Raw genomic sequence first — 57,147 nt, forward strand, 5'->3', positions numbered from 1 at the left:
ACCGCGCCAATGCGATCGAACTGGGCAGCGACACCTTCGTGCCTGGCTTCCAGCGCGACAAGGTGGCGCAGGACGGCCTGAACAAGCAGCACCTGTTCACCTGGGGCAGCAACCTGCACCTGAACTGGAACCTGGGCGACACCAGCTTCGTGTCGATCACCGGCCTGGAACACGCCACCACCTACAGCCGGGGCGACGTCGACGGCGGCTATGGCGCGGTGTTCCATCCGCCGATGGGACCAGGCTTCATCCCGTTCCCGTCGGAGACCGCCGACGCGATGCCGCGCGACCGCCAGCTCACCCAGGAATTCCGCCTGGCCAGCAACGGCCAGGACCGTCTCAACTGGCAGGTCGGCACCTATTATTTCGACGAAGACATCGCGATCAGCAACTTCGACTACGCGACCTTCAACGACCACGCGCTAGACGGCTACGCCAACCAGACCCAGCGCACCAAGGCCTGGGCGGTGTTCGGCTCGGCCAGCTACCAGCTCGCCGACGACTTCGAGCTGCGTGCCGGCGCGCGGTATTCGCACGACAAGCGCCACTTCCGCGTCGACCGGCTGCAGTCGCCGTTCGGTGCGCCGCCGCTGACCCTCACCGCCGATCCGAACGACTCGCGCTGGAGCGGTGACGTCACCGGCACCTGGACGGTCAACCCCAACCTCAACGTTTATGCCCGCGTGGCCAACGGCTTCCGCGCGCCGAGCGTGCAGGGCCGCGTGCTGTTCTCCGACTTCATCTCGCAGGCCAAGCCGGAGACCATCACCTCCTACGAGCTGGGCATCAAGTCCACCGGCATGGACAACCGCCTGCGCCTGAACGCGGACGTGTACAGCTACGTCATGCACGATCAGCAGCTCACCGCGGTGGGCGGCGACATCAACATCACCCGCCTGATCAACGCCAGGAAGACCGAGGGCTACGGCGCCGAGTTCGACCTCGAAGCGGTGGTGACCCCCGACCTGCTGCTCACCGCCGGCGGCAGCTACAACCACACCGCCCTGAAGGACCCGAACCTGGCGGTTGCGATCTGCGGCTCCGGCTGCACCGTGCTGGACCCGCTCAACGCCGACGGCAATGCGTTGATCGACGGCAACGCGTTGCCCAACGCGCCGAAGTGGATCGGCACGTTCACCGCCCGATACGGCATCCCCTACGGCGACGACGGCGAGTTCTTCGTCTACACCGACTGGAACTACCGCAGCGAGGTGAACTTCTTCCTCTACGATTCGGCCGAATACCGCGGCAAGCCGCTGCTCGAGGGCGGCCTGCGCGCAGGCTACAACTGGGATATGGGCCGGCGCGAAGTGGCGCTCTATGCGCGCAACCTGACCAACAAGCGCGCGCTGATCGGGGCGATCGACTTCAACAACCGCACCGGCTTCGTCAACGATCCGCGCGTGATCGGCGTCGAGTTCCGCGCGGACCTCTGAGCACGCTCCACCCTAGCCTCTTGCGAGGGACTCGCATCAGGCAAACAAAAGGCCGGCGCATTGCGCCGGCCTTTTCCTCTTGTCGCGCCGCGCCAAGGCTGCGTATGACGAGCGCGGCGTTGGAGATGCCCTCCCCCGGCCTCGACACGGTCTGGGCGTGAGCCCTTTGCACGGCTGACCGCGATGTCTCGGCGGTCCGTGATCGTGCGTAGCAGGCGCATATCTGAAGCCTTGACTGGCTCGCCCTCCATCATTATATTACCACGCGGTTATTTAAAGGCAAAGTTATGCAAGCCTCGGAACGCCTCGACCTGACCTTCTCCGCGCTGGCCGACCCCACCCGCCGCGCCATCCTGGCACGGCTGGCGACAGGAGAGGCCACGGTGACGGAGCTCGCCGAGCCGTTCGAGATGAGCCAGCCGGCCATTTCCAAACATCTGAAAGTGCTCGAGCGCGCCGGTCTCATCTCGGTCGACGTCGATGCGCAACGGCGCCCACGCAAGCTGGAGCCGGGGCGATTGGGCGAGGCCGTGGATTGGATCGAACGTTACCGGCAGATCTTCGAACAGAACTACCAGCGCCTCGATGCGTTGCTCGAGGAACTCCAGGCCAGACCGTCCAGGCGCAAGCGAGCGAAAAAATAGCGCGGACACGTCGGCGCGCTGTTTGCTCTCGCTGCCCCGCGGCGGCGCGCCATCACGCAGACACACCAAGGAGAAGACCATGCCCAAGCCCGCAGAAGTGACCTTGCCGAGCGACCGCGAAGTCCGCGTCACGCGCACGTTCCATGCGCCCCGCCAACGGGTGTGGGATGCCCACACCAAGCCCGAACTGGTGAAGCAATGGCAGGGCTACGGAGGCTGGGACATGCCCGTGTGCGACATGGACGTGCGCGTCGGCGGCCACTACAAGTGGCGATGGAGAAACCGCGAGGACGGCAGCGCGTTCGGCTTCTTCGGCACGTTCACCGAAGTCGACAGCCCGTCCAGGATCGTCCATGAACAATACTTCGACCCGGGCGACATGGACTTTGCCATGCCCGTGGGCGATCCCTGCATCGTGTCGCTCGAACTCGATGAGCAGGACGGCGTCACGACGCTCGTCTGCAACCTGGCGTTCGCGTCGAAGGAAGCGCGCGACGGCGCGGTCTCCACCGGCATGACCGACGGCATGGAGCACAGCTACGGCCGCCTCGACGAACTGGTCATGGCGGCAGCGTGAAAGGCTGACCGGGCCGGGTTCACTCCTCGTCGTGCGGCAGGCGAACCTGGCCCGTTTCAGCCGCTTCGCTCATGGGAGGACGGCGCTGGCAGGTCGTTCCGCAACCCGTTGAGAAGCTGGCCGTTACCGCGGCTTGCGCCCGCGGACCGAGATCATCGGTGGCTGCGAGAGATCCAGCACCCCTGCCCGCACGTTCTCCAGGTGCCGCTCGATCTCCTCCCCGGTGACGATGCCGTGGTCGAGCAGGTCACCGCGGATCATGGCGATCGTGGCGATTTCCAGCGGCGCGCACTCCGGTCGCGCAATCGGAAAATACGCCTCGGCGGCGATCTCCGTCATGCCGTGGTCGCGGAACATCCGTGGCAGCTTCCGGCCGAAGGACAGGTCCGCCCCGCGGCCCGACAGGAGCGTCCGCAATCCCTGCCGGACCCGGTTGGCCAGCTCCTGTTCGGGGCCGTAGGGGTCGATGCAGCTCAGGGGCTGCAACGCCGGATCGGCGTCCTCGATCACCAGCCAGCCGCCCGGCTTGAGCGCGGAAACCATGTGGCGGAATGCGCGTTCGCGCTCGGGAACGTGGACCAGCACCAGCCGCGCGTGCACCAGGTCGAATCCTTCGCCGGGCGGGGCATCGAGCGCGACGTCGTGCTGGCGCACTTCCACGTTCGAAGCCCCCGCCTCCCGCGTCCAGGACGCGTCGATATCGGTCGCCAGCACATGGCCCGCGCCTCCGACCCGGGCCGCGATCACCCGCACCAACGCCGATCCCCCGGAACCAACCTCCCAGCAACGCCATCCGGCCGCCATGCCGCACGCGTCCAATTGCCGGAGCGTACCCGGGTCGAACAACGCCGACAGCGCCGCGAAACGCTGCGCGGCCTCGGCCTTGCGGTTTTCCAACAGGTAATCAGTGGCGGACATCGGTTTCTCCTGACAAGCGCTCGCGCCTGCGCAGATACTGACGGAAAGCGCCGGCCAGCGCTGCCCCGCGCCACCGGTGAACCGGAATCGCGCTCCCAACGCACCTTGTTGACCCAGGACCCTTCGTGGGTTAACTGTGGCCGCGTCAAGGGCGAGGGGAAAGCGTGACGCGACTGGCCACCTTCGTAGCGTGCCTCCTGGCGCTCTGCCTGCCGCTCGCCCCTGCTGAGGCGACCAAGACGCTACGGGTCGTCGGCGACAACAATTACCCGCCCTACCTGTTCATCGGCCCGGACGGCAAGCCCCAAGGCTACGTCGTCGACGCGTGGAAGCTCTGGGAGAGCAAGACCGGCGTCAAGGTCGAGCTGACCGCGACCCACTGGGCCGACGCCCAGCGGCGCATGCGCGCCGGCCAGGCCGACGTCATCGACATGATCTTCCGCACGCCCGAGCGCTCGGCCACGCTCGATTTCACGCAGGCCTTCGCCACGGTGGAGACAGGCATCTATGCCGATCGCCACCTGACCGGCATCGCCGACGTCTCCGGCCTGCGTGGCTTCGTGGTCGGCGTGCAGCGCGGGGACGCCTGCGTGGACCGGCTCTACCGGGCGGGCGTGTCGAACCTGCGGCAATACACCAACTACACCGACATCATCGACGCGGCGCGCCGCGGGGACATCCGCATCTTCTGCATGGATCGCTCCCCGGCCGAGTACTACCTCTACCGGCTGCATGCGCAGAACGACTTCGTCAAGGCGTTCGACTTCTACAGCGACCGCTTCCGCCGCGGCGTCCACAAGGGCGACGCCGCGACCCTCGCGCTGGTCGAGCAGGGCATGGCACGGATCACCCCGCAGGAGCGGGCGCAACTGCACGACAAATGGATGGGCCAGCACGTCGACCTGACCGGCTACGCGGACGTATTCAAAGCGGTCGCGTCGGCGCTCGCGCTGGTCGGTGTAGTGCTGCTGGTATGGATCTACACGCTGCGGCGGGCGGTCAGGAAACGTACGCGCGACCTCCGGTTCCTGGCCCACTACGACCCACTCACGAGCCTGCCCAATCGGCACCTGCTGCTGGACCGGATCGCCCACACCCTCGACCAGCCAGGTGCCGCGCTGTCGGTGCTGCTCATCGACCTGGACAACTTCAAGCGCATCAACGACCGCTTCGGCCACCCGGCCGCGGACGCACTCCTCAGGCAGGTGGCCGATCGGCTCAAGGCCCTGGCCGGCCCCGTCGATACCGTGGCCCGCCTCGGCGGCGACGACTTCGTGGTGACCGTGCGCTCGGCCGAGCTCAGCCAGGTCACCGCGCTGGCCGAACAGGCACGCCAGGCGGTCGCGCGCGGCCTGGCCATCGATGGCGAGGAGGTGTTCCTAAGTGCAAGCGCGGGCGTGAGCCTGTACCCGCACGACGGGGAAAACGGGGTCGCCCTGCTCAAGAACGCGGACACCGCGATGTCGCGCGCCAAGCAGAACGGGCGCAACGCGATCAGCTTCTACCGCGCCAGCCAGAGTGCGCAGGCCAGCCACTTCGTGACCATGGGCGCCGCCCTCCGCCACGCACTGCAGCGCGGCGAGTTCGAACTGCACTACCAGCCACAGCATTGCCTGCGCTCGGGCACGATCACGGGCGTCGAAGCCCTGCTGCGCTGGCGCCGCGGTGACGCGCTGGTGCCCCCGGGCGAGTTCATCGCGCTCGCCGAAGAACTGGGGCTCATCGAGCCGCTGGGCGAGTGGGTCATGACCACCGCCTGCCGGCAACTGGCCCTGTGGCGGGCCGCGGGCGCGACGACGCTGCGCATGGCCGTCAACCTTTCCGCCCGGCAACTGGCCAGCCCGGGCATCGTTGCGGTAGTGGAATCGGCACTTGCTCACGCATCCCTGCCCGCCGACCGGCTCGAACTGGAAATCACCGAGAGTGCGCTGGTGGGTACCGAGGCCGAGACGGTCGCGACGCTCAACGCCATCCGCGCCCTGGGCGTGCATATCGCCATCGACGACTTCGGCACCGGCTATTCCTCGCTCGCCTACCTGCGCCGCCTCCCGGTCACCGTGGTCAAGATCGACAAGAGCTTCCTGGAGGGTGTGCCCGACGACCCGGCCGCCGTCGAGGTCATCAGCGCCATCGTCGCCATGAGCCACGCCCTGAATCTCGCGGTGGTGGCCGAGGGCGTGGAAACCGAGCGCCAGGCCGCCCTGCTCGCAACGATCGGCTGCGACCTCGCGCAGGGGTGGTTCTACGGCGCTGCCATGGCGCCTGAGCAGATCACCGCTGCCCTGATGCCGAGCCCACCGGAAAGCGGGCGGCCCGGACCGCGCGATGGAGCGGCGGGGACCTGATCGGCGCATCGCCGCCTGAGTTCGGAAAGGGCCTGGTCCGGGATGTCCGGCCGGGCTCCTCGTTGAAGGACCTGGCGCCCCGTTCCTTGCGTTCCGTTTGCCCGCCTCAGGCCGATGGCGGCCCGGCGTACCTCAGGTAGTCGGTGGGGGTGACGCCGAGCACGCGACGGAACATGTCGATGAAGGCGCTGCTGCTCGCGTAGCCGGCGTCGCGCGCGACGGTCTTGATCGACCGCCCCAGGCTCATCTGGCTGACCGCCCGGGCCAGCCGGACGTGCTGGCGCCAGCGTACGAACGACATGTGCAGCTCGCGCTCGAACAGCCGGGCCAGGGTGCGGCTGCTGGCGCCGGCCCGGGCGGCCAGTTGCTCGAGCGTCTCCCCCTGCACGTTGCCTGCGAGCAGCCGCTGGCAGACCTTCCTCAGGCGCGGATCGGAGGGCACCGGGATGTGCAGCGCCATCTCGTCCGCCGCCTGCAGTTCGTGCAGCAGGAGCGGCGCGAGCATCGCCATGCGCTCGCCCTGCTTGTCCTCATGCGCACTCACGGCGGCCAGGATCAGCTCGCGCAGCAGGGAGGCGACCGACAGCACCCGGCAATGCGGCCCGAACGGCGCGCTGGTCGGCGCATCGAGGTAGAGCATGCGCACCGCCACCTGCCCTTCCATGTGGATCTCGTGCAGCATCCCCACGGGAATCCACAACGCACGCTGCGGCGGCACGATCCAGATGCCTTCGCGCGTGGTCACCTGCATCACGCCCGTCTTGGCATAGATCAGCTGCCCGCGGCGATGGCGGTGCCGGGCGACGTGCCACCCGCGCGGGTACACCTTGGCGAGCGCCGTGATCGGCCACGCGCGGCCGCTCGAAGTCTGTCTGATTCGCGACATAAGTTGGCTCCCTTTCGGAAGACGGACGAGCCTAGGCTAAGTCTCACCCCGCCCCGCGGGCAACGCATCCATTGCTGGAGCTCCCCATGACTCCGTCTGCGATCACCCGCCGCACCTTGCTCAAGGCGGGCGCGGCCCTGGCCGGCACCATGGCGGTCGGCGGGCGCGACCTCTTTGCCAAAGGGTTTCCCGCCGAACGGCCCACGCTGGTCGTGTTCTGGCTGAATGGCGGGCCCGCCGGCCTGTTCAACAGCGCGGATGCCTTCCTCGCCAGCGGCGCGTTCGGCGTCACCCCGGACAACGTGCGTGCGCTCGGCAACGGGCTGCACGTGGATGCCGGCTCGCTGGGCGCCTTGCCGGCAGCAGCCCTGGCCCACATGGCCTCGGTGCATTTTCGGCATGGGCTGTACACGCACAACGACGCACGCGCCGCCGTGCTGCAGGCGGGGGCGCGCAGCCAACTGCTGCGCATGGCCGCGGCGATGCCGGCCGGACCGGTCGCCTGCGCCATCGTCAACAACCTCGGACTGCCGGTCGGTGTCGATGCCAGTCCCGCCAGCGAACACGCGCTCGGCTTCGAACACGTCACGCGGTGGGACCACGCGCGCCGCACCCTCCCGCCGGCACAGTTCCATGCCATCCGCGCGGCTTACGGAGTCGCCGGCAAGGGCGCGGCCATCGAGGACCAGCGCTCGACCTTCGCGGCCGTGGAAACACTGGTCCGCGAGGGCGCCGGCGTCGTCTTCGCACAACCGGCCTACACCGGACGGCACGACCGGCAGTTCGACACCCATCACGACGACACCGGGAAAACGGCGCGCGAGATCATGGCGCCGATCACGCCATCGCTCGCCACCTTCCTGCACCGCACGATGGCGATGCCCGGGCGCAACGTGGTGACGATGCTGGTCGGCGAGTTCAGCCGCACGCTGCCCGGCGCCGACCACGCAAAGGGCGGCACCGCCACGGTCATCGGCAAATACGTCCGGACCGGCGCGGCCGGGCGCCAGCGTCCCGACGGCTCGCCGCCGGAAGGCGCACCGCCGCCGGAAGCGCTGTGGGCCTACGTCGCCGCGGCGCTTCGCCTCGGCACGGCGGCGCCATTCGGGCCCAACCCACATCCGGGCTTGCTGGTGTAGGCCCTCGCGCGCGCCTTCAACCGTAAGCCTGGAGACGAGGGGAGCCTGTCAGGGCACGGGTTCAACCAGCTACGCCTTCCTTTCCGCCCCCGGCCAATCGGGCGCCGAAGTTTCCTCCGAACGCCGTTGCAGGAAACGTCGTACCGCCGGGTCGCGTTCCAGGCCGATCGCGCGCTGGTACGCGGCGGGCGCTTCGGCGCGCCGTGCCGACCGCGCCAGCAGCTCCGCACGCGCGGCCCAGTACGGCTGGTATCCGGCCAGCCGGTCATCGCCCAGCAGCGCGTCGATCTCGACCAGCGCCGCATCGACGCCGTGCGTCTGGGCGAGCGCGACCGCGTGGTTCACCGCGACCACCGGCGAGGCCGTGAGCGCGGCGAGCGCCGCATACAACTGCTCGATCGCATGCCAGTCCAACGCCTCGCCGCGCCGCCGCACACTGTGCGCCGACTGCACCGCCGCCTCGAGCTGGAAGCGTCCCGGTCGGCCGGCCCGGCCCGCCTGCTGCAGCAGCGCCTCGGCCTCGTCGATCTGCGCCGCATCCCAGCACCGCGGGTCCTGCTCGGCCAGCGGCACGTAGTCCTGCCCGGCATCGCGCCGACGAGCGAGACGCCGCGCACCGGTGTAGAGCATCAGTGCGAGCAGTCCCAGCGCCTCGGGCTCGCCGGGCAGCAGTGCGGCGACCAGGCGACCGAGCCAGAGGGCTTCCTCCGCCAGGTTGCGGCGGCGCTCGTCGGTGCCGTCCGCATTCAGCCAGCCCTCGGCGTAGGCCGCGTAGATCGCATCGAGCACCGCGTCCAGCCGGCCCTGCAGTTCGTCGATCGCCGGCACGTGCAGCGCGATGCCCGCTTCGCGGATGCGCCGCTTCGCACGCACCAGGCGCTGCCCCATCGTCGCGGGAGCGACCAGGAACGCCGACGCGATGGTGGCCGCATCGAAGCCGAGCACGGCCTGCAGCATCAGCGGCGCGCGCACCGCGGCGTCGATCGCCGGATGCGCGCACGCGAACAACAAGCCCAGGCGCACGTCGGGCAGTTCGTACCGCGCGGGATCCACCGCCTCGTCCGAGAGCAACAGCAACTGGGCGGTGGTGCGCTCTTCCTGCACGCGCCGCCGCGTCACGTCGATCAACCGGCGGCGCGCCACCGTCAGAAGCCAGGCCTCGGGATTGGCCGGCACGCCCCCGCGCGGCCAATCGGCCAGCGCGGTGGCGAACGCCTCGGCCAGCGCATCCTCGGCGCCGGCGATGTCGCGCGTGCGCGAGGCGAGCAGCGCCACCAGCTTGCCGTAGCTGCGCCGTGCGGCCGACTCGGCCGCACGCGCCGCGGCCTGGTGCTCAGGACTCACAGACAGACCACACGGGCCGCACCTCCACCGCCCCATGGCTGGCCCCCGGACAGCGCGCCGCCCAGGCCAGCGCCGCATCCAGGTCGGGAACGTCGATCAGGTAATAGCCGCCGAGCTGCTCGCGCGTTTCGGCATACGGGCCATCGAGCAGCTCGGTCTTGCCATCACGCACCCGCACCGTGGTCGCCATGTCGGCCGTACGCAGCCGGTTGCCCCCGCGCAGCACGCCGGCCTGCTGCAGGGCTTCGGTGTAGGCCGTGTAGGCCGAGAGCGCGGTGGATCGCTCCGCGTCGCGCAGACGCTGCAGCCCGGCCGGGTCGGCGTGGATCATCAACAGGTATTCCATGGGGGATCCTCGAGGTTCACGACGGCAGAGGTGCCGCCATGACGATGTCGCCCGGAGTGCGGGCTTTTCGACAGCGTCCCGAGGAAGAGCGTAACGGTGCCTGGGCGCGCGCGGGGCCGACCGAAGCGGCCATCTTCCACTGTCGCGACTGCCCGCTCCATTGGACCGCCGAGGACGGGCCGCGCGCCTCAGGAGGAGAAAGTTGCGTGCCCGGCCATCGCGGAGTGACTAGTGCGGCGACGGGTAATGCCGCGCTGTTCCACCGGAAAAGCGAGAGCGGATCAACTACCTCCTTCCCCTTTGTTGCGCGAGACGATGTTCAACCACTCGCCTCGCGCACGTAGGCCGACAGCGAAACCACCAGTGCCCCGATGCCGAACACCGATCCCAGAGCGCAGGTCAGGCCCCAGCCCCCGATGGCCCAAGCGCAACTGGCAAGCGCGGAGGCGATGGCGCCACCCACGAAGAACGTGCCGGTGAAGAGCCCATTCAATCGGCCCCGCGCCTCCGGTCGAACGAGATTGATCGCACGCCGCCCCAGCGTCTGGTCGCCCACGGTGCCGACGTCCAGCAGGAGCGAGGCCGCCACCATCAGTGCCAGGCCCGCGAAAGAAGCCTGGTGACCGGCACTCCAGGCGAGCGCCAGCGCACCCACGATCAGCAGGTGCATCGCCACGTTGGAAGGGCGCGTCAGCCCGCGGTCGCCCAGCCGACCGGCGATCGGCGCGATCACCGAGCCGCCGACGCCCGCCATCGCGAACGCCGCGATGCCCTTCGCTCCCAGCCCGAACGGCGCCTGCGCCAGGCGCAATGCCACGATCGTCCAGAACACGTTGAAGGCGCCAAAGGCCAGGGTCGCGCTCAGCGCATGCCGCTGCAGCACGCGCTCGCCGCGCACCAACGGCCACAGCGAGCGCACCAGCGTGCCGTAGCGCAGGCGATGCACCGGTTGCAGCGTCGGCAGTGCGCGCCACAGCGGCAGGGCCACGGCGGCGATCGCGACCGCGAAGGCGATGAACACCCCCCGCCAGCCGAAGGCCCGGGCGATCAGCGTAGCGAGCGGGCGCGAAAGGAGAATGCCGATCATCACGCCGCTCATGACGTTGCCCACCACACGCCCGCGTTCCGCCTCCGGCGCGAGTGATGCCACCAGCGGCACCAGCATCTGTATCGAACTGGTGGCCGCGCCCACGGCGAACGCCGCGGCGAGATAGACCACCGCATTGGGCGCCCAGGCCGAAGCGAACAGCGCGACGATGTCGAGCGCGAGCATCCGCATCACCAGCCGGCGGTTCTCGGCCAGATCGGTAAGCGGCACCAGGAACACCATGCCGGCGCCATAACCGAGCAGGGTGGCCGTGGTGACCAGGCCGGCAGCCGCCAGGCCCAGGCCCAGCGCATGGGCGATCATCCCGACCAGCGGCTGCGCCGCCGCCAGGTTGAGCGCGATCACCCCGCAGGCAAGCGTAAGCAGAGGCGTGAGCTGGCGGGCGGTAGCGCCGTTGGCGAGGCGGTCTGGACAAGGGAGGGTGACGCGATCGATGGCGCTCATGGCGTTATGCATATCTGGCAAGTAAGCTCGCCAATCTATGCATGTATTGGATACGCGTCCAATCACGATTGCGCATCGACTTTATGAGGGCTACGCATGAACACCCGCGACCTGGAGGCTTTCGTGGCGGTGGTCGACCATGGTTCGATCCTCGCCGCAGCGGCCCAGCTACATCTGACCCAACCCGGCGTCACGCGCCGCGTCCAGAGCCTCGAGAACACGCTGGGCGTCGAGTTGCTCGACCGCCAGTCCAAGCCGCTGCGCCCCACCGCCGCGGGTCGGGACGCCTACCAGCTCGGCCGGCGCGTGCTCGCCTCGCTGGATGACCTGCGCGCGGGCGTGGCGAGCGGCGGGGAGGTACGCGGCGAGTTCCGGTTCGGCATCACGCCGTTCCTCGCCGACATCGCCCTCGAGGAACCGCTGTGCTCCTTGAGCGAGACGTTTCCCTCGCTGCACACACGCGTCAACAGCCGCTGGTCGGCCGAGCTGCTGGCCGATCTCGATGCCAACCGAATCGACGCGGCCCTGGTCTACCTGCCGGGCGACAACGAGCCACCCGCCGGCCTGGCGCGGGAGCGGCTGTGCCGCATCGCGGTGAAGGTGATTGTGCCAAAGACCCTGAAGCTTCCCCGCAAGGTCACGCTGCACGACCTTTCGGACCAGCGCTGGGTGCTCAACCAGGACGGCTGCGGTTTCCGCCGCGTGCTGCGGCGTGCGCTCGAGGCGGCGCAACTCCCCTTCCACGTGGCGGTCGAGGCCTTCGATCCGGTCCTGCGTCACTCGCTCATTGCGCGCGGACTCGGTATCGGCCTCACCGCCGGCGAGATGCTCAAGCACAGTCCCTATCGAAAGGCGCTGCGTGTGATCGACGTCCCGGAGTTCAAGGCCGAGGTGCGCGCCTGGCTGGTCCACCGACCGATCGACGGCCGCCTGGCCGCGCCACTGGAGCATCTGCGCGACGCGTTGCGCGAAGCGCTCGGCGCCTTTCCGGAGTGATCCTTCCTAATGGGAGCGAACCACCGCCATGGCGGCCAGCCGCGGGCGGGCGGCGGATCAATTCCCGACTTAACTACCTCCATCCCCTTTTTTGGGTTTCTGAGCGCCGCGGTGAAGAGGCTAGACCGGACTCAGCTCCCTCCGCCCCGTTGCTCGAACTTAATTACCTCCGTCCCCTTTATTGACGGCCGCCTGGCCGCGCCACTGGAGCATCTGCGCGACACGTTGCGCGAAGCGCTCGGCGCATTTCCGGAGTGATCTTTCCCCGTGGCCAGCGAACCACCGCCTTGACGGCCAGCCGCCGGCGGGCGGTGAATCGATTCCCGGCTTAACTACCTCCGTCCCCTTTGTTTATTAGGGGCTATTTCATTACTTTCTTCATCAACCGAAAAAAGCTATTCACTTCTTTATACAAAGACCTTAACTTCTTTTCTTCAGTAAATAGATCATCGAAATACGTTGCATAGGCCACATAAGTCATATCCACATCGTCGTTTACTGTCTTATCAACATCTAGTGGCACATTTCCTCCATTGGCTATTGTCCTTACTAGATTGAGGTAGTGGCAGGCGGCAATTCGGAACACGAAGTAGTTATACAGCTTGCCTTTTATGCATGGTCTAGCGCCCATCCGAAGTTGAGCCATTGCCGCAAGCTCAAAAATACCTTTTACAATTTTCTTGGCGACAGATTCCGAGTAGGGATGTCCTTGCCTGATTTGAGCACGCTCATCTTTGGTGAAGCTCATCATTATCGCTCTAACGATGCCCGAATGATTTTGACGGTCTAGCCGCATTTTTTCGAAGTGCTCTTGCGATGCGCGCTGGTGTTCTAGCACTTGTTTTCGTACATATTCGTTTGTTTCAAGCTGTTCAAGGGAACGGCAAAATCCGGGGAAGTTTCGCGTACTCTCTCGGTTGATTAGCCTATTCCTTAAGCCCGCCTCAGCGCCATGTAGCAACAATACTTGAGGCGTGTTCTTGAGAACAATAACCTTGTCTGCATATTTGCTTAATAATTTGTGAGCCCAGACGATGCTTCTGAGTTCGTCCGATTTATAAGTTTCCATGGCGCTAAAATCCGTCACCGCAACGAAGCAGGCAGGAGCTCTGAGCCACTCTTCCAGTTCCGGTTTATGGCGATAGTTTTGGTCCAAAACAGCTATTTTCTTTTCCATAACTCGGCCAATTTCTTCTAGAAATCTGTAGCTGCAATTCAGTATATACAGCAGCCCCATACCCCCTCCCTCCCCCCACCTGGCAGGACAGGCTACGCGCCGAGAATAGCGGAGCCACTCCCTTTTCAAATTCCTAATATGGGTTGGCTGCTCTGAGCGTCTCTGAGTTGTCGCGGCTCTTGGGCGGTTAGCTCAGCGGTAGACGCTGGAGCGAAGCGACAGGACACACTGGCGTGTGTCCCTACCTTCACTAGGTAGGGCCATTCCTAAGGGAGACAGTAGGTTAGCTATGGATGTGCACACATAGCCCTGTGCACAGAGAACCGTGCACATTGACCCCTGTGAACGAGGGGCTTATTTTGTGAATGTTCTCTAGGGAGAAATGAAAAAGGGAACCCTCTCGGATTCCCCTTTTCCACCTGCTAGATCAACAGGTTAGTTCTTGGTGGGCGGTACAAGGATCGAACTTGTGACCCCTACCATGTCAAGGTAGTGCTCTACCGCTGAGCTAACCGCCCAAGAGCCGCGAAGTTTAGCAAGGGCGGGGGGCTGTGCCAAGCCTCTGAGGACCCATGGTGGTTCAGCGCGAGGGTGGCCTCTCACCCCGGCCCTCTCCCCGGAGGGAGAGGGAGCAGAGCTAGCTCTGCATCACCTGCTCGCGCAGCTTGTGGATCTGGTCGCGCAGGCGCGCGGCTTCCTCAAACTCCAGGTTCTGCGCATGCTTGTACATCTGCCCCTCGAGCTTGCGGATGGCGGCGGCGGCCTGGGTGGCACTCAGGTTGGCGTACTCCCCTGCCCCTTCGGCCACGGCCTTGCCGCGCACGCCCTTGGCGGCCTTGCCTCTTCCGCGCGCAGCGGGCTCGGCGCGGGCGCCTTCCATGATGTCGGCGATGCGGCGCACCACGGTCTGCGGGGTGATGCCGTTGGCTTCGTTCCAGGCGATCTGCTTTTCGCGGCGGCGGGCGGTTTCGTCCATCGCCGCCTGCATCGAGCGAGTGACCTGATCGGCGTAGAGGATGGCCTTGCCGCGCACGTTGCGGGCGGCGCGGCCGATGGTCTGGATCAAGCTGCCGGTGGAGCGCAGGAAGCCTTCCTTGTCGGCGTCCAGGATCGCCACCAGCGAGACCTCGGGCATGTCCAGGCCCTCGCGTAGCAGGTTGATGCCGACCAACACGTCGAACTCGCCCAGGCGCAGGTCGCGGATGATCTCGGTGCGCTCGACCGTCTCGATATCCGAGTGCAGGTAGCGCACCTTCACGTCGTGCTCGGTGAGATATTCGGTGAGGTTCTCGGCCATGCGCTTGGTGAGCGTGGTGACCAGCACGCGGTCGCCCATGGCGATGCGCTTCTTGGCCTCGCCGAGCAGGTCGTCGACCTGGGTGCGCACCGGGCGCACTTCCACCTCCGGGTCGACCAGGCCGGTGGGACGCACCACCAGCTCGACCACGGCGTCGCCGGATTTCTCCAGTTCGTAGCCGCGCGGGGTGGCCGAAACGTAGATGGTGCGCGGCGCACGCTGCTCCCATTCCTCGAAGCGCAGCGGGCGGTTGTCCATTGCCGAGGGCAGGCGGAAGCCGAACTCGACCAGCGTCTCCTTGCGCGAGCGGTCGCCCTTGTACATGGCGCCGAGCTGCGGCACGGTGACGTGCGATTCGTCGACCACCAGCAGTGCATCCGGAGGCAGATAATCGAACAGCGTCGGCGGTGGTTCGCCCGGGCCACGGCGGGTCATGTGGCGCGAGTAGTTCTCGATACCCTGGCAGAAGCCCACCTCGGCCATCATCTCGATGTCGAAGCGGGTGCGCTGGTCCAGCCGCTGCGCCTCGACCAGCTTGTTGTCGCGGTAGAGCTGCTCCAGTCGTTCCTTGAGCTCGACCTTGATCGTCTCGATGGCGTTGAGCACGCTCTCGCGGGTACTGGCGTAGTGGGTGCGCGGGTAGACGGTGTAGCGCTGGACCTTGCGGATGGTCTCGCCGGTGAGCGGGTCGAACAGCGAGAGGCTTTCCACGTCGCCGTCGAACAGCTCGATGCGCAGCGCCTCGGTTTCCGATTCGGCCGGAAAGACGTCGATGTTCTCGCCGCGCACGCGGTACGTGCCGCGGCGCAGTTCCATCTCGTTGCGGGTGTACTGCAGCTCGGTAAGCTGGTGGATCAGCTTGCGCTGGTCGATGCGCTCGCCGGTGGAGAGGATCAGGCGCAGCGAGAGGTAGTCCTCCGGATCGCCCAGGCCGTAGATGGCCGAGACGGTGGCGACAATGATCGCGTCGCGCCGCGACAGCAGCGCCTTGGTGGCGGCCAGGCGCATCTGCTCGATGTGGTCGTTGATCGAGGAATCCTTCTCGATGAAGGTGTCCGAGGCCACCACGTAGGCTTCGGGCTGGTAGTAGTCGTAGTAGCTGACGAAGTACTCCACCGCGTTGTTGGGGAAGAACTCCCTGAACTCGCCATAGAGCTGCGCGGCCAGCGTCTTGTTCGGCGCCAGCACGATGGTCGGGCGCTGCACCTTTTCGATCACGTTGGCGATGGTGTAGGTCTTGCCCGAGCCGGTGACGCCCAGCAGCGTCTGCGCGGCCAGGCCGGCCTCGAAGCCCTCGCTGAGTTTCGCGATGGCTTGCGGCTGGTCGCCGGAGGGCTTGTACGGGGAGACGAGTTCGAAGCGATCAGTCATGGCTTACGGATATGCGGGCGGATGGGCCGATCTTAAAGCCGCCCTGCTGACAGGGGCTGTCAGCACAGGCGCACGGGATGGCAGCCTTGGCGCCGCTTACGGCGGCCGGGTCGGCGACGGACGATGTCGGCTCCTCGCACGGAGCTGTGGCATGGCAGGGATGCGGCAATGCGGGCGCGGCGGTTCGCGCGGCGTCACGTTGATCGAGCTGATGACGGCGGTGGCGATCCTGGCGGTGCTGGTGGGCATCGCCAGCCCGTCGCTGGCCGGCCTGATGCGCCACGAGCGGGTGCAGTCGGCGCAGGTGGATTTCCTGGCAGCGCTCGGTTATGCGCGCGGCGAAGCCGTGTTGCGGCGGACGCGCGTGCTGTTCTGCCCGAGCCTGGACCGCATCCATTGCAGCGAGGCCAACCGCTGGGACGGCGGCTGGCTGGTCGGCGTCGACCGCGATCGCGACAACCAGCCCGACGAGGCGCCCTTGCGGGTCGGCGAGGCCCATGCGCAGTTGCTGATCCTGAGCGCCGCGTCGCGCCGGCACGTGACGTTCCTGCCGGACGGCAGTGCCAGCGGGAGCAACCTCACTCTGCTTTTCTGCAACCGAGACCACCCGGGGGATGCGCTGGGGGTGGTGGTGTCCAACGCCGGGCGGGCACGGGGAAGCCGGCCTACCGGCAAACAGGCGGCAGGCTGCGGCTAGGGTGATGCAGCCGAGGGTCCGTCGCTGCATCTCCACCGCGAAAAGGGTGTGCTCCGGGCAGGACGCGCTATACCAGCAGTTCACGGCACCGGTGCCACAACCCAGGGGACGCCAAGATCGGAGGTCTGCCATGGCCTACGGGGATCCTTCCCACCGCCGCCCGAAACCGCCGAAGCCACCGCCGGATGCCGGTCCGTTGCTGGCCGCGGCGCAGCGGCACCTCGAAAGCGCGGGCGTTTCGGCGTGCCTCGTACGCAGTCCCGAAGGCGACCTGCTGGTCGCCGTCGGCTCGCCCTCCGACAAGCTGTTCGCCATGCTGGCCAGGCAGTGGTCTCCGCCAGGCGACGGCGGGGATTGAGGGCTACGGAGGGCCGCGGTTATGGACGTAAGGCGGAAGCTGGCACCACGGATAGCCGGCGGAATTTCCGTCTGTCCATGCGTGCGGGTTAGCGGGGGTCGATTGGCGTTTTGGATCGCGTGCCCGACGGGAATGGCGATCAGGATTCGGCCCACGGCCGCCGCTTCGATGGACCACTTGCTGTCCGCCGCCAAAGGAAGGGCGCCCGGTGTGGCGCCGGGCGCCCAGGTGCCCGATGGTCGGAGTGAGGTTGGGAAAACTCCACCGGGCGGAGGTTGATATACGCCGCAGCAGCAACCGTTTTTGTGACCTGCCGCACTGACCGCGACCTGCACCGCCATACGCGATGGCGGCGACCCGCACGGCTCACGAAGGCTTCACGAGCGTTCGCAGGCGCGCTTGGTTTGTTCATTGCTCACGGGCGACAGCGAGCCATGCGGCATCGGGCGCGCCGTTGGCGTTGCGGGCAAAGCCGAGGGATGTGCACTGCCCCGATATCCATGGCATGAGAGGCAACGACGCGGATGGCGGAAGTCACGCCCGGACGCCGCTGGGCTGCTCCGATTCCAAGATGACCACGAAAGCCTTAGGGTTGCGACGCCCGCGCGGGTCGTAAAGGGCCGCGCGCATCGTGGACAAAAAAGAAAGGCCTCGCATCGCTGCAAGGCCTTTCCGAATATGGCGCCCGAAGTTGGACTCGAACCAACGACCCCCTGATTAACAGTCAAGTGCTCTAACCAGCTGAGCTATTCGGGCGGGGCGAGCTGCGTAGTTTGAATAGCGCTGCGTGGGCTGTCAAGCGGCGGGCGCGGTCTCCTTGCCCTCCGCCCGCACGCGGTAGCAGGGCACGTAGGCCGAGCCGCCGGGAAGCTTCATGCGATGCTGGCTGACGAAGGCCTGCAGCAGCGCGTCGAGCGCCCGCATGATGTCGGCCTCGCCGTCGATGTCGAACGGGCCGTTCTGTTCGATCGCGCGCACGCCCTCCTCTTTCACGTTGCCGGCGACGATGCCGGAGAACGCGCGACGCAGGTCCGCCGCCAGCTCGTGCCGCGGACGGCCGCGGTGCAGGGCCAGGGCGCGCATCGCCTCGTGCGTCGGCCGGAACGGCAACTGGAAGGCGAACGGGATGTCCAGCGCCCAGTTGAAGAAGAACGCATCCTTGGTGTCCAGGCGGTGGTTGCGCACCTTGTCGATGCCCTTGACCATCGCACGCGCCACCGCGGCCGGATCGTCGACGACGATCTGGTAGTGCTGCGCCACTTCCTCGCCGAGCGCCAGCTTGAGAAAACGGTCGATCTGCTCGAAGTAGGCGGCGGACTGCTTGGGACCGGTGAAGATCAGCGGGAACGGGACGCCGGCGTTGTCCGGGTGCAGCAGGATGCCAAGCAGGTAGAGGATTTCCTCCGCCGTGCCGACGCCGCCCGGGAACACCACGATGCCATGTGCCATGCGGACGAACGCCTCCAGGCGCTTCTCGATGTCCGGCATGATCACCAACTGGTTGACGATCGGATTGGGCGACTCGGCCGCGATGATGCCCGGCTCGGTGATGCCGATGTAGCGATTGTTGCGCCGGCGCTGCTTGGCGTGCGCGATGGTGGCGCCCTTCATCGGGCCCTTCATGGCGCCCGGGCCGCAGCCGGTGCAGATGTCCATGCCGCGCAGACCGAACTGGTAGCCGACCGACTTGGTGTATTCGTACTCGTCGCGCGAGATCGAATGCCCACCCCAGCACACCACCAGGTTGGGATCGATGTGCGGCTTGAGGATGCGCGCGTTGCGCAGGATCTCGAACACCGCGTGGGTGAGTCCGACGGTGTCGTCCAGGTCGAAACCACCCTGTTCCAACTGGGTCGACACGTAGACGATGTCGCGCACCACCGCGACCAGCAGTTCGTTGATGCCGCGGATGATCTGGCCGTCGACAAAGGCCTGCGCCGGCGCGTGCGAAAGCTCGATCTTGATGCCGCGATCCTGCTGCAGCACCTGGATGTCGAAGTCGGGGTACTGCTCGAACATCGTGCGCGGATCGTCGCTGATGTTGCCGGAGGTGAGCACGGCCAGGGCGCAGCGGCGCAGCAGGGCGTGCAGGCCCGAGCCGCTGGCGTCGCGCAGTCGGGCGACCTCGTTGCGCGAGAGGATGTCCAGTCCGCCTGCCGGCGAGATGCGCGCGCTGACGGTGGCGGGCTTGCCGGCGTGGCCGGCGTGGGTGTGGTTCATGCGTTGCCTTCTCCTGCCGCTGACGGCGTCCGGCCTGATGCCGGCACCGTGGCGGACCGCGTAGCTTCCCGCGCGAGCGGGACCTGGGTCAAGCCGAGCGGACTCTTCCACCAATCGGCAATGGGCACTCAAAAAAAACCGGCGCCCTTGCGGGCGCCGGCTCGAGGTAGTGCGACTTCAGATGGATCAGAAGGTGTAACGCACCGTCAGCATCGCCGACCAACGCGAAACCACGTTGGTCTTGGTGTTGCGGCCGGCGTCGTAGATGATCTCCTTTTCCGGCTGGTAGTTGCCGCTCTTGTCGGTCGGCAGGGTGTAGATGTAGCGGCCCTGGCTGTCCACGCCTGCATAGGTCGCCAGGTCGCGGGTATAGGGGAAGCCGACGTAGCTCTGCTGGCCCCAGTCGCTGTTGAGCAGATTCAGGAAGTTGTAGACGTCCAGACGCAGCTCGCCCTTGTTGCCCTTGAAGATGCCCGGGATTTCCTGGCGGAAGCTCAGGTCCACCTCGTTCACCCAGGCGGCGCGGGTACCGTTGCGCTGGGCGATCTCGCCCTGGTGCTTGCTCAGGTAGCCGTCGTTGCTGATGAAGTCGTAGAACTGCTGGATCACCTGGTCGCTGGTGCCCGGCGCGAACGTGACCTTCGAGTCGCCACCCACCTTCGGGATGTAGACCAGGTCCGAAGCGCTGTAGGAGTCGCCGTTGGCGTCGTTGCTGAACACCCAGCTATACGGCTGGCCGTTGTGGCCGTCGTAGAAGGCGCTGACGCTGGTGGCGTAGTTGCCAAAGAAGTTGTGCTGCCAGGTCAGGGCGGCGGTCACGCGGCGACCGACGTTGTAGTTGGAGGTCGAGGCAACGTCTTCGTTCGGGTTCACCCAGGCGCTGTTGCTGTAGTTGGAGCTGGCCTGGCTGGAGGTACCCGGATTCACTTCGGTGGAGTGGCCCAGGGTCAGGCCCACGCTGCCGAACCACGACTCGGAGAACGGCTTCTTCAGCGACAGGGTCAGGCTGTCGGCCGAACCCTTGTGGGTGTTGGTCAGCAGGGTCGAACTGCCGGAGAACTTACGGTTCTGGTTGCCGCGGGCATCACCCGATACCGACGCTTCGCCAGGGGTCTTCCAGTACTGGTTGCGACCGTCCGGCAGCAGCTGTGCGTCCGGCGCGCCGATGTTGATGTTCTGGTAGAGGATGCCGTTGCGCACGTCGATATGCTGGTATTCGGCCGAACCGATGACGCCCCAGAACGGCAGCTCGCGGTCGAACGCCAGGCTGAACTTCCACACCGACGGCAGCTTGAAGTTCGGGGCCACGGTGTCGACGTTCATCTGCGAGCTGGTCGGCGCCGGCAGGTGCTGGTTGAACGGGTCGGCGCTGAACACCGGCAACGTGTTGCCAACGCCCGGCTGCAGGCCGAAGTCGTTGAACACCTGGTAGGTGGCCGTGGTCATGCCGTTGTTCTGGTACGGATTGGTCGCCCAGACCGTCGGCGGGTTCGACTGGAACAGGCCCACGCCGCCGCGCAGCTGGGTCATGCGCTCGGTATTGAAGGTGTAGTTGAACGACAGGCGCGGCTCGACGACGCGCATGCCGTCGATGGTGTTGTCGTTGCGGTAACCGAACGCCTGCTCGAAGGCCGGGTTGTAGACCGGCTTGTCACCCGTCTTGGCCAGGTTCATGCGCACGCCGTACTGCAGCGACAGGTTGTCGTTCGCCTGCCAGGTGTCCTGCAGGAAGAACGAATACTGGCGGAGCTTCCACTGCGCGGCCACGTCGTCCAGCGTGTAGCCTGGGGCCGGCTGGTAGATGTTGTACGAGCCGTAGATGCCCTTCTCGAAGTTGTCGATGCCGTAGAAGGTGTACGCGCCGAACTGGGTGCGGCCGAACAGGTTGTAGATATCGTTCTGCTGGAAGTCGACACCACCCTTGAGGGTGTGGTCGCCCAGGTAGTAGGTACCGGCCAGGTAGCCACGCAGGGTCTTCACGTCCAGCACGTTGTAGTCGCTGTACTGGTCTTCGCCCAGGTCGACGAACGGCGTGCCGCCGGTCTGCTTGCCGTTCTTGATGGTGCGCGTGACGTCGACGAACACCTGCGGCTGCTGGTCCTGCACCGAACGCGCCTGCTGGAAGCGCTGGTAGCCGATCTTGGCCTCGGTGGAGAAGTTGTCGCTCCAGTCGTCGAAGAACTGCAGCACCGTGTTCTTGGTGTCGCTGTTCTTGGTGTACCAGTAGCTGGTCAGGCCGATCGCGGTGGAGCTGTTGCCCTGCACGATGGGCTGGGTTTCCTTGGTGCGCTGGTAGGTGAAGCTCACGCGGTGGTTGTTGCTGATGTTCCAGTCCAGCTTGGCCAGGTAGCGGCGGTCACCCAGGTCGACGTTGCCGCCGCTGAAGTTGCCCGGCTTCAGGCCCAGCGCGTTGGCGGCGTTGATGATGCGCTGCAGGTCGCCCGGCGACACCTTATTCGAGGTCGAGGGCCCGTTGCCCAGGCTCGTGTCGAGGCCGTTGGCCGAGTCGGCGCCCAGACCGATGGTGTTTTCCTTCTCGTAGTTGACGAAGAAGAACAGCTTGTCCTTGACGATCGGGCCGCCCAGCGTGGCGCCCGCGGTCCAGTCGCGCTTGTAGCCGTTGTATGGCTCGTCGTTCAGGTCGCCGACCAGCTTGTTGGCATTGCGGTAGGCGTAATAGACCGAACCGTGGAAGTCGTTCGTACCGGACTTGGTCACCGCGTCGATGCTGGCGCCCACGGCGTCGGAGGCGACGTCGTAGTTGGCGGTGGAGATGTTGTACTCGTCAATGGTGTCGACCGAGATCGGCGAGCCGACGTACGGCAGGCCGTTGGAGTTCAGGCCGAAGGGATCGCCCTGGCCCACGCCATCGACGCTGATCGAGTTGTAGCGGCTGTTCATACCCATCATCGAGATCGAGCTGTCGCCCGGATCGGTGATGGAGACACGCGGGTCGAGGCGCGCGATATCGGTGATCGATCGGCTCGGCGACGGCGTGGCAATCAGCTCACGATGCGAGACGCTGGTGCCCATGCCCTTGTTGTCGGCCGTGAAAGTGTTCGCCAGCGCGGAGGCGTTGACGGTCACAGCGCCGAGGTTCTGCGCCTCGACGGAGGCCATCTTCAGGTTGACCGCGGAGGTCTGGCCCAGCTGCAGGTAGACATTGTCCTGCTCGCTCTGGGTCAAGCCGGACTTGCTGGCGGTGATGTCGAACGGACCGCCCACGCGCAGGCCCTGTGCGGTGTAGCGACCGCTGGCGTCGGTGGTCACCACCTTGGTGGTGCCCGAGGGCTGATGGACGATCGTCACGGTGGCGTTGGCCACTGGCTGCCCGGAGGCATCGACCACCTGGCCAGCGACCGCCGAAGAGGTCACGTTCTGCGCGATGGCGGGCGCCGTACCGACCGCCAGCAGCGCGGCGATGGCAAACGGCAGGGCCTTGGCACGAATTGGATTGTTCATCGTTTGTATAGACCTGTATTGGTTTGCAACGGAAACTCGATGTCGGGACAAAAAAACACACCGATGCCGGGCCACGGGCCAGGCATACGAGTCACGTGTGTTTGTCCCCTAACTTTTTTGGCGCAGCTATCGTCCAGCAGCGATGGGGCCACCCCATCTACCGACCAGTTGTTAAGCAAACTTAACGATAGTTTATGACAAGACGGCGACCGAATCACCCCTTGTGGTGATCGGATTCACACGCCGTTCTTGCCGAGATAACGCGCGCGCTTGGCCGGCTTGAGGTTGGCGAGGTCGAGCATCACCAGGCCGTCGACGCAGCCGGAGAAGCCCGGGTCCTCGCCGAAATCCAGGAACTGCACGCCCTCCGGCTCGACCAGGTCGACGTACTGGCGATAGAGCACCGGCAGGCTCACGCCCAGCGCGTCCAGATGATGCTTGAGCTTGCCCAGGCCGGCCTGTGCGTCGAGTCCTTCCAAGGCCCGGCGCACCAGCCCGATCACGCCGGGCGACACCACGAACGGCTGCCGCGCGGAGGCCAGCCCCGGCGCGCCGAAGTAATGCTGGTGCGCGGCGGCGATCCATTCGCGCGCCTCGCGCGGCAGGCTGACCGACATGCTCACCGGACCGAACAGGTAGCGCAGTTCCGGATGGCGCTGCAGGTACAGGCCGATGCCCTGCCACAGCTGGTCCAGCGCGCGCGAGCGCCAGTAAGCCGGAGCGATGAAGCTGCGGCCGAGCTCCAGGCCCTGCGCCAGGCGCGATTCGAGCGCCGGCGAATAGTTGAACAGGCTGGCGGTGTAGAGCCCCGACAAGCCGCGCTCGGCGATTAGCCTTCCGCCATGGCCGAAGCGGTAGGAACCGACGATGCGCAGGGCCGCCGGGTCCCACAGCAGCAGGTGTTCGTAGTGCGGGTCGAAGGCGTCCAGGTCGCGCCGCGCGTTGGTGCCTTCGCCGACCTTGCGGAAGGTCAGTTCGCGCAGGCGGCCGATCTCACGCAGCACCACGCTGTCGGCGGCACCCTTGAACAGCCAGGCCTGCTTGCCGTCGCTGAGGTCGGCGAGCTTTTCGCCCTGCTCGAGCAACTCGGCGGCAACGCGCTCGGCCGGTTCGGGATGCGCCAATGGCGCCTGGCCCCCGAATACCAGCCCGCGTCGGCGACCGACACGGTAGACGTGGCGGCGCATCAGCTTTGCTGCCTGTCCGGGCGAGCCGCCGCTGCGCTGGAGGAGTTCTTCGGCGCTGACCAGCGCGCCGATGCTGAAGCCGACCCGGCGGCGGATCGGCGCCACCGCCTCGCGCGGCAGCATCGCCGTGCTGAGCGGCTTGGCCAGCATCGAAAGGCCGTAGAACATCGCCGAGTTGCGCGCCGCCACGTGCACCGGCAGCACCGGCGCGCCGCTGCGCTTGGCCAGGCGTGCAAACCCGTCGGACCACTGTCCGTCGCGCACGCCACCCGGCCCCATGCGCGAGACCTCGCCTGCGGGAAATACGACCAGCGCCTCGCCCTGATCCAGCGCGCGGTAGATGTCGCGCATCTTCGAGGCCGCGCCCTTGCCGAACACGTCCACCGGCAGCAGCAGGCGCCGCAGCGGCTCGATGGACGCCAGCCAGTCATTGCCGAGAATGCGCACGTCGCCGCGTACCGAGCCGATCATGTGCAACAGCGCGAGCGCGTCGACCATGCCCAGCGGATGATTGGCGACCACGAGCAATGGGCCATCGACGGGAACGTGCTCGCGCTCGCGCGGGCTGACGTGGTAGCTCGCGCCGAGCACGTCCAGCGCCCGCTCGACGAAATCGAAGCCTTCGACCTTGCCCACGGCATCGAGCACGCGGTTGAAACCCGCCTCGTCCGCCAGGCGGCCGAGCAGGCCGGCCATCGGGCGGCGGATCCGCGGGTGCTGCGCCAGCCACGGCAGGCGCTCGACAAGGGTCCGTTCGACGCTGAGCATGACCGCCTCCTGATGTTCGCCGCCCATGCTGGCGCAAGAGTATGACAGGACGGAAACCGTGGACCGCCGCCGTGGCGCCGGCACGCGTAAGGCTGGCTTCAGCTGGCCTGCGCCAGCCGAATCCTCAGACCTTCATGTGCAGGAACGCCGCCACGCCACCCATGAACATCTGGACGGAAAGTGCAATCAGCAGCATGCCCATCACCCGCTCCAGCGCGGTCAGCACGCTCTCGCCCAGCCAGCGGAAAAGGTAGGTGGAGGAAAGCAGGATCGCCGAGGTGGCCAGCCACGCCAGCAACAACGCAGTGGCCCAGTCGGCGGTACGGCCGGGCGAGGTGTTGGTCAGCAGCAGCAATGCGGCCATCGCAGAGGGACCGGCCACGCCCGGAATCGCCATCGGCACGATGAACGGCTCGCCCTCGCCCGCCTTGCCGAAGATGCCGCCCTCCGGCGGCGGGAACACCATGCGGATGCCGATGAGAAACAACACGATGCCGCCGGCGATGCTGATCGATTCCTGCTTGAGCTGAAGCAGCTTGAGGATGTGCTGGCCACCGACCAGAAAGCCCAGCAGCACGCCCAGCGCGATCAGCAGCTCGCGGATCATCACCCAGCGCCGGCGCTTGGGCGGCACGTGCTTGAGCAGGCTCAGGAAGAACGGCACGTTGCCGAGCGGGTCCATGATCAGGAACAGCAGGATGCCCGCCGAGAGGGTGGTCATCTGCGTTTCCATGGAAGGCTCCTTCGGGGTGATCGGGAACAGGATGCCACGCAGGGCGAGCGCAGGCATGGCAGTCGCGCACAGATGCACTTCTGCGATGGGATGACTTAAGGGGCCGACGACGTGCTGCGTCGCTGCCGCTCGGCCCATTCCCGGCAACGGCAAAGACGCCAGGCAAGTGGGGATACGGGGCGGGTTCGCCCGCCGCTCAGGCGGAGCGCAGGTCCAGCATCGCGCCCCTCGCTTGCACACCCTGCGGCCCGAGCAGCCACACCGTGGCGGCGGCCGCGGCGTCGGGCAGCGGCTGGATGTTCGGGTCCTCGCCGAAGTAGGCCAGGTGGCGCAGCGCCGTGCGCATCGGGGCAGGCAGTAGTGCGTGCGTGCGGACGGAGGTGGTATCGGTTTCCTGGTGCAGGATCTCGACGAAGCGCTCCAGCGCCGCCTTGGACACGCCGTAGGCACCCCAGTGCGCGCGGTTGACCAGGTCGGGGTTGTCCAGCACGAACACCACCGAGGCGTCGGCCGCCTTGGCCAGCAGCGGCAGGCAGGCCTGGGTCAGCGCGAACGGCGCGGACACGTTGACGTGCAGCGTGCGCAGCCATTCGTCCGGCTTGTGCATGGTGATGGGAGTGAGGCCGCCGAAGCTGGCGGCGCAGTGGACGATGCCATCGAGCCTGCCAAGATCGCGCTCCAGCCCGTCGGCCAGCGCTTCGTAGTCGCGCGGCGTGGCCGCTTCCATGTCCAGCGGATGGATCACCGGCTCGGGCAACTGCTCGGCCACGATCAGATCGTAGAGTTGTTCGAGCTGGCGCTTGCGCTTGCCGGTGACCACCACGGTCGCGCCGGCGCGGGCGGCGGCCAGCGACACGGCGCGGCCCAGGCCGCCGTACGCACCGGTCACCAGCACCACGCGGCCAGCCAGGCTGTCGGCCGCCGGCGCGAAGTCCTGCGGCAGGCGTGCGGTCGGCAGCGTCATGCGCGCACCGCGCCGCTGACGTCGAGGGCCATGCGCGCCAGTTCGCCGGACGACTTGAGGTCCTCGACGATGTCGCACCCGCCGATCAGCTCGCCCTGGATGAACAGCTGAGGGAAAGTGGGCCAGTTGGCGAAATGCGGCAACGCGGCGCGCACTTCGGGATCGGCAAGCACGTTGACGGCGTGAAAGGTAGCGCCGGCCTGTTCCAGCGCCTGCGCGGCGCGGCTGGAAAATCCGCACATGGGAAACTGCGGCGTGCCCTTCATGAAAAGAACCATCGGGTGCTCGGCGAGCACCGCCTTGATTCGTTCGTTAACGTCCATAGCTCGGGGGTTCTACAATGCGTGCAGGACCACAAGTGTATCAGTCGCGCACGGACTGCCACCCGGCAGCCCAAGCCCGGCTCCCCTTCAAGCCGTAGCCCAAGGAGTCCCTCATGGCGATCGAACTTCCCCCCCTGCCTTACGAAAAGAACGCGCTGGAACCGAACATCTCCGCCGAGACGCTGGAGTTCCATCACGACAAGCACCACGCCGCTTACGTGACCAACCTCAACAAGCTGATCGCGGGCACCGAGTTCGAGGGGATGGAGCTTGAGGAGATCGTCCGCAAATCGTCCGGCGGCGTGTTCAACAACGCCGCGCAGACTTGGAACCACACCTTCTACTGGCACTCGATGAAGCCCAGCGGCGGCGGCGAGCCGACCGGCAAGCTGGCCGACGCGATCAACAAGGCGTTCGGCTCGGTGGAGAAGTTCAAGGAAGAGTTCGCCAAGATGGGTGCGAGCAACTTCGGTTCGGGCTGGACCTGGCTGGTGCAGCGTCCGGACGGCTCGCTGGGCATCGTCAACACGTCCAACGCCGGCACGCCGATTACCGGCAGCGACAAGCCCCTGTTGACCTGCGACGTGTGGGAGCACGCCTATTACATCGACTACCGCAACGCGCGGCCGAAGTACCTGGAGAATTTCTGGAACGTGGTCAACTGGGAATTCGCGGCCAGCAACATGGCCTGAGAAGCGCGGGCGACCTACAAAAAAAAGCGGAGCCGCGCGGCTCCGCTTTTTTTTGCCCCAGCTCTTCAATCCGCTCGTCGAAAGGCGGGTTGAAACGCGTCTGGCGACGGTCTACCCGAGCACTTGCAGGGCTGGCTGCGCCTGGCCATCGCGTCCCAAATCATGGGCAATGTGGTTCAGCCGTTCGGCCAGAACCCGGGCATCCGGCGCACACACCGTGGCATGTCCCACCTTGCGCCCCGAGCGCGCCTGCTTGCCGTAGTCGTGCCAGTGTGCGTCCGTGGTGGTCAGCACCGGCGCCGGATCGGGCAGTTCGCCGATCCAGTTGAACATGCACGAAAGCCCGCGCGCACCGATGTCGCCCAGCGGCATGCCGAGCACGGCGCGCACATGGTTCTCGAACTGGCTCGTGTGCGCTCCCTCGATGGTCCAGTGGCCGGAGTTGTGCACACGGGGAGCCATCTCGTTACCCAGCAACTTGCCGTCCTTGACGAACAGTTCCAGCGCGAACACGCCCACGTAATCCAGGCGTTCGGCCAGCGTGCGGGCCAGTTCGGTAGCGCGCCGCTGCAGCTCGTCGATATCGGGGGCCGGCGCCAGGCTCAGGCTGAGCACGCCGTCGGTGTGCCAATTGCGGGTCAGCGGCCAGGTGCGGAAGTCGCCCTCGCGGCTGCGCACGGCGATTACCGACAGTTCGCGCTCGAACGGCACGAAGGCTTCCAGGATCAGGCCATGCGCGGCGCCCTGTGCACCCAGCGCAGCCCAGGCGGCATCGGCATCACCCACCGTCTTGAGGCGGAATTGGCCCTTGCCGTCGTAGCCCAGCCGGCGGGTCTTGAGGATCGCCGGCGCACCGACCTCGGCGATTGCCCGGCCCAGGTCTTCCCGGGTGTCGACGGCGACGAACGCCGGGGTGTCCAGCCCGCATTCGCGGAACAGCGTTTTCTCGGCAAGCCGGTCCTGCGCCACCGCCAATGCGCCCGGTACGGGCGAGACGGCAACACGCTCGGCCAGCCAGTGCGCGGTCTCGGCCGGCACGTTTTCGAAATCGAAGGTGACGACGTCAACCATCGAGGCAAAGCGCGCCAGCGCCTCGTAGTCCGTCCAGTCGGCCACCACCAGCGGCGCGACCTGCCCGGCGCAGGCGTCGCCCGCGCTGTCGACCACCAGCGTCTTGACGCCGAGCGGCGCGCCGGCGAGCGCCAGCATGCGCGCGAGCTGGCCGCCGCCGAGGATGCCCAGTACCGGTTGCCGACGCTCGCTCATGCCCGCGGGTCCGGCTGATCGAGCACGGCCTGCGTCTGCCGGGAACGGAAGCCATCGAGCTTCTGCGCAATAGCCGCATCGTGCAGCGCCAGCACCGAAGCGGCGAACAGTCCTGCGTTCACCGCACCTGCACGGCCGATCGCCAGGGTGCCGACCGGAATACCGGCGGGCATCTGCGCGATGGAGAGCAGCGAATCCATGCCGTTGAGCGCCTTGGACTGCACCGGCACGCCGAGCACCGGTACCCGCGTCTTGGCAGCCAGCATGCCGGGCAGATGCGCGGCACCGCCGGCGCCGGCAATGATCACCTCGATGCCGCGCGCAACCGCCTCCTCCGCGTAGCGGAATAGCAGATCGGGCGTACGGTGGGCCGAGACCACCCGCACCTCATGGGGTATGCCCAGCTCGTCCAGCACGGCGGCGGCGTGCTCCATGGTTTCCCAATCCGAACGGGAGCCCATCACCACGCCCACACGGGCCGGCTTGGCGGTCGATGTCATGGTTCTGCCATCCCAAAAGGGCTATTGTACGGGCTTTCCGCACGACACCCCACCATGGACAAGCGCCTGCTCGACATCCTGTGCTGCCCGGTCAGCAAGACGCCCGTTCGCCTGCTCGCGCGCGGCGAACTGGAGGCGATCAATGCCGCGATCGAGCGCGGCGAAATCGATACCGTCGCGGGCGCTCCGGTGCGTGAGCGTCTGGGCGAGGGTCTCATCACCGTCGACCACAAGGTCGTCTACCGCGTTGACGATGGCATCCCGGTCATGCTGCCCGAGGAGGGCATCGGTACCGTGCAATTGAAGGACTTTCCAGCCACCGCCTGAGGCGTCCATTCAAAAAAGTGAACGGCGCCATGCTTTTGCACACGGCGTCCACTAATGTGTACGCCAGTGCATGAGTCATTCACGTTTTCTCCCTTAAGGTCGGTTTTCACGTGGCCGGGCGGCCGTTTTCATCGGCAAAGGATGCTTCAGGGGTGTGGCGATGAAAGAAGCCAATGAGCCTAGCAAGGTCGTCAGTCTGGGCTCGCGCCAGGACTCGGCCGAACGTATCGGCGACCTGCTCGGTGCCGTGCGTGCGATTGCCGGCCGCCGCCTGCAGCTGTTGCTTGGCAATATGTTCGAACACGTCGACGATGCATTGTTCGACCTTGCCGAGAAAGCGGAGAACAACGCCGCCCAGATGCATTATTTCGACGGCATGCGCGAGGTCCGCAAGCGCAGGCCCATGGTCGAACGCAGTTTCCTTGCGCAGGTCAGCCGTGAACTGACCGGCCTCTCGGCCCGCACCGCTCCAGCCACCGCCGTGCCACCGCCCGCCGGGCCGCTAGAGCTGTCGCTGGTGGCTGAAAACGAGCTCGAGGAATCGCTCGCCATCACCAGCATGATCAGCAAGAACGAATCGCGCCTCGCGCGCGACCTGTTCGCCGTGAACCAGCGGCTGTCGGTGATCTGTGGCGGCATCAAGATCGACGAAAGCACCAACCCGGTCGCGCCGGCCGCGCTGGCCCAGGCGTTTCGCCAGGCGATGCGCGAGCTGACGGCGGAAATGCGCGTCAAGCTGATCATCTACAAGCTGTTCGATCGCTACGTGCTGTCCACGCTGGAAGAGCTGTACCAGGAAATCAACACCGAACTGGTGCGTGCCGGCGTGCTGCCGCAGCTGCGCCATGAGGTGGTGCGCGGCGACGCTTCAGCCGGTGCGACGGCTGCGCCCACGGCCGCAGGGAACAAGGCAGTCGTGGACGCCGTCGCTGGCGATACCGACAAGGAAGCCGAGCTTGCCAGCGAACTGCTGCACACCGTGCGCGCCCTGTTCAGTGCGCGCCGGGCCCAGTCCGGTGGCGTCGCTGCCAGCGCCGGCGCGGCAGGCGTGGTCGGCCATGGCGCGGCCATCGCGGTGCCGACCGCCAATGAGTTGCTTGGCGCGCTGAGCGTGCTGCAGAGCCAGCTGGCGACCGGGCCGCTGCCGAGCGCCGATGCAGTCGACCCGGCGGTGCTGAGCCGCGACGTTGCGCAGTTGAAGGAGCACCTGCTCGGCCAGCTGGGCGCGCTGCGTGGCGAGCGGCCCGGCCAGGTGTCGGCGATCGACGAGGACACCATCGACCTGGTGGGGATGCTGTTCGAATTCATTCTCGCGGACAGCACGCTGCCGGCGGAAATGCAGGTGTTGCTCGCGCGGCTGCAGATCCCCTATCTCAAGGCCGCGATTCTCGATCGGCGCCTGTTCGCCCATCGCCAGCACCCGGCGCGCCGCCTGCTTGACGGCCTTGCCGAACTGGCCAAGGGCTGGTCGCAGGAATCCGACCGGGACCACCGCGTCTACGAGAAGATCAAATCCATCGTCGAGTGCCTCCTGCACGATTTCGACGACGACATGAGCCTGTTCGAGCGCCTCGGCGGCGAGCTGCAGGCCTTCCACGAGCAGAGCCGCAAGCGTGCCGAGCTCGCCGAGCAGCGCGTCGCCGAATCGGCGCGTGGCCGCGAGAAACTCGAACTGGCGCGTCGTCGTGCGGCCCGCGAGATCCTCGACCGGATCGGCAGCCAGACGTTGCCACCGCTGATTCACGGCGTGCTGGCGCGTGCCTGGGCCAACCACCTGGTGTTGACCATTCTGCGCCAGGGCGAGGACTCCCCGGCTTTTGCCGAAGCGCTGCGCTTCGTCAACGAGTTCATAGCCAGTGCCCGCCCCGTCCACGGCGACGAGGACCGTCGCAGCCTGCTGCGTATGCTGCCCGGCATCGAGCGGGCATTGCGCCGTGGACTGGCCAACGTGGCCTTCCAGGAAAGCGACATAGAACGCCTGCTCGGCCAACTGCACGCCTACTATAGGCAACAGCTCGGCGAATCGGCGCCGGATACCAGTACGGAAGACGGGGTATTGCCGATTCCGGACAGCATCCAGCCGCTGCTTGACACCGAGTCTCGCGAGCCGGAACCGGAGTCGTTCCCGCCGACGCCCGCCACTGTGGACGACGGCGAACTCAGCCAAATCGAACAACTCAAGCCTGGCTCCTGGCTGGAATTCTGCCCCACCGGAGACGCGGTGACCCGCGCCAAGCTGTCGTGGATCAGCCCCATGAGCGGGCGCTACCTGTTCGTCAACCGTCGCGGGCTGAAGGTCGGCGACTACGCACCGCACGAGCTGGCTGCAGCCCTGGCCGCCGGCAGCGCGCGGATCCTGCCGTCCGAGCCCCTGTTCGACCGCGCAATGGGCGCCATCGTCGATCGCCTGAGCCAGGCAGCGGCGTCCGGCACGGGCGACCTGCCGTAGCTTCTCGCCCGCGGCGTACACCCGCATCGCGATTCTGCACCATCGCCTTCGCCGCCCCCGCCCTGCGGGGCGCGTCCGAAAAGGCGAGCCCGGGATTTCGCCGGCGTGGCTCAGCTATGCTTACGGGCTGCGGGAACCGGTAACGGACGCAAGTGACCTGCGTTCCTTTGCGCCCGCCGTCTTTTTCCACCGAACGGATGCCGCATGCCTGACGCGCTTTCCCTCGCCCCGCCCGACACCCGGCTGATCGACGCCGACGTCGAACGCGCCTTTGCCGAGGACCTTGGTGGCGGCGACGCCACTGCCGACCTGCTTCCGGCAGACGCCCTTGCCGAGGCAATGCTGACCTGTCGAGAGGATGCCGTGATTGCCGGCATCCCTTGGTTCGATGCCTGCTTCCGCAAGCTCGATCCCCAGGTGGCGATAGAGTGGCACGTGCTCGAGGGTGAGCGGGTAGCCGCCGGCAGCGTGATCTGCCATCTGCGCGGGCGCGCCCGGGCATTGGTCAGTGCGGAGCGCTCAGCGCTCAATTTCCTGCAATTGCTTTCGGGCACGGCCACGACCACCGCCGACTACGTGGCCGCCGTGGCCGGCACAGGGGTGCGCGTGCTGGATACGCGCAAAACCGTGCCCGGCCTGCGCCAGGCACAGAAATACGCCGTGCGTTGCGGCGGTGGCTACAACCACCGTATTGGCCTGTTTGATGCGATCCTCGTCAAGGAAAACCACATCGCCGCGGCTGGGGGGATCGAACCGGCCGTGTCCGCGGCGCGGCGTCTGCATCCGTCCTTGCTGCTGGAAATCGAGGTGGAAACGCTCGACGAGTTGCGCCGCGCGATCGACGCCGGCGTCGATCGCATCATGCTCGACAACTTCACTCCTGCGATGATGATCGAAGCCGTGGCGATCGCCTCCGGTCGTGTGCCGCTGGAAATCTCCGGCAACGTCGACCTGCAGACCATCGGCGGCTATGCGCGCACGGGCGTCGACTTCATCTCGGTGGGCGCACTGACCAAGCACGTACGCGCGATCGATCTGTCGCTGCGTCTGCGCCTATCCGATTGAGGCGGGGTTCGATGGCGCGTTTTGGCGATGTGCGGGAGATCCTGTCCATCCTGTTGCGCGAGGCTCAGGCACACGCCCTTTCCCCGTAGACCGGGAGCTGGCGCGCGCCGTGTCCACTGCGCGAACGGCACCTCGACTTGCACGCGCCCCGGGCCACCCACACACTGCCTGCATGAGTCAAGTTTCCGACCTCATCGCCCTGCTGGCGCTCTCCGGAGTCGCCGGCGCGTGGCTCAAGTTCACCCATGCCCGCGAGCGTGCGGTGGATGAGGCGCGCCAGCAGTGTGCCCAGCATGGGCTGCAGCTGCTCGACGAAACGGTGAGTTTGCGTAGCTTCCGCTGGCGACGCGTCGGCGGCAGCCGCCGGCTGGAGCTTGGCTATGCCTTCGAGGTCAGCGCGCACGGCGACGATCGGCTGGACGGTCGTTTGTGGATGCATGGAGAGCGGCTCGCGGGGTTGAGCCTGCCCAGCGACGGCGCGCCCCTGGGGACGGTCGAGCCGTCGCCATCGGCATTGCCTGACAACGTCGTTCCGTTACGACCCCGGCCGCCGCGGGCCGGCCCTTGAAGCGAACGGCCAGCCAGGCCGCAAGCCTGCCGGCTGACCGCCCTCTTCTTAACGAACCGGGCGAACGCGACTACTTCACCACCCGCAAATGCGGTGAGCGCTTGGGTTTATCCGGACCTTCGCCGGACGGACCGGGGCCATCCGGCCCGGGCGCCGGGGGTGGCGTGTCGCCCTCCTCGGCCGGAAACATCATCCCTTGTCCATTTTCCTGCGCATACAGGGCCAGCACGGCCTGCACCGGAATGCGGATTGCCTGGCTGACGCCCGAGAAACGCGCCTGGAAGCTGATGAAGTCGTTGCCCAGCTCCAGGCTGGCCACCGCGCGCATGGCAAGGTTGAGTACTACCTGGCCGTTCTTGATCACCTGTGGCGGAACGCGCACGCCCTCGACGGTAGCATCCACCAGCACATAAGGGGTCAGCTGGTTGTCGGTGATCCAGTCGTAGATCGCCCGCAGCAGGTACGGACGATTGGAGCTCATCGGCGGCGTGCGCTCGGTCATTGAGCCATGCCGGTCATGGACGCATCGCCCGTTCTTCGTTGGTCAGGCTGCGCGCGTAACCCTGGCTGTGGAACAGCCGCTCGCCGTAGTCGACGATCGGCTTGCCTTCGCGGCCCAGATCCACGCCCAGCCACGGCAGGCGCCATACCACCGGCGCAACCAGGCAGTCGACCAGGCTCATTTCCGGATTGAGGAAGAACTTGGCCGCCTTGAACAGCGGCAGCGATGCCAGCAGGTGCTCGCGCAGGCGCTTGCGCGCAGCATCGGCCGGGCGACCGCCAGAACGGATCGTGTCCACTTCCGGCAGCCAGTCGCGCTCGATGCGCACGGTCGCCAGGCGCAATCGCGCGCGCGACAGCGGGTCGATCGGCATCAGCGGCGGGTGCGGATAGCGCTCGTCCAGGTATTCGCAGACGACCGCGGTATCGTAAAGAGTCAGGTCACGGTCGACCAGGGTCGGCGTGGTGCCGTAGGGATTGAGGTCGAGCAGGTCTTCCGGCGGCTTGGCCGGGTCGACCAGGACACGCTCGTAGCTGACGCCCTTGGCCGCGAGCACCAGCCGCGCGCGATGGCACTGGATGTCGTCGGCGGTGGTGTACAGGGTCAGTACGGTACGCGAACGAGCGCTTTGCACCATGCGCTTTTCTCCCCTTCAATAAGCGATGCGGCGACGCGCACGTCGCCGCATCCGAGGCTGGTGGACGATCCGGTTTAGTGGACGTCCTTCCAGTATTCCTTCTTCAGTGCGTAGGCCAGCAAGGTGAACAGGGCCAGGAACAGGATCACCCAGATGCCATAGGCGTGCCGCTGCAGGGCGGCCGGCTCGGACACGTAGGCCAGGAAGTTGGTCAGGTCGCGGGCCGCCTGCTGGTACTGTGCGGGGGTCATGCGGCCAGGCTGGGACAGCTCCAGCTTTTCCACGTCCTCGCTGCCGGGCTTCTTCACCGCGGTCTGCACGCCCTGAAGTTCCCACAGCGGGAAGGGCATGGAGGCGTTCGGAAACACGGTGTTGTTCCAGCCCACCGGGCGGCTCGGATCAAGGTAGAAGCTGTTGAGGTAGCCGTACACCCAGTCGGCCGTACGCGCACGCACTTCCAGCGACAGATCCGGCGGTGCCTTGCCGAACCATTGCTTGGCCGAATCCTCCGGCATGTGCGAAACGACGGTGTCACCGAACTTGGCGCCCGTGAAGTTGAGGTTCTTCATCACCTCGTCTTCGGTCAGGCCAAGGTCTTCGGCCATGCGCTGGTAACGCTGGAACTTCAGCGAATGGCAACCGACGCAGTAGTTGAAGAACAGCCGCGCACCACGCTGCAGGGACGCCTGGTCACGCAGGTTGACGCCGGCCGAAGGCAGCTCGACGCCGCCCTCCGCGGCCATCGCCGAAACGCTTCCCAGCAGCAGGCCCAGCGCCAGCGCGGACGAAAAAAGAATCTGCTTCATCGAGAACTGTCGCTTAGTCATGCGTGGTCACCCGCTCCGGAACAGGCTTGGTCTTTTCCCAGCCAAGGTGCGTGTAGAACCACAGGAATACGAAGTAGCCGAAGTAGATCAGCGTCATCGTGCGACCGAACAGGTTCTCCCAGAAAGTCACGTTGACGTCGCCGAACAATTCCGGGATCAGCTCCGCGGTGATGTCGGTACCGATCGCGCCCAGCCCGAAGAAGGCAAACACGAACAGGCCCAGCGCCACCTTGTAACCCGTGCCGCGGTAGCGGATCGACTTGACCTTGCCCACGTCGATCCACGGCAGCGCGAATAGCACGGCGATCGCGCCGAACATTGCAAGCACGCCCCACACGGCGGTGCCGAAGGCCGACGGCACCATGCGTACGATCGCGTAGAACGGGGTGAAGTACCACACCGGCTTGATCAGCGGCGGCGTCGTCAGGTTGTTGGCGGGGATGAAGTTGTCGTGTTCCAGGAACCAGCCGCCGAACGTCGGCGCAAAGAAGATGATGAACGCGGCGATCAGCAGGAAGAAGCCCACGCCAACCAGGTCCTTCACCGTGTAGTACGGGTGGAACGGGATGCCATCGGCGGGCTTGAGCGCATCCCAGCGGTTGCCCTTGGGGCCCTTCTTGATCTCCACGCCGTCGGGGTTGTTCGAACCCACCTCGTGCAGCGCGGCGATGTGAAGCACCACCAGCAGCAACAGCACCAGCGGCAGCGCGATCACGTGCAGCGCAAAGAAGCGGTTGAGGGTGGCGTCGGCGGGCAGGTAGTCACCCATGATCCACTCGACCAGCGTGCTGCCGATCACCGGGATGGTGCCGAACAGCGAGATGATCACCTTGGCGCCCCAGAACGACATGTTGCCCCACGGCAGCACGTAGCCCATGAAGGCCTCGGCCATCAGCACCAGGAAGATCAGCATGCCCAGCAGCCACACCAGCTCGCGCGGCTTCTTGTACGAGCCGTACAGCAGGCCGCGGAACATGTGCAGGAACACCACCACGAAGAACAGCGACGCGCCGGTGGAATGCATGTAGCGGATCAGCCAGCCCCACTCGACGTCGCGCATGATGTACTCGACCGATGCGAAGGCTTCCGCCGCGCTGGTCTTGTAGTTCATGGTGAGGAAGATGCCGGTGACGATCTGGTTGACCAGCACCAGCAGCGCCAGCGAGCCGAAGTAGTACCAGAGGTTGAAGTTCTTCGGCGCGTAGTACTCGGTCATGTGCTTGCGGTAGGCAGGCATCATGCCGGGGGCGCGCTCGTTGACCCAGTCGCCCATGCGGGTGAATACGTTAGCCATCAGCCGGCCTCCTTGGGATCGACGCCGATCTGGATGTGCGTGTCATCCGCGAAGTGGTACGGCGGCACCTGCAGGTTCTTCGGTGCGGGCACGCCGGAGAAGACGCGGCCGGAGAGGTCGTAGCGCGACTTGTGGCATGGGCAGAAGAAGCCGCCCTTCCAGTTCGGATCGAACGGCTCGGGCTTGATCTGGGGGAAGAACTCCGGCACGCAGCCCAGGTGGGTGCAGATGCCGATCACGACCAGCCACTCGGGCTTGATCGCGCGGTCCGGGCCCTTGATGTAGTCCGGCTGCTGGTCGACCGTCGAGTCGGGGTCGACCAGGCGCGGCGCCAGGCTCGGCAACACCGCCAATTGCTCCTTGGTCCGACGGACCACGAAGACCGGCAGGCCGCGCCACGCGTAGTCGACCTTCTGACCCATTTCGATCTTGCTGATATCGGCCGTGACCGGCGCTCCGGCGGCCTTGGCGCGGGCGCTTGGCTCCCAGGACTTTATGAAGGGCACGGCTGCCGCGACGACTCCGACGGCACCGACCACGGAAGTGGTCGCTGTCAGGAAGCGGCGGCGGCCATGATCGACGACTTCGTTCGCCATCAGGCTCTCCGGTACATGCATTGCCATTGAGATGCGAGCCCCGTTTGGGAGCCTGCAAAAATCGCGTTAGTGTAGCGTCAGGGCCTGGCCCGTACAATCAATCGCACAAGGGGAGAACGCCGCCCCGCGCGCCTCCCGAAGTCCGGCCCCACGCAAACCATTGAACCCATGAAGAACGCCGCCGGCGCGCTCGCCTTTATCGTCCGCTTCGTCATCCTGGGACTGGCACTGGCCTTCGTGGTCGGTTTGTTCTGGCCGGGCAGCGGCGACCGCCTGCGCGAGCGCTTCGGCCTGGACCACCCGTCGCAACCGGCCGCCATCCTCCAGGCAGCGGCGCCAGCACCGGGCAACGGGCCGGTGTCCTACGCCGATGCCGTGGCCAGGGCGGCGCCCGCGGTGGTCAACATCTACGCCAACAAGATGGTCACCGCGCGCGCCGTGCAGATGTACGACGACCCGGTGCTGCAGCGGCTGTTCGGCGGCCTGCCCACTGGCCCGGCGTACAAGCGTCCGCAGCAGGTGCTCGGTTCGGGCGTGATCGTCAGCGGCAAGGGCTACGTGCTGACCAACAACCACGTCATCTCCAACGCCGACGACATCCAGGTGCTGCTCTACGACGGACGCATCGCCAAGGCCACGCTGGTCGGCGCGGACGAGGAGACTGACCTGGCGGTGCTCAAGATCGACGCCGGCAACCTGCCGGTGGCGAAGATCGCCGACAGCCACGCGCTTCGTGCGGGCGATGTAGTGCTGGCCATCGGCAATCCGCTGGGCCTCAACCAGACGGTGACCATGGGCATCGTCAGTGCGGTCGGGCGGCAGCTGTCCAGCTCCAGCGCGGAGGACTTCATCCAGACCGATGCGGCGATCAACTTGGGCAATTCCGGCGGCGCGCTGGTCAATGCCAAGGGCGAACTCGTCGGCATCAACACGCTGCTGATCGGACGCCAGGCGAACGCCGAGGGCATCGGTTTCGCCATTCCCATCGGCAACGCCAAGAACGTGCTGGACCAGATCATCGCCACCGGGCACGTGGTGCGCGGCTGGCTGGGCGCCGACTATGCCTTCGTGCCCGTGGCTGCCGACAGCGGCCTGCCAGCGGCGGCGCGCGGTGCACAGGTGACGGACGTCTATCCGGGCGGTCCAGCGGCGCTGGCCGGCATCCAGCCGCACGACATCCTGCTGCGCATCGGCACCGACGACATCCTCGACCCGGCCGACCTGCGCCGCCACGAGGCAGCGCTCAAGCCAGGCAGCAAGGTGGAGCTGTCGGGCCTGCGCAACGGCGCACCGTTCCATACCGAGGTTACTTTGGCGCGCCGTCCGCCGCTGCAGGCGCGCGCCACGCTGGATGGCTGAGCCAGCCGGATTCCGGACCGCCCACAGCTAACCCCCTTGGGTCCCACTGCCGTGCGGAAGCTGGAGAAATCCGCTGTTGCCGCCGTTGATGTTCATGCCTCGCGGCGCCTCAGGGCGCGCCGCTGCTCCGCATTGCTGTCATCGGGCCATGCACCGCCGCGCCATAGCGCCGACGCAGCTCGCCCACGCGTTTGACGTACACCTGCGTCTCGGCAAACGGCGGCACGCCGTTGTAGCGGAGCACGGCGCCCGGTCCTGCGTTGTAAGCCGCCGCGGCCAGTCGTTCGTCGCCGCCGAAGGTCCTGAGCAGCTGCGCCAGGTAGCGCGCGCCGCCTCGGATGTTCTGCCCTGCGTCGAAGGCATCCAGCACACCCATGTCGCTGGCCGTGCCCGGCATCAACTGCATCAGGCCCTGTGCTCCCTTGAGCGAAAGCGCATTGGGGTTGAATGCGCTCTCGGCATGGATCACCGCACGCAGGAATGCTTCGTCCACGCCCGATTCCACGCTGGCAAGCCGGATTGCATCCGTGTAAGCGGTGAGGTTCAGGCGCGTCCGGCTCCAGTCGATGGTCGAATGCAGGTTGCAGGCGACGCAGGTGGCGATATAGGTGAACAACGTGGTGACCGCTCGCCCCTTGCCGCCGCCGGGGCTGAGGTTGGTGTACTCGACCGAGCCGTCGGCCTTCTCCACGCGGTAGACCGCACCACGCAGCACCCGGTCGGTCGGCGCCGGGGTCGCCGCGCTCTCGGTGCCCTCGCGATAGTTCCAGCCGCCAGCACTGGCCAACCGCGCGGTGGTATCGACCGAGCCCTCGACGCTGGCCAACGAAACCAGCTTCGCCGTGGTCTCCACCCAGCCGTGCACGCCGGCCAGCGAGGCGGCCGGCTTCCTGACGCGGACCGGCGCCGTCCTGCGTCGGCTGTCGGCAAACGAAGCCACCTTGCGGCAACCGCTGTAGCCGGCCGTGGTGCTGCTGAAGACGGTCTCCCCGCCGGGCCCGGTGCACTGGTAGAGCGCCCCGGCGTGCGCCGCTGGCAACCACAGCAAGCCGCCGAGCAGCGCACAGGCCAGCGCGACCCTGTAGAGGATCGATCGACCCGGGAAAGCAGCGGAAGTCACGCCGGCGCTCTCCCCTTGGCGTGCGGCGGCAAACATGCGCGGAGTGTGCCCTCACGATAGAGAGGAAGCCAGCGCCGCCGTGTGGTTTCGTGCGCAGCGGCAAGCATTCGCGAGAGGGACAGCGTTTGACCTGCCTGTCCGCGGGGGTGCCCCCCCGCCACGCTTCGCAGCGACGCCCGGGCCATCGTCTCGACGGCATCCCACCATCCATCGCCTCCGCAAGTGCTTGATCCAAACCATAAACTGGCACCGCACGAAGCACCCGCGTAAACTGCGCGGTTCGGCGCCCACCCGCTGGCGCCCCAGGACACACGGTATATCGGCCATGAGCGGCAAGCTTTTCATCAAGACCCACGGCTGCCAGATGAACGAGTACGACTCGGCCAAGATGGCCGACGTGCTCAAGGCTTCGCACGGCCTGGAACTGACCCAGGACGAGTCCGAGGCGGACGTCATCCTGATCAACACCTGCTCGATCCGCGAGAAGGCGCAGGAGAAGGTGTTCAGCCAGCTCGGCCGCTGGAAGGAGTTCAAGCAGGGCGGCAAGCCGGTGCTGATCGGCGTCGGCGGCTGCGTGGCCTCGCAGGAGGGCGAGGCGATCATCAGGCGCGCGCCGTTCGTCGATCTGGTGTTCGGCCCGCAGACGCTGCATCGCCTGCCCGAGCTGATCGAGGCCAAGCGCGAGACCGGCAAGGCGCAGGTGGACATCTCCTTCCCCGAGATCGAGAAATTCGACCGCCTGCCCGAGCCGCGCGCCGAAGGCCCGACCGCCTTCGTCTCGATCATGGAAGGCTGCTCCAAGTACTGCAGCTACTGCGTGGTGCCCTACACCCGCGGCACCGAGATCAGCCGTCCGTTCGATGACGTGTTGGTGGAAGTGGCGCAGTTGGCCGAACAGGGTGTGCGCGAAGTCACTCTGCTGGGCCAGAACGTCAACGCCTACCAGGGCCCGATGCACGACGGCGGCACTGCGGATCTTGCCGTGCTGATCCACGCCATTGCGCAGATCGAATCGATCGGGCGCATCCGCTTCACCACTTCGCACCCGCTGGAATTCTCCGATTCGCTGATCGAGGCCTACGCGAGCGTGCCCAAGCTCGCCAACTTCCTGCACCTGCCGGTGCAGGCTGGCTCGGACCGCATCCTCACCGCCATGAAGCGCGGCTACACCACGCTCGAGTTCAAGCAGAAGATCCGCAAGCTGCGCGCCGTGCGCCCGGACATCTGCATCAGCTCGGACTTCATCGTGGGCTTCCCGGGGGAAACCGAGGAGGACTTCGAGAAGACGATGAAGCTGATCGAGGACGTCGGTTTCGACCAGAGCTTCTCTTTCATCTTCTCCGCGCGCCCCGGCACGCCGGCGGCAAACCTGGCCGACGACACGCCGTCGGAGACCAAGCATGCGCGCCTGTCGCGGCTGCAGGCGGCGATCAACGAAAACGCCCGCCGCATCAACGAGGCGATGGTCGGTACCGTGCAGCGCGTGCTGGTGGAAAAGCCCAGCCGCAAGAACCCGAACGAGCTTACCGGTCGCACCGAGAACATGCGCTTTGTGAACTTCCCCGGCAACGCGCGGCTGATCGGCCAGTTCATCGACGTCCAGATCACCGAAGCCATGACCAACTCGCTGCGCGGGCGCGTGCACCTGGCCGAGGAAACGGCCGTCGCCTGATACAAGCCTCTCTCCCCGCGGGAGAGGGGTCGATTGAGGGTCCGGCCCTTGCGGCATGCTTCAAGCGAAGCGCTTGAGCCGAACCATCATCCGTCTATCGGCTCCTTCTCCCGGACGGAGAGGGCTCACTCTCTGACTTTTTCGCGAACCCATGACCAACGGCCTCAACGAACGCGACTTCGCCCTCGACCCGGAAGACAACGCCCGGCTGGCCAACTTGTGCGGCCCGTTCGACGAGCACCTGCGCCAGGTCGAATTGCGCCTGGGCGTGGAAATCGACCACCGCGGCAACCTCTTCAAGGTGATCGGCGAAGAGGCGCCGGCGCGCGCCGCCGAAAAGGTGCTCCGCGCGCTCTATACCGGTACCGAGGGCCAAACGCTCACCGGCGCGCAGATCAACCTGCAACTGGCTGAATCGGGCATCGACGCCATGGTCGACGAGGCCGCCGAGGGTGCGCAGGAGGTGGTGATCAAGGTCAAGCGCGGCGTGATCAAGGGCCGCGGTCCAAGCCAGGCGCGCTACCTGCATGCCATCGCCACGCACGACATCAATTTCGGCGTGGGCCCGGCCGGCACCGGCAAGACCTACCTGGCGGTGGCCAGCGCGGTCGAGGCGTTGGAGGCCAACCGCGCGCAGCGCCTGCTGCTGGTGCGCCCGGCGGTGGAAGCGGGCGAGAAACTCGGCTTCCTGCCGGGCGACCTCAGCCAGAAGGTCGATCCCTACCTGCGCCCGCTCTACGACGCCTTGTACGAAATGCTCGGCTTCGAGAAGGTCGCCAAGCTGATCGAGCGCAACGTGATCGAGATCGCGCCGCTGGCCTATATGCGTGGTCGCACGCTCAACGATTCCTACGTGATCCTCGACGAGGCGCAGAACACCACCGTCGAGCAGATGAAGATGTTCCTCACGCGCATCGGCTTCGGCTCGGTGGCGGTGATCACCGGCGACGTCAGCCAGGTCGACCTGCCGCGCCACGTCCGCTCGGGCCTTCGCCACGCGGTGGAGGTGCTGCGCGGCGTCGACGGCATCAGCTTCACGTTCTTCACTTCGCGCGACGTCGTGCGCCATCCGCTGGTGGCCAAGATCGTGCGGGCCTACGAGTCGTTCGAACAGGCGGGGAACGGGGAACAGGGACCCGGCAACACCAAGGGCGGCGCGGCGTGATTGCGACGGCCAACGGGCGGTCGGCAAAGCCGCAATCGGTCGTGGCCGTGAGCTATGCGGTCGCTCGCGCCGGCGTGCCGTCAACGGCCAGCTTCCGCCAGTGGGTCGAGGCGGCATTGCGCGGCGCCAGGCGCCGCAAGCGCGCCGAGGTCGCCATCCGCATCGTCGACGCAGAAGAGGGGCTGGCGCTCAACCGCGACTACCGCGGCAAGGCCTACGCGACCAACGTACTCTCCTTCCCCGCCGAGCTGCCGCCCGGCGTCGACCTGCCGCTGATCGGCGACCTGGCCATCTGCGCTCCGGTGGTCGCCCGCGAAGCGGCCGAGCAGGGCAAGAAACCACGCGATCATTGGGCGCACCTGACCGTGCACGGCACGCTCCACTTGCTGGGCTACGACCATATCGAGGACGGCGAGGCCGAGGCGATGGAATCCCTGGAAGCGAGCATCCTGGCCACGCTGGGCATTGCCGACCCCTACGCTTAGCGAAACGTTGCCCGCTCTTCTCCGGAAACGGGTTCTGACAAAGCGGCCGCCTGCTTGTGCCCTGAATCCCCACGGTTTTTCCGCTAGACTCCGGCTTTCCGCCCGTTCGTGGGCCGCTCTTCCCTGAGTTGATGAACGACGACCCTGGCAGTACCAACGGCCCGGCCCCCCACCGCTCCTGGTGGGATCGTCTGGGCCACCTGTTTTCCGGCGAACCGCGCAACCGCGACGAACTGATCGAGGAATTGCGCGCCGCCCAGGCCAATGGCCTGCTCTCCAACGACACCCTCACCATGGTCGAGGGTGCGCTCAAGGTCACCGAGCTCAGCGTGGACGACGTGATGGTGCCGCGTGCGCAGATCGTGATGATCGCGGCGGACGCGTCCCTGCCCGACATCCTGGCCAAGGTGGTCGAATCGGGGCACTCGCGCTTCCCCGTGCATGGCGAGGACAAGGACGAGATCCTTGGCATCCTGCTGGCCAAGGACCTGCTCAAGTACTTCGGCGACGGCGCCGGTTTCGACCTCGCGCAGTTGCTGCGTCCGGCGGTGCTGATACCCGAATCGATGCGCCTGAACGTGCTGCTGGCCGAGTTCCGCCGCTCGCGCAACCACATGGCGCTGGTGGTGGACGAATACGGCGGCGTCGCCGGGCTGATCACCATCGAGGACGTGCTCGAACAGATCGTCGGCGAAATCGACGACGAACACGACGACGAAGACGAGCCGAGCCTGATGCACGAGTTGCCCGGCGGCGGCTGGATGGTCAGCGCGCTCACCCCGATCGCCGACTTCAACGAACAGACCGGCGCCAGCTTCTCCGATGAAGAGTTCGACACCGTCGGCGGCATGGCGACCGCCGAGTTCGGCCACTTGCCCGAAGCGGGCGAGGAAGTGGTGTTCGGCGGCTACCTGTTCATCGTCACCGAAGCCGACGATCGGCGCGTGCAGCAGTTCCGCGTCAACCGGCAGACGGCCGATGCCTGAGGCCGCCCTCCTCGTCCCCACAACGCCGGCCAATTCCTCGCAGCCTCTCCCCGCATACGGGCAGAGGAGCGCACGGTTTGCCGCAGCCGGCGTTCTCTCCCTCCTGCAGGCCGGCGCCGGATCGCGCTTTTCTGCCAACAGGCTTTGGCTGATCTGCCTCGTCCTGCTGCTTGCCTTCAACCTCCGCCCCGCCCATGCCGGCGTCGCCAATGCTCCCGGCGCAAACATCGAAGTGTCGCTGGTCACTTACGGTCCCGGCGAGACGTACTGGGAACGCTTCGGGCACGACGCCATCGAGCTGCGCGACACCGTCAGCGGCGAGGCCTTCAACTTCAACTACGGCGTGTTCGACTTCGACGAGCGCGGATTCCTGCTCAACTTCGCCCGCGGCCGCATGCATTACCTGATGGATGCCGAGCCCACCACGCTCGACGAAAACTGGTACATCCAGGCCGGCCGCTCCGTGACCCGCCAGCGACTGGATCTGGCACCTGAGCAAGCCGCCGCGTTGCGCGACTTCCTGCTGTGGAACCTGCGCCCGGAAAACGCGCGCTACGACTACGACTACTACGTCGACAACTGCACCACCCGCGTGCGCGACGCGCTGGACCGCGCGCTGGGCGGCGTGCTGAAAACCCAGCTCACCACCCGCCACGGCGGCATGACCTACCGCCAGCAGACCGACCGCCTGATGAGCGCGCAACCCTGGCTGATGCTGCTGCTCGACCTGGGGCTGGGCCCTTATGCCGACCAGCCGCTCAACGCCTGGCAAGAGAGCTTCCTGCCCGCCGTGCTTTCGCGTGAGATGGACGGCGTGCAGGTCAGCGGCCCACAAGGCATGCACCCCCTCGTAGCCGACCGTGTCCTGGTCGCGCCCAATCGCCTCGAAACGCCCCCGGTCACGCCGCCCGACCTGCGCCTGCCGCTGGCCCTGGCGGGGCTCGTCCTGGCCGCCCTGGTAGTGCTGACCCGGCGCTTCTGGCCTCTCGGCCTCACCCTGCTCGGCACCATCTATCTGGTGCTGGCGGGGGTAGTGGGCATCGGGCTGCTCGTCCTGTGGCTGTTGACCACCCACCACGCTGCCTGGGCCAACGCCAACCTCCTGCTCTTCAACCCACTCGCCCTCATGTTGCTGCCAACCGCATGGCGTGCGCGGCGCGGCGTGCCCGCCTCACGCCTGGCTGATGTCGTGCTCGTGATACAGCTGCTCGCCCTGCTCGTCGCCGTGCTGCTGCACCTGCTCCCCGGCACCGCGCAGCAGAACCAGCCCTGGCTGCTGTTCGCCATGCCGGCGTGGCTGGCCATCGCCTGCACGCTTCGAGGCGCCCACCCCGCTTAATCACCAGCAAGCGATTTCTGTTCGATCTTGGCGCGGAAAACCTGGCTTAGCGATCTGGCGAAACTCGCCGTCATGTGTTGCGAGTCCCGGAAGACGATGAACCCGTCACGTTGCGCCTGGCAGATGCCCTGAGGGCATATCTGGTCGTTGAGGTCGAGGACAGATACGTTTGGGTAAGGCCGGCTGGCCACTTGCAACCAGTGGTAGACGGCTTCATTGGTTCTGCCCGCAGGCGCCGAACAGCTTCCAAGCGACGCCAGCCACTCGGGACGGCCTTGGTGCGAGGCGAGACAATCAGGGCCATCGAATGGCAAGTGCGGCGTGCTTCGCAACAGATAGATTTGGCCCGACGCAGCAGCGAGGGGAGCCAGTATCCGTCCGGTGCCTTCCATCCACTGGTTTGCCGAGAATGCGTAGGTGGAAACCGAGCCAAGGATGACGGTATCTGGCTTGATCTCCGTCAGGTACGTCACTGCGCGCTGCCGCCAGGCCGAACATTCCACGTACATGCGGCCGATCCGCTGGTAGAAGAGCGGCTCGTCGACCATCGGGCAGGACGACTTGGTGATCACCAGCAGGCGCCAGTCGGGCCGGTCATAGGCTTGCGCAACCGCCGGAAACCACTGGCCGGCAATACTGTCCCCCATAAGCACGGCCGTATGGTGAGCATCCTTTGCGCCAAAGCCGCAAACGCGCAGCGCGTCGCTTGTGTACCACTCGTCACAACCCATGCGATAGATCGCCGGCGCATCCGCGTGAGCCTTGGCCAAGCGCCGATACTGCGGACTGCGCTCCAGACTGGATGCGTGGTTGTACCAGCGCAAGCACATCAAGCTCGCCAGGGTCATCACCGCCAGCGCAATCGCCACGGTCATGGGCGGCCGAGCCAGCCACACGCGGCGATGCCGGGTGGGAGTCTCCACCATTAGATACGAAAGTATGGCAAGCACCAGCGAGGCGGCGATAGCGCAAGCACGGAGGATCGGGCTATCGGATGAATACAGCGCGCGGGCGAGTAGAAGCACCGGCCAATGCCAGAGATACCAAGCGTAGGAAACGCGCCCCAGCAGTTGCAGCGGGCGCCAAGCGAGGATGCGTGAGATTCCGACATCGTGCACGCCCGCCGCGATGATCGCCACGGCCCCCAACGTGGGCAGTACCGACCATCCGCCAGGGTAAGGGACGTTCGAGGTCAGCGTCGTGGCCGCCGCCACGATGGAAACCAGCCCAAGCCAGCCCATGACATCCAAGATACGTGCCCGCGCGCCTACGCGGGCACTGCCGGGCGCCCTCTTAGAGAGCCATACCAAGGCGCCAAGAGCAAACTGCCAGGCGCGCAGGGGCATCATGTAGAAGGCCAGCCGCGGAGCGGTATAGGTCAGTACGATGCAAGCAGCGAGGCTTACCGCCACGATGACGGCCATCCCGATCTTTAGCCGCCGGAGGCCTCCGGACTGCCTGCTCGCGCCGCCCCACAACCACGCAAGAAGCGCCGGCCATAACAGATAGAACTGTTCTTCGACGCCCAGCGACCAGGTATGCAGAAACAGGTTGCCCTCGGCACCACTGGAAAAGTAATCCAGCCTCCCGAACGCAAAATGGATGTTGCTCAACCAGAAGGCCGCACTGGCCGCGGCTCCGGCCTGCTCTTTCTGGTCGCCGGGCGCCAGCAGCAACTTCGCGCACACGCCGACGACCAGCAACATCGTGAGCAGGCCGGGCAGCAAGCGCCTCAACCGGCGCACGTAGAACTCGCTGAAACCCACCGATCCCGTATCGGTGAGTTCGCGAAGCAGCAAGCCGGTAATCAGGTACCCCGAGAGGACGAAGAATACGTCCACCCCAACGAAGCCGCCGGGCAGCCAGGGCACACCCGCATGTGCTGCCACGACCAGCAGGATCGCAACCGCCCGCAAGCCTTCCAGATCGCCGCGGTAGCCAAGGCGGTATTCGTTTGCGTGCATGGGCTCCCCCCAACAGGCCGTACGACATGATTGCACGGCTCCATGCAACGCGACCGCCACCGTAGCGACAGCACACCGGTACCCTTACCATCAGGCCTATGCCCACGCCCACGAACAATATGGTCGTCAACTGCATCGCCTATCGTGGCGACGGCACCCGCATCGGCGAGATCACCCTCGATGCGATCAGCGACGTTCTGCAGGAGCCCGGTACCTTCGTCTGGGTTGGGCTGCACGAGCCGGATGCGGCGCTGCTGCTCAAGCTGCAGGAAGAATTCGACCTGCATGACCTGGCCATCGAGGATGCCCACAAGGCACACCAGCGCACCAAGCTTGAGGCCTACGGCGACTCGCTGTTTCTGGTGGTGCAGACCGCCCAGCTTCTCGACGGCAACCTCGCCTTCGGCGAGACGCAGATCTTCTTCGGTGCGCGCTACCTGGTGACCGTTCGCCACGGCGCCTCGCTGTCCTATGCACCCGCGCGCCGGAGCTGCGAGCAGGCGCACGAACTGATGCGCAACGGGCCCAGCTATGGCCTCTACGGCGTGCTCGATTTCATCGTGGACAATCTGCTGCCGATCATCCGCGACTTCCGCGAAGAGCTGCACCGGCTGGAGGCGGACATCTTCGCCGAGACCTTCAAGCGCAGCACGGTGCGCCGCCTGTACGACATGCAGCGCGACCTGATGACCCTGCGCCTGGCGGTCGCGCCGCTGCAGGACATTACCAGCCAGCTGGTGCGGCTGCATCCGCAGCTGATCCCTGACGAATTGCGCGTTTACTTCCGTGACGTCTACGACCACGTGTTCCGCGTCAATGAATCGATCAGCGCCATGCGCGAGATGCTCGGCGCGGCGATCAACGTCAATCTGTCGCTGGTTACCTTTGGCCAGAACGAGGTGATGAAGCGCCTCGCTGGCTATGCGGCACTGCTGGCCGCCCCGACACTGATCACCAGTTGGTACGGCATGAACTTCACTCACATGCCCGAACTGGACAAGCCGTGGGCCTATCCCGTCGCGATCGTAGTGGTCGTGGGCGTAGTGGGCGGGATCTACACCTGGCTCAAGCGGGTGAAGTGGTTGTAGGACACTGCCAGCCCGCTCGCATCGGCCATCCCTGTCGCGCGTCAGGGTTTCCAAGAAAAAGCGGCGACCGATCGGCCGCCGCTGGTGCAATGAGGATTCAGTGGCCGCGGGCGGCCTCGCCTTGTCCCGAGGTCCACCGCTTCAGCCACGCGTTCACCGTCTCGTGCCACATCACGCTGTTCTGCGGCTTGAGGACCCAGTGGTTCTCGTCCGGGAAGGTGAGGAATTCGCTCGGAATGCCGCGGCGCTGCAGCGCGGTGAACGCACCCAGGCCCTGGGTGATCGGAATGCGGAAATCATGCCCGCTGTGCACGACCAGCGTCGGCACGCGCCAGTCCTTGACGTGGTCGATCGGGTTGAAGCGCTCGTAGTTTTCCGGATGCTCGAACGGCGTGCCGCCGTTCTCCTTCTCCTCGAACCACAACTCCTCGGTGGCGTAATACATCATGCGGGCGTCGAACACGCCGTCGTGGTCGACCAGGCACTTCCACGGCTCGTTCCAAACGCCGGCGATCCAGTAAACCATGTAGCCGCCGTAGCTGGCACCCAGCGCGCAGGCGTTGTCGGCATCGAGGAAGCTGTACTTGTCCAGCGCAGCCTTCCAGCCGGCCTTGAGGTCTTCCAGCGGCTTGCCGCCCCAGTCGCCCGAGATCGAATCGGTGAACGCCTGGCCGTAGCCGGTCGAACCATGGAAGTTCACGGTGACCACCGCAAAGCCCTGCCCCGCATAGGTCTGCGGGTTCCAGCGGTAGCTCCAGTCGTTGGTCATGGCGCCCTGTGGACCACCGTGGATGATGAAGGCGACCGGATACTTCTGCCCGCGCTTGTAGCCCACCGGCTTGACCACGTAGCCCTGCACCTGCTCGTTGTTCCAGCCCTTGAAGGTGAAGAACTCGAAGTCGCCCATTTTCGCGTTCTTCAGCCGTTTGGCATTGAAGTGGGTGACCTGTTTCAAGCCGTGACCGCGGGCATCGGTCAGATACAGATCGACCGGGCGCTTCAGATCGTCGCGTGCCAGCAGCAGCTTGCCGTTCTGTAGCGAATAGCCGCCCACCGCGCCCTCACCCACCAGCTTGCTGACCTTGCCGCTGGCAGCATCGATGGCAAACAGCGGGTGCTGGCCCTCCTCGTCGGCGGTCGCATAGAGCGTCCTGCCGTCGGAGGCGATCGTCAGCGCGCCGGGCGAGCGATCCCACTGCGGATCGATTTCGTGCGTGGCGCCGCTCTGCAGGTCCATCGCCATGACCGCGAAGCGATCGGCCTCGAATGCGGGCTTCTTCATGGCGAGGTAATACAGCGTCTTGCCGTCCGGCGAAGGCACCGGGTAGGCGTCCCATGCCTTGTTCGCCGCGGTAAGGTTCTGCGGCGCGGCTAAACCATCCGCAGGCACCCGGTAAACATCGAAATTGGTCGACCACGGTTCGCTGCTGCCGGCGATGCGCACGTCGAAGTACACGGTGCGGCCGTCCGGCGAGAAGGCGAACTCACTCTCGTCGCCGAAGGGTTTGCTGGGAACGTCACCATCGATGCCGCGGCTGAGCAGCGTCGGCTCGGCCGGCAGCATGCCGGTGCCGTCGAAGCGGGCGATGAAAAGCTGGTTGCGCCGGCCGTCGGACCAGGCGTCCCAGTGGCGCACGAACAGCTTGTTGTAGACGGTGCCGGTGGCCTTGTTCTTCGCACGGCCGTCGATGCGCTCCTTGGTGCAGGCCAGGTCTGCGCAGTCGGTATAGACCTCGTAGGAAAGCAACACGCTCTTGCCGTCCGGTGAAAGCTTGTAGCCACCCAGGTCTAGCGAACCGTGGCTGACCTGCACCGCCGCCTTGTGCCCGGCCAGGTCCAGGTTGTCGCCCGTGCCGAGATCCAGCCGCCACAACTGCGCCACGCCATCGGCGGAGGCCACGTAGTACAGGCCGTACCCATCGGGAGCCCAGCGAGCGGAGCTGCCCTTGTCCGCCACCTTGACCGGCGCGCCGCCCTTCTTCAGGTCCAGTACGTAGATCGCGTTGATGCCCTTGTTGGCCGCGTAATCCGTGCTGCGCACGCCGAACGCGGCATAGCGCCCATCGGGCGACAGTTGCGGGTCGCTGACACGATCCATCATCACCAGGTCGCGCACGTTGAATGGGTGCGGAGCGTGGGTTTCGAGGTCGACGGCCAGTGCCGGTGTGGCGAGCAGGCCGAGTGCTAAAGCGGCGAACAGCGGCTTCATGGTGCGATTCCCTTCAGATGGGTCAGCGGGCCACGGTACGGGTCGGCGTACCGGGACGCAAGGAAGGCCGAATCCGCCGGCCAACATACGGCGCCGTGCGGCGCGTCACACGGAACCGGGGCGCGCTGGTATGAAATCTGCGTGAATCCCGGCGTCCAAACAGGGGTCTTCCCACCATGCACCGAACGCATATCGCACGGGGTTTCACCTTGATCGAGTTGATGATCGTGGTCGCGATCATCGCCATCCTTGCGGCCATAGCCATACCGGCCTACCAGGATTACACCATCCGCGGCCAAGTCACCGAGGGTCTGAGCCTGTCCACAGGGGCCAAGGCGGCCGTGTGGGACTTCGTGTCCAACCGAGGTCGCTTCCCCAGCGGAAACGAATCGGCGGGGCTGCCTTCCAGTACATCGATCGTCGGTACCTATGTCTCGAAGGTTGACGTGTCCGGGGGGCGGATTACGGTCGACTTCCGCGGCCAAGGTGCGAACAAGGCCATTCGCGACCAGCAGTTGGTCCTTTCGCCGATCGACCAGGGTGGCAGCATCACCTGGACCTGCACGCCCAGCACCCTCCCGGGGAAGTACCTCCCGAGCGTTTGCCGCAACTAGCCTGCGGCAGCCAGAAACTGCCCATAAGTGTCACTTTTCGACAGAAACCAGGGAGCTGTTCGTCACGAACCAGATCACACTGGCAGATGGCTCGGGTACAGCAGCCTCCGTCTTGTATGCCTTTCGTGAACATGTGCACAATCAGCCTCGTCGTAGGTATGCGGAAATACGGCGGCGGCAAACGTGGCACACAAACTGCTTCGTTCGGCCGTGAGCTTCCTGGTCGTTCCTGACCGCGCATATGGGTCCGATTCCGCCTAGGGGGATCCGGGACCGGGGCTCAGGGGGCATCACTTCGGTTAGCTAACAGATAGAGGAACCACCATGAAGAAGAATCTCCAGAAGGGCTTCACCCTGATCGAGCTGATGATCGTGGTCGCGATCATCGCGATCCTGGCGGCCATCGCCATCCCGGCCTACCAGGACTACACCATCCGCTCGCAGGTCTCCGAGGGCATGAGCCTGTCGGATGGCGCCAAGACCGCGGTTGCCGAGTACTACTCAAATAAGGGCACGTGGCCGCTGAGCAATGGTTTGGCGGGACTCTCCACGTCGACCGACATCAAGGGTAGTTACGTTCAGTCTGTCTCCGTGGACAGCGGCAAAATCACTGCCACCTACTCGTCGGCCTCACCGGAAAAGGCCAGCACCAAAATCAACACCAAGACGCTCGTCCTCTCGCCCATTGCTAATAACGGCAGCGTCTCCTGGACGTGCGACAAGGGCACGGTCGACAAGAAGTATCTGCCGTCCAGCTGCCGCGAATAAGGTTGATCAAAGCAGTATGCCAAAGGGCCGCTCTGCGGCCCTTCTTTTTTTAGGTGGCCGAATGCCCGCGCGTATCTCCATTCCGCGTATCTCCATTCCGATCATTCTTTTTTGGGCGCTTCTTGTCGGTTGCTATGCGGCCTACGCCCCCGGACTGAACGGCTATTTCAACTTCGACGATTTCGCAAACCTCAATGCGCTCGGCCAAGAAGGCGGCGTCCGCGATTGGACGAGTTTTCTGCGCTACCTGACGTCCAGCCATGCCGACCCGACCGGTCGCCCCATTACCACCCTGAGCTTCCTGATCGATGGCAATGACTGGCCCGCGTGGGCCTACAGCTTCAAACGGACGAACGTGCTCCTGCACCTGCTCAACGGCACATTGCTGGTATGGACGCTACTGAAGCTGGGGCGATTGTCCCGATCCGAAGGGGTTGCCCAGCGCGCAGCCCTGATCGGCGGTGCGATTTGGCTGCTTCACCCGCTGTTCGTTTCGACGACCCTATACGTGGTCCAGCGCGAAGCAATGCTCCCAGTGACCTTTGGCCTGGCGGGCATCCTTTTGTGGCTGCATGGCCGCAGTGTCTTGACCGCGAGTCCGAAGCGGGGAGCCATGTGGATGCTCCTGGGCCTGTGGGGTGGAACGGTCCTGTCCGCGCTGAGCAAGGCAAACGGCATGCTGCTACCGCTGCTGGTCCTGGTGCTGGAGGGTACGGTGTTGCGGCCCCCACCCGGAGTCGAGCAGGCAGCCCTGGCTAGGACGCGCCGCTGGGTCCTGGGGATACCGGTCGCGGCGATGGTCTTGATCATTGCTTCGCTGATACCCGAGGCAGTCCGCGGCGCCACCGACATACGCCCCTGGACGGTGGGCCAGAGGTTGCTCACCGAACCCCGCGTGCTGATCGAATACCTGCGACTGCTTTGGGTGCCGCGCTCGCTCTCCAGCGGTTTGTTCAACGACCAGGTACACGCATCGACTTCGCTATTCCAGCCTTGGACCACGGGATTGAGCCTGCTGACCCTGGCGGGATTGCTCGTCGTCGGGTGGATGCTACGCAAGCGCAACCCACCGTGGGCATTGGCCATCCTGTTCTTTCTTGCCGGACATGTGCTGGAAAGCAGCTTCATTCCGCTGGAGCTGTACTTCGAGCACCGAAACTATTTACCTGCGCTGTTCCTGTTCTGGCCGGTCGGCCTCTGGCTGGCGGATGATCGGGCCAGAGGCCACACCAAGGCGATTGCTGCCATTGGCCTGGTCATCTTCCTCGGCATGCTGACGCATGCGCGCGCCTCGCTATGGGGCGCACCGCTCAAGCAGGCGGTCGTTTGGGCAAAGATCAATCCCGACTCGCCCCGTGCACAAACCAATGCAGCGATGTTTCTGGTCACACAGGGACGCGTACAGGAGGCGCGCAACCTGCTGTCGCAGGCCGCAAGCCGTTTCCCGGAGGAGGCGCAGGTGGTTTCGCTCCTCGCATCGACCGAGTGCCGCAGCCATCACCTGACCAACGATACGAGGACGCGGCTTCTCGACGCCTTCCGTCTGGATCCCCACGGAACAAAGCTACCCTTCACCTGGGTCGAGGCATCCTTGAGTGATGCGAGCAAGGGTGCGTGCCAGGGGCTCGACCTGGACCTTCTCGATGAGGCGGTATCCAGTCTCGCTAGGAACCCCCGCGCCAGCAACCCGGGCGGCCGGCAGGACCTGGACTACCTGCGCGCGTTGATCGCCTTGGCGCGCGGAAACGGCAAGGCTGCGCTGGCACGCTTCGATGCTGGTCTGGCCGCGTTACCCAAACCAGCGACGGCCTTGAAGCAGGCCGCTCTGCTGGGCACCTACGGCTTCCCGGAACTCGGGCTGCAGCATCTGGCCTATTACGAAACTGTCCGCAAACCGACCCGGTTCCATATGAACATGCCTGCCGTCCATGCCTGGCTGCTCGAGCATCAGGGCTACTGGAATGGCGAGCTCGCGGAACTGGCGGCTGCATTGCGAACGGACGCTGCCAATCGCCAAGCGGCGCTGTCGGGACCACGTATCCACTGAAGGCGTTGCGGCTAAACTCCCGAAATGGACGTGCGCGAGAAAGGCCAGCCCCTGTTTGCCAAACCCCGCACGAGCGGGCGAGCGGGCGGCTGGATCATGCTTGCGCTCCTGGCCCTGACCATCGTCGCCTACTATCCAGGGCTCTCTGGCGGCTTTCTGTTCGATGACTACCCGAACATCGTCGACAACCCCGGCGTGCAGCCCACTGATGCCAGCCTCGGCACCTTGGTACGGGCCGCGCTTTCCTCGCCGTCGAGCGAGTTCAAGCGACCGCTGGCATCCCTCACCTTCGCAGCGAATTATCTGGCGGCCGGACTCGATCCGTACTGGATGAAGCTGACCAATCTGGTCATTCATCTGCTCAATGGCGTCGCCATGTTTTTCCTCGCCCGGGCCCTGCTGCGCCGCTTCCGGGACGAGTACCCAGCCGGGTGGTTGGCGGCGTTGATCGCCGGCGCGTGGCTGCTGTTGCCGATCAACCTCACCGGTGTGCTGTACATCGTCCAACGCATGGAAAGCATGGCCAACCTGTTCGTCCTGGTCGGTTTGCTCGGCTATGTCCATGCCCGAAGCAAATTGCGCGACGCCAAGGATGAGAACGGGGCCTGGCGATACTACGCGTTGTGTACGGCGAGCCTCGTCATGGCTACCGCGATCGGGCTGCTGGCGAAGGAAACCGCGGTCATGTTGCCGCTCTATGCAGCTATCACCGAATGGGTCGTGTTCGGCTTCCGTGATCGGCAAAACCGCGTCGACCGCACCATCGCAAGCCTGTTCCTTGTCGTGCTCGTCCTGCCTCTCATCATGGGACTGGTGTGGTTGCTTCCTGCCGTGCTCGACCCGGCGGACTGGGCAACAAGGGACTTTACGCTCGCCACCCGCCTGCTCAGCGAGGCGCGCATAGTTACCGATTACATCGGTTGGACGATCCTTCCTACGGCCGAGGCGCTTTCGTTCTATCACGACGATTTCATACCGTCATCGAGCCTGCTCTCCCCTTGGACGACGCTTGCGGGCGTATTGGCGCTGGCCGCGTTGCTTGCGCTTGCGCTCTGGTTGCGACGCCGCCGACCGCTGGCGGCGCTTGGCATCCTGCTGTTTCTCGGCTGTCACCTGCTCACCGGGACAATCCTGCCGCTGGAATTGATCTACGAACATCGCAACTACTTTGCGAGTTTCGGGTTGCTCCTGGCCATCGTCCCCGTGCTGGCGGTGGCGTGGAAGTCGCCCATGGCCCTGCCCCGCTACGTGGCGCTGGGTGGACTCATACTGTTCTGGCTCGCACAAACGGCCGCGACCGCCTACGCCTGGGGTGATCCCCTGCGACTGGCAGCCGACCTTGCCGATCGGGCGCCCAGGTCACCACGGGCCCAGTACGAGCTGGGACGTGCCTACATCATCTATTCGCACTACGATCCGGATTCCCCGTTCACGCGGTTGGCCTATGCGCCGCTCGAGCGCGCAACGAAACTGCCCGACTCCTCGATACTGCCGGAGCAGGCGCTGATCTTCATGAACGCGCGGATGGGGCTGCCGATCAAGAACGCCTGGTGGGATAGCCTGATTGGCAAGCTGAGGGCGAAAACACCCGGAGTGCAGGACGAGAGCTCTCTGGGCGCACTGACCCAGTGTGCACGAGAGGGGCTCTGTCATCTCTCTCAAGAACGAATGGTTGCCGCATTTCTTGCCGCCACCTCGCACCCAAACCCCAGCGCACGGCTGTTGGCCACTTATGGCGATTACGCCTGGAATGTCCTGGACAACCATTCGCTCGGCTTGAGCCTTAGCCAAAAGGCAGCCGCGGCCCGTCCCGGCGAAGCGGCCTACAGGATCACCTGCATACGTATGCTTGTGGCACTAGGCCGCGTTGAGGACGCCAAGCAGGAATACCAGGAACTCGAAGGCATGAACGTGGGAGGCGCATTGGATCACGAGCTGCGGAGCTTGCGGGAAGCTATCGATGCGCTGCATACCGGCGCCTCAAACAGCGCATCGGGAAGTTGACGCTCTCTCCCGGGGTGGGACAAGCCACGACATGTTCAGCACGCTAAAGAAAATCTGGACCATCTTCATTCCGTCTGAGCGGCGCGAGGCCGTGTGGATGATGCTGCTGGTCGTCCTGATGGCCGTCGCCGAAACAGTGGGTGTGCTTTCCATCATGCCGTTCCTGGCCGTCCTGGGCCGTCCGGCTGTCATCCATGAGAACGCTCTGCTGCAAACGGTCTACGCGCGGCTCGGTTTCCACGATGCGCGGGGGTTCATCCTGGCGCTCGGGTTTGCCTCGATCGCCTTAGTCATCGCCTCGTCGGCTTTCAAGACAGTAACCCTGCACGTACTCAACCGCTTTGTGCACCTGCTGCGGCACGCAATCAGCTCCCGACTGCTGGCCCGTTACCTGCACCAGCCTTACGAGTTCTTCCTGACACGCAATCCGTCCGCCTTGAGCACCAACGTGCTGTCGGAGGTCGACCAGCTGCTGTTCCAACTGATCCAGCCGCTGTCGCAACTGCTGGCACAAGGTTGTGTGGTCCTGGCCATGGCGGTGCTTATCTTTTGCTACGACCCGCTGACGGCCATTTGCATCATTGCGGTGCTCGGAGTTCTCTACGGCCTGATCTACGGCTCCGTGCGGAAGCGGCTTGAAACCATCGGGCACGAACGCGGCGTTGCCAACGGCGAACGCTACCAGACGTGCAGCGAAGCCCTGGGTGGCATCAAGGACGTCAAGATCACCCACTCCGCCGCCGCTTACCTGCAACAGTTCGCGAAGGCCTCCCGGCAGCTTTCTCGCCACATGGCCGCCAGCGATACGCTAAGCCAGTCGCCGTTGTACCTGGTCGAGGCCACTGGCTACAGCATGTTGATCGT

48 protein-coding genes and 2 tRNA genes (2 of these 50 running past the window's edge) are annotated in these 57,147 nt (G+C 65.8%); 25 read left to right on the forward strand and 25 right to left on the reverse strand.

The genetic code is table 11. The annotated features are described in order from the left end of the window. The 3 genes from BMZ38_RS10860 to BMZ38_RS10870 form a co-directional block, all read left to right on the forward strand. Positions 1-1,436, forward strand: the 3' portion of a protein-coding gene (locus BMZ38_RS10860; protein WP_091337270.1) for a TonB-dependent receptor. 817 nt of this gene lie to the left of the window's left edge; 1,436 of the gene's 2,253 nt are visible here — the last part of the coding sequence; its start codon lies off the left edge, out of view; it ends in the stop codon at positions 1,434-1,436. A 287-nt stretch (positions 1,437-1,723) separates the two neighbouring features. Then, a complete protein-coding gene (locus BMZ38_RS10865) occupies positions 1,724-2,080 on the forward strand; it encodes an ArsR/SmtB family transcription factor (protein WP_091337272.1) in 357 nt (118 codons plus the stop codon). A gap of 79 nt (positions 2,081-2,159) precedes the next feature. Continuing rightward, positions 2,160-2,657 (forward strand): SRPBCC family protein, encoded by a 498-nt coding sequence (locus BMZ38_RS10870; protein WP_091337274.1) that lies wholly within the window; start codon positions 2,160-2,162, stop codon positions 2,655-2,657. A gap of 123 nt (positions 2,658-2,780) precedes the next feature. Here the strand turns inward: BMZ38_RS10870 and BMZ38_RS10875 are convergent, their stop codons facing one another. Beyond that, on the reverse strand, positions 2,781-3,554 hold the full coding sequence (locus BMZ38_RS10875; RefSeq protein ID WP_217638754.1) for a methyltransferase domain-containing protein: 774 nt from the start codon (positions 3,552-3,554) through the stop codon (positions 2,781-2,783). 185 nt (positions 3,555-3,739) lie between these two features. Here BMZ38_RS10875 and BMZ38_RS10880 point away from each other — a divergent pair, with 185 nt between their 5' ends. Beyond that, the gene (locus BMZ38_RS10880; protein WP_091337279.1) at positions 3,740-5,920 is read left to right on the forward strand and encodes an EAL domain-containing protein; all 2,181 of its coding nucleotides are present in this window, start codon (positions 3,740-3,742) and stop codon (positions 5,918-5,920) included. A gap of 106 nt (positions 5,921-6,026) precedes the next feature. Here the strand turns inward: BMZ38_RS10880 and BMZ38_RS10885 are convergent, their stop codons facing one another. Continuing rightward, entirely contained in the window at positions 6,027-6,806 is a 780-nt protein-coding gene (locus tag BMZ38_RS10885; protein ID WP_091337281.1) for an AraC family transcriptional regulator, read from the reverse strand. Between the two features lie 86 nt (positions 6,807-6,892). Between BMZ38_RS10885 and BMZ38_RS10890 the strand changes: the two genes are divergently transcribed. Next, positions 6,893-7,945, forward strand: a complete 1,053-nt coding sequence (locus tag BMZ38_RS10890; protein WP_091337283.1) for a DUF1501 domain-containing protein — start codon at positions 6,893-6,895, stop codon at positions 7,943-7,945. Positions 7,946-8,014: 69 nt separating this feature from the next. Here BMZ38_RS10890 and BMZ38_RS10895 read toward each other — a convergent pair whose 3' ends face one another. From BMZ38_RS10895 to BMZ38_RS10905, 3 genes are all read right to left on the reverse strand, one after another. Continuing rightward, positions 8,015-9,289, reverse strand: coding sequence for an RNA polymerase sigma factor (locus BMZ38_RS10895; RefSeq protein WP_245747298.1), 1,275 nt, complete (start codon positions 9,287-9,289; stop codon positions 8,015-8,017). Next, positions 9,279-9,635: a YciI family protein gene (locus BMZ38_RS10900; protein ID WP_091337287.1), complete on the reverse strand. Its 357-nt coding sequence runs from the start codon at positions 9,633-9,635 to the stop codon at positions 9,279-9,281. Before BMZ38_RS10900 ends, BMZ38_RS10895 begins: the two co-directional genes overlap by 11 nt. 319 nt (positions 9,636-9,954) lie before the next feature. Beyond that, on the reverse strand, positions 9,955-11,187 hold the full coding sequence (locus tag BMZ38_RS10905; protein ID WP_091337289.1) for an MFS transporter: 1,233 nt from the start codon (positions 11,185-11,187) through the stop codon (positions 9,955-9,957). A 96-nt stretch (positions 11,188-11,283) separates the two neighbouring features. On the opposite strand from BMZ38_RS10905, the gene BMZ38_RS10910 reads away from it, so the two are divergent. Further along, positions 11,284-12,183, forward strand: coding sequence for a LysR family transcriptional regulator (locus BMZ38_RS10910; RefSeq protein ID WP_091337291.1), 900 nt, complete (start codon positions 11,284-11,286; stop codon positions 12,181-12,183). Between the two features lie 361 nt (positions 12,184-12,544). On the opposite strand, the gene BMZ38_RS17590 is transcribed toward BMZ38_RS10910, so the two are convergent. The 3 genes from BMZ38_RS17590 to uvrB all read right to left on the reverse strand — a co-directional run bounded on the left by BMZ38_RS17590 (position 12,545) and on the right by uvrB (position 16,028). Next, positions 12,545-13,420, reverse strand: coding sequence for a hypothetical protein (locus tag BMZ38_RS17590; protein WP_139202447.1), 876 nt, complete (start codon positions 13,418-13,420; stop codon positions 12,545-12,547). Between the two features lie 383 nt (positions 13,421-13,803). Further along, a tRNA-Val gene (locus tag BMZ38_RS10915) sits at positions 13,804-13,878 on the reverse strand. Positions 13,879-13,997: 119 nt separating this feature from the next. Then, positions 13,998-16,028 carry an excinuclease ABC subunit UvrB gene (uvrB, locus tag BMZ38_RS10920; protein ID WP_091337293.1) on the reverse strand — a complete coding sequence of 677 codons (2,031 nt, stop codon included), beginning with the start codon at positions 16,026-16,028 and terminating at the stop codon, positions 13,998-14,000. Between the two features lie 151 nt (positions 16,029-16,179). On the opposite strand from uvrB, the gene BMZ38_RS10925 reads away from it, so the two are divergent. Both BMZ38_RS10925 and BMZ38_RS10930 read left to right on the forward strand, forming a co-directional pair. Beyond that, positions 16,180-16,725 carry a GspH/FimT family pseudopilin gene (locus BMZ38_RS10925; RefSeq protein WP_245747297.1) on the forward strand — a complete coding sequence of 182 codons (546 nt, stop codon included), beginning with the start codon at positions 16,180-16,182 and terminating at the stop codon, positions 16,723-16,725. A gap of 130 nt (positions 16,726-16,855) precedes the next feature. Continuing rightward, the gene (locus BMZ38_RS10930; RefSeq protein ID WP_091337295.1) at positions 16,856-17,083 is read left to right on the forward strand and encodes a hypothetical protein; all 228 of its coding nucleotides are present in this window, start codon (positions 16,856-16,858) and stop codon (positions 17,081-17,083) included. 679 nt (positions 17,084-17,762) lie between these two features. On the opposite strand, the gene BMZ38_RS10935 is transcribed toward BMZ38_RS10930, so the two are convergent. The 7 genes from BMZ38_RS10935 to grxD form a co-directional block, all read right to left on the reverse strand. Further along, positions 17,763-17,839: transfer RNA gene (locus tag BMZ38_RS10935), tRNA-Asn, on the reverse strand. A 39-nt stretch (positions 17,840-17,878) separates the two neighbouring features. Then, a complete protein-coding gene (ppnN, locus tag BMZ38_RS10940; protein WP_091337297.1) occupies positions 17,879-19,303 on the reverse strand; it encodes a nucleotide 5'-monophosphate nucleosidase PpnN in 1,425 nt (474 codons plus the stop codon). Positions 19,304-19,489: 186 nt separating this feature from the next. Further along, entirely contained in the window at positions 19,490-22,765 is a 3,276-nt protein-coding gene (locus tag BMZ38_RS10945; protein ID WP_091337298.1) for a TonB-dependent receptor, read from the reverse strand. 236 nt (positions 22,766-23,001) lie between these two features. Beyond that, positions 23,002-24,720, reverse strand: a complete 1,719-nt coding sequence (olsF, locus tag BMZ38_RS10950) for a bifunctional ornithine lipid synthase OlsF (RefSeq protein WP_091337300.1) — start codon at positions 24,718-24,720, stop codon at positions 23,002-23,004. Positions 24,721-24,844: 124 nt separating this feature from the next. Continuing rightward, entirely contained in the window at positions 24,845-25,441 is a 597-nt protein-coding gene (locus BMZ38_RS10955) for a YhgN family NAAT transporter (protein ID WP_091337496.1), read from the reverse strand. A 208-nt stretch (positions 25,442-25,649) separates the two neighbouring features. After that, on the reverse strand, positions 25,650-26,417 hold the full coding sequence (locus tag BMZ38_RS10960; protein WP_091337302.1) for an SDR family NAD(P)-dependent oxidoreductase: 768 nt from the start codon (positions 26,415-26,417) through the stop codon (positions 25,650-25,652). Beyond that, entirely contained in the window at positions 26,414-26,740 is a 327-nt protein-coding gene (gene grxD, locus BMZ38_RS10965) for a Grx4 family monothiol glutaredoxin (protein WP_091337303.1), read from the reverse strand. Before grxD ends, BMZ38_RS10960 begins: the two co-directional genes overlap by 4 nt. Positions 26,741-26,853: 113 nt before the next feature. On the opposite strand from grxD, the gene BMZ38_RS10970 reads away from it, so the two are divergent. Continuing rightward, entirely contained in the window at positions 26,854-27,432 is a 579-nt protein-coding gene (locus tag BMZ38_RS10970; protein ID WP_091337305.1) for a superoxide dismutase, read from the forward strand. Positions 27,433-27,543: 111 nt separating this feature from the next. Here BMZ38_RS10970 and BMZ38_RS10975 read toward each other — a convergent pair whose 3' ends face one another. After that, a complete protein-coding gene (locus tag BMZ38_RS10975) occupies positions 27,544-28,698 on the reverse strand; it encodes a 5-(carboxyamino)imidazole ribonucleotide synthase (protein ID WP_091337308.1) in 1,155 nt (384 codons plus the stop codon). Further along, complete coding sequence (gene purE, locus BMZ38_RS10980) at positions 28,695-29,198, reverse strand: 5-(carboxyamino)imidazole ribonucleotide mutase (protein WP_091337310.1); 504 nt, start codon at positions 29,196-29,198, stop codon at positions 28,695-28,697. The genes BMZ38_RS10975 and purE overlap by 4 nt, the downstream gene beginning before the upstream one ends. A 54-nt stretch (positions 29,199-29,252) precedes the next feature. On the opposite strand from purE, the gene BMZ38_RS10985 reads away from it, so the two are divergent. The 4 genes from BMZ38_RS10985 to BMZ38_RS11000 all read left to right on the forward strand — a co-directional run bounded on the left by BMZ38_RS10985 (position 29,253) and on the right by BMZ38_RS11000 (position 33,607). Continuing rightward, the gene (locus tag BMZ38_RS10985; RefSeq protein ID WP_091337312.1) at positions 29,253-29,525 is read left to right on the forward strand and encodes a Trm112 family protein; all 273 of its coding nucleotides are present in this window, start codon (positions 29,253-29,255) and stop codon (positions 29,523-29,525) included. Positions 29,526-29,685: 160 nt separating this feature from the next. Beyond that, on the forward strand, positions 29,686-31,974 hold the full coding sequence (locus tag BMZ38_RS10990) for a DUF1631 domain-containing protein (protein WP_091337314.1): 2,289 nt from the start codon (positions 29,686-29,688) through the stop codon (positions 31,972-31,974). A gap of 204 nt (positions 31,975-32,178) precedes the next feature. Continuing rightward, complete coding sequence (nadC, locus tag BMZ38_RS10995) at positions 32,179-33,039, forward strand: carboxylating nicotinate-nucleotide diphosphorylase (protein WP_091337316.1); 861 nt, start codon at positions 32,179-32,181, stop codon at positions 33,037-33,039. A gap of 172 nt (positions 33,040-33,211) precedes the next feature. Next, entirely contained in the window at positions 33,212-33,607 is a 396-nt protein-coding gene (locus BMZ38_RS11000) for a DUF3301 domain-containing protein (RefSeq protein WP_091337318.1), read from the forward strand. Between the two features lie 70 nt (positions 33,608-33,677). Here the strand turns inward: BMZ38_RS11000 and BMZ38_RS11005 are convergent, their stop codons facing one another. The 5 genes from BMZ38_RS11005 to petA all read right to left on the reverse strand — a co-directional run bounded on the left by BMZ38_RS11005 (position 33,678) and on the right by petA (position 37,463). Next, positions 33,678-34,088, reverse strand: coding sequence for a ClpXP protease specificity-enhancing factor (locus tag BMZ38_RS11005; protein WP_091337497.1), 411 nt, complete (start codon positions 34,086-34,088; stop codon positions 33,678-33,680). A gap of 34 nt (positions 34,089-34,122) precedes the next feature. Further along, positions 34,123-34,746 carry a glutathione S-transferase N-terminal domain-containing protein gene (locus BMZ38_RS11010; protein ID WP_091337320.1) on the reverse strand — a complete coding sequence of 208 codons (624 nt, stop codon included), beginning with the start codon at positions 34,744-34,746 and terminating at the stop codon, positions 34,123-34,125. A gap of 74 nt (positions 34,747-34,820) precedes the next feature. Then, positions 34,821-35,573, reverse strand: a complete 753-nt coding sequence (locus tag BMZ38_RS11015) for a cytochrome c1 (RefSeq protein ID WP_425431888.1) — start codon at positions 35,571-35,573, stop codon at positions 34,821-34,823. Continuing rightward, complete coding sequence (locus BMZ38_RS11020) at positions 35,566-36,867, reverse strand: cytochrome b (protein WP_091337325.1); 1,302 nt, start codon at positions 36,865-36,867, stop codon at positions 35,566-35,568. The genes BMZ38_RS11015 and BMZ38_RS11020 overlap by 8 nt, the downstream gene beginning before the upstream one ends. Further along, entirely contained in the window at positions 36,867-37,463 is a 597-nt protein-coding gene (petA, locus tag BMZ38_RS11025; protein ID WP_091337327.1) for a ubiquinol-cytochrome c reductase iron-sulfur subunit, read from the reverse strand. Before petA ends, BMZ38_RS11020 begins: the two co-directional genes overlap by 1 nt. 168 nt (positions 37,464-37,631) lie before the next feature. Between petA and BMZ38_RS11030 the strand changes: the two genes are divergently transcribed. Beyond that, on the forward strand, positions 37,632-38,822 hold the full coding sequence (locus BMZ38_RS11030; protein ID WP_091337329.1) for a S1C family serine protease: 1,191 nt from the start codon (positions 37,632-37,634) through the stop codon (positions 38,820-38,822). Positions 38,823-38,931: 109 nt separating this feature from the next. On the opposite strand, the gene BMZ38_RS11035 is transcribed toward BMZ38_RS11030, so the two are convergent. Continuing rightward, the gene (locus BMZ38_RS11035) at positions 38,932-39,942 is read right to left on the reverse strand and encodes a lytic transglycosylase domain-containing protein (protein ID WP_245747296.1); all 1,011 of its coding nucleotides are present in this window, start codon (positions 39,940-39,942) and stop codon (positions 38,932-38,934) included. A 325-nt stretch (positions 39,943-40,267) separates the two neighbouring features. Here BMZ38_RS11035 and miaB point away from each other — a divergent pair, with 325 nt between their 5' ends. The 5 genes from miaB (at position 40,268) to BMZ38_RS11060 (ending at position 45,589) form a co-directional block, all read left to right on the forward strand. After that, a complete protein-coding gene (gene miaB / locus BMZ38_RS11040) occupies positions 40,268-41,614 on the forward strand; it encodes a tRNA (N6-isopentenyl adenosine(37)-C2)-methylthiotransferase MiaB (RefSeq protein ID WP_091337333.1) in 1,347 nt (448 codons plus the stop codon). A 151-nt stretch (positions 41,615-41,765) separates the two neighbouring features. Next, entirely contained in the window at positions 41,766-42,779 is a 1,014-nt protein-coding gene (locus tag BMZ38_RS11045) for a PhoH family protein (protein ID WP_091337335.1), read from the forward strand. 41 nt (positions 42,780-42,820) lie between these two features. Next, entirely contained in the window at positions 42,821-43,264 is a 444-nt protein-coding gene (gene ybeY, locus BMZ38_RS11050) for an rRNA maturation RNase YbeY (protein ID WP_425431887.1), read from the forward strand. A 131-nt stretch (positions 43,265-43,395) separates the two neighbouring features. Then, entirely contained in the window at positions 43,396-44,250 is an 855-nt protein-coding gene (locus tag BMZ38_RS11055; protein ID WP_091337338.1) for a CorC family transporter, read from the forward strand. Next, positions 44,243-45,589, forward strand: a complete 1,347-nt coding sequence (locus BMZ38_RS11060) for a lipoprotein N-acyltransferase Lnb domain-containing protein (RefSeq protein WP_091337340.1) — start codon at positions 44,243-44,245, stop codon at positions 45,587-45,589. Before BMZ38_RS11055 ends, BMZ38_RS11060 begins: the two co-directional genes overlap by 8 nt. On the opposite strand, the gene BMZ38_RS11065 is transcribed toward BMZ38_RS11060, so the two are convergent. Next, positions 45,586-47,553: an acyltransferase family protein gene (locus BMZ38_RS11065; RefSeq protein ID WP_091337342.1), complete on the reverse strand. Its 1,968-nt coding sequence runs from the start codon at positions 47,551-47,553 to the stop codon at positions 45,586-45,588. The two genes, BMZ38_RS11060 and BMZ38_RS11065, sit on opposite strands and share 4 nt — an antisense overlap. A 98-nt stretch (positions 47,554-47,651) precedes the next feature. On the opposite strand from BMZ38_RS11065, the gene BMZ38_RS11070 reads away from it, so the two are divergent. Further along, positions 47,652-48,641, forward strand: coding sequence for a magnesium and cobalt transport protein CorA (locus BMZ38_RS11070; RefSeq protein ID WP_245747295.1), 990 nt, complete (start codon positions 47,652-47,654; stop codon positions 48,639-48,641). A 97-nt stretch (positions 48,642-48,738) separates the two neighbouring features. Here BMZ38_RS11070 and BMZ38_RS11075 read toward each other — a convergent pair whose 3' ends face one another. Beyond that, positions 48,739-50,850: a dipeptidyl-peptidase 5 gene (locus BMZ38_RS11075; protein ID WP_091337346.1), complete on the reverse strand. Its 2,112-nt coding sequence runs from the start codon at positions 50,848-50,850 to the stop codon at positions 48,739-48,741. Positions 50,851-51,026: 176 nt separating this feature from the next. Here BMZ38_RS11075 and BMZ38_RS11080 point away from each other — a divergent pair, with 176 nt between their 5' ends. From BMZ38_RS11080 to BMZ38_RS11100, 5 genes are all read left to right on the forward strand, one after another. Then, the gene (locus BMZ38_RS11080; RefSeq protein WP_091337348.1) at positions 51,027-51,464 is read left to right on the forward strand and encodes a pilin; all 438 of its coding nucleotides are present in this window, start codon (positions 51,027-51,029) and stop codon (positions 51,462-51,464) included. 324 nt (positions 51,465-51,788) lie between these two features. Next, entirely contained in the window at positions 51,789-52,232 is a 444-nt protein-coding gene (locus BMZ38_RS11085; RefSeq protein ID WP_091337350.1) for a pilin, read from the forward strand. Between the two features lie 61 nt (positions 52,233-52,293). After that, positions 52,294-54,279, forward strand: a complete 1,986-nt coding sequence (locus tag BMZ38_RS11090) for a tetratricopeptide repeat protein (RefSeq protein WP_091337353.1) — start codon at positions 52,294-52,296, stop codon at positions 54,277-54,279. A 96-nt stretch (positions 54,280-54,375) separates the two neighbouring features. Next, positions 54,376-56,283, forward strand: a complete 1,908-nt coding sequence (locus BMZ38_RS11095) for a hypothetical protein (RefSeq protein ID WP_091337502.1) — start codon at positions 54,376-54,378, stop codon at positions 56,281-56,283. A gap of 31 nt (positions 56,284-56,314) precedes the next feature. Further along, on the forward strand, positions 56,315-57,147 hold the 5' portion of the coding sequence (locus BMZ38_RS11100) for an ABC transporter ATP-binding protein (protein ID WP_091337354.1). Its footprint extends 895 nt past the window's final position; only the first 833 of its 1,728 coding nucleotides appear in the window; it begins with the start codon at positions 56,315-56,317; its stop codon lies off the right edge, out of view.

This window comes from Frateuria terrea (assembly GCF_900115705.1).
In the GTDB taxonomy this organism is placed as follows: Bacteria; Pseudomonadota; Gammaproteobacteria; order Xanthomonadales; family Rhodanobacteraceae; genus Frateuria_A; species Frateuria_A terrea.

Excerpts from the sequence above, each read along its gene's own strand:
- BMZ38_RS10865 (WP_091337272.1), top strand. The coding sequence starts at position 1,724 with ATGCAAGCCTCGGAACGCCTCGACCTGACCTTCTCCGCGCTGGCCGAC.
- BMZ38_RS10870 (WP_091337274.1), top strand. The coding sequence starts at position 2,160 with ATGCCCAAGCCCGCAGAAGTGACCTTGCCGAGCGACCGCGAAGTCCGC.
- BMZ38_RS10885 (WP_091337281.1), bottom strand. The coding sequence starts at position 6,806 with ATGTCGCGAATCAGACAGACTTCGAGCGGCCGCGCGTGGCCGATCACG.
- BMZ38_RS10890 (WP_091337283.1), top strand. The coding sequence starts at position 6,893 with ATGACTCCGTCTGCGATCACCCGCCGCACCTTGCTCAAGGCGGGCGCG.
- BMZ38_RS10900 (WP_091337287.1), bottom strand. The coding sequence starts at position 9,635 with ATGGAATACCTGTTGATGATCCACGCCGACCCGGCCGGGCTGCAGCGT.
- BMZ38_RS10905 (WP_091337289.1), bottom strand. The coding sequence starts at position 11,187 with ATGAGCGCCATCGATCGCGTCACCCTCCCTTGTCCAGACCGCCTCGCC.
- BMZ38_RS10910 (WP_091337291.1), top strand. The coding sequence starts at position 11,284 with ATGAACACCCGCGACCTGGAGGCTTTCGTGGCGGTGGTCGACCATGGT.
- BMZ38_RS17590 (WP_139202447.1), bottom strand. The coding sequence starts at position 13,420 with ATGGGGCTGCTGTATATACTGAATTGCAGCTACAGATTTCTAGAAGAA.
- uvrB (WP_091337293.1), bottom strand. The coding sequence starts at position 16,028 with ATGACTGATCGCTTCGAACTCGTCTCCCCGTACAAGCCCTCCGGCGAC.
- BMZ38_RS10925 (WP_245747297.1), top strand. The coding sequence starts at position 16,180 with ATGGCAGGGATGCGGCAATGCGGGCGCGGCGGTTCGCGCGGCGTCACG.
- BMZ38_RS10930 (WP_091337295.1), top strand. The coding sequence starts at position 16,856 with ATGGCCTACGGGGATCCTTCCCACCGCCGCCCGAAACCGCCGAAGCCA.
- ppnN (WP_091337297.1), bottom strand. The coding sequence starts at position 19,303 with ATGAACCACACCCACGCCGGCCACGCCGGCAAGCCCGCCACCGTCAGC.
- BMZ38_RS10945 (WP_091337298.1), bottom strand. The coding sequence starts at position 22,765 with ATGAACAATCCAATTCGTGCCAAGGCCCTGCCGTTTGCCATCGCCGCG.
- olsF (WP_091337300.1), bottom strand. The coding sequence starts at position 24,720 with ATGCTCAGCGTCGAACGGACCCTTGTCGAGCGCCTGCCGTGGCTGGCG.
- BMZ38_RS10955 (WP_091337496.1), bottom strand. The coding sequence starts at position 25,441 with ATGACCACCCTCTCGGCGGGCATCCTGCTGTTCCTGATCATGGACCCG.
- BMZ38_RS10960 (WP_091337302.1), bottom strand. The coding sequence starts at position 26,417 with ATGACGCTGCCGACCGCACGCCTGCCGCAGGACTTCGCGCCGGCGGCC.
- grxD (WP_091337303.1), bottom strand. The coding sequence starts at position 26,740 with ATGGACGTTAACGAACGAATCAAGGCGGTGCTCGCCGAGCACCCGATG.
- BMZ38_RS10970 (WP_091337305.1), top strand. The coding sequence starts at position 26,854 with ATGGCGATCGAACTTCCCCCCCTGCCTTACGAAAAGAACGCGCTGGAA.
- BMZ38_RS10975 (WP_091337308.1), bottom strand. The coding sequence starts at position 28,698 with ATGAGCGAGCGTCGGCAACCGGTACTGGGCATCCTCGGCGGCGGCCAG.
- purE (WP_091337310.1), bottom strand. The coding sequence starts at position 29,198 with ATGACATCGACCGCCAAGCCGGCCCGTGTGGGCGTGGTGATGGGCTCC.
- BMZ38_RS10985 (WP_091337312.1), top strand. The coding sequence starts at position 29,253 with ATGGACAAGCGCCTGCTCGACATCCTGTGCTGCCCGGTCAGCAAGACG.
- BMZ38_RS10990 (WP_091337314.1), top strand. The coding sequence starts at position 29,686 with ATGAAAGAAGCCAATGAGCCTAGCAAGGTCGTCAGTCTGGGCTCGCGC.
- nadC (WP_091337316.1), top strand. The coding sequence starts at position 32,179 with ATGCCTGACGCGCTTTCCCTCGCCCCGCCCGACACCCGGCTGATCGAC.
- BMZ38_RS11000 (WP_091337318.1), top strand. The coding sequence starts at position 33,212 with ATGAGTCAAGTTTCCGACCTCATCGCCCTGCTGGCGCTCTCCGGAGTC.
- BMZ38_RS11005 (WP_091337497.1), bottom strand. The coding sequence starts at position 34,088 with ATGAGCTCCAATCGTCCGTACCTGCTGCGGGCGATCTACGACTGGATC.
- BMZ38_RS11010 (WP_091337320.1), bottom strand. The coding sequence starts at position 34,746 with ATGGTGCAAAGCGCTCGTTCGCGTACCGTACTGACCCTGTACACCACC.
- BMZ38_RS11015 (WP_425431888.1), bottom strand. The coding sequence starts at position 35,573 with ATGACTAAGCGACAGTTCTCGATGAAGCAGATTCTTTTTTCGTCCGCG.
- BMZ38_RS11020 (WP_091337325.1), bottom strand. The coding sequence starts at position 36,867 with ATGGCTAACGTATTCACCCGCATGGGCGACTGGGTCAACGAGCGCGCC.
- petA (WP_091337327.1), bottom strand. The coding sequence starts at position 37,463 with ATGGCGAACGAAGTCGTCGATCATGGCCGCCGCCGCTTCCTGACAGCG.
- BMZ38_RS11030 (WP_091337329.1), top strand. The coding sequence starts at position 37,632 with ATGAAGAACGCCGCCGGCGCGCTCGCCTTTATCGTCCGCTTCGTCATC.
- miaB (WP_091337333.1), top strand. The coding sequence starts at position 40,268 with ATGAGCGGCAAGCTTTTCATCAAGACCCACGGCTGCCAGATGAACGAG.
- BMZ38_RS11045 (WP_091337335.1), top strand. The coding sequence starts at position 41,766 with ATGACCAACGGCCTCAACGAACGCGACTTCGCCCTCGACCCGGAAGAC.
- BMZ38_RS11055 (WP_091337338.1), top strand. The coding sequence starts at position 43,396 with ATGAACGACGACCCTGGCAGTACCAACGGCCCGGCCCCCCACCGCTCC.
- BMZ38_RS11060 (WP_091337340.1), top strand. The coding sequence starts at position 44,243 with ATGCCTGAGGCCGCCCTCCTCGTCCCCACAACGCCGGCCAATTCCTCG.
- BMZ38_RS11065 (WP_091337342.1), bottom strand. The coding sequence starts at position 47,553 with ATGCACGCAAACGAATACCGCCTTGGCTACCGCGGCGATCTGGAAGGC.
- BMZ38_RS11070 (WP_245747295.1), top strand. The coding sequence starts at position 47,652 with ATGCCCACGCCCACGAACAATATGGTCGTCAACTGCATCGCCTATCGT.
- BMZ38_RS11075 (WP_091337346.1), bottom strand. The coding sequence starts at position 50,850 with ATGAAGCCGCTGTTCGCCGCTTTAGCACTCGGCCTGCTCGCCACACCG.
- BMZ38_RS11080 (WP_091337348.1), top strand. The coding sequence starts at position 51,027 with ATGCACCGAACGCATATCGCACGGGGTTTCACCTTGATCGAGTTGATG.
- BMZ38_RS11085 (WP_091337350.1), top strand. The coding sequence starts at position 51,789 with ATGAAGAAGAATCTCCAGAAGGGCTTCACCCTGATCGAGCTGATGATC.
- BMZ38_RS11090 (WP_091337353.1), top strand. The coding sequence starts at position 52,294 with ATGCCCGCGCGTATCTCCATTCCGCGTATCTCCATTCCGATCATTCTT.
- BMZ38_RS11095 (WP_091337502.1), top strand. The coding sequence starts at position 54,376 with ATGCTTGCGCTCCTGGCCCTGACCATCGTCGCCTACTATCCAGGGCTC.